The organism is Actinophytocola sp. NPDC049390 (assembly GCF_044466355.1).
GTDB lineage: Bacteria > Actinomycetota > Actinomycetes > Mycobacteriales > Pseudonocardiaceae > Actinophytocola.
This window is the reverse complement of sequence record NZ_JBITMQ010000012.1, coordinates 283,690-329,197: the sequence shown is the minus strand read 5'-3', so window position 1 is coordinate 329,197 and position 45,508 is coordinate 283,690. Positions and strand designations below refer to the sequence as shown.

At 70.3% G+C, this 45,508-nt stretch carries 46 protein-coding genes and 1 pseudogene (1 of these 47 cut by a window edge); 21 read left to right on the top strand and 26 right to left on the bottom strand.

Annotated features, from left to right (window positions below; genetic code table 11):
- Positions 1-120: 120 nt before the first annotated feature.
- Both ACIBVP_RS31270 and ACIBVP_RS31265 read right to left on the bottom strand, forming a co-directional pair.
- Positions 121-1,008: a hypothetical protein gene (locus ACIBVP_RS31270; protein ID WP_396109973.1), complete on the bottom strand. Its 888-nt coding sequence runs from the start codon at positions 1,006-1,008 to the stop codon at positions 121-123.
- Entirely contained in the window at positions 1,005-1,340 is a 336-nt protein-coding gene (locus ACIBVP_RS31265; RefSeq protein ID WP_396109971.1) for a PadR family transcriptional regulator, read from the bottom strand. Before ACIBVP_RS31265 ends, ACIBVP_RS31270 begins: the two co-directional genes overlap by 4 nt.
- A gap of 289 nt (positions 1,341-1,629) precedes the next feature.
- On the opposite strand from ACIBVP_RS31265, the gene ACIBVP_RS31260 reads away from it, so the two are divergent.
- The 4 genes from ACIBVP_RS31260 to ACIBVP_RS31245 all read left to right on the top strand — a co-directional run bounded on the left by ACIBVP_RS31260 (position 1,630) and on the right by ACIBVP_RS31245 (position 5,056).
- Positions 1,630-2,736, top strand: a complete 1,107-nt coding sequence (locus tag ACIBVP_RS31260; protein ID WP_396109970.1) for a sensor histidine kinase — start codon at positions 1,630-1,632, stop codon at positions 2,734-2,736.
- Complete coding sequence (locus ACIBVP_RS31255; RefSeq protein ID WP_396109969.1) at positions 2,733-3,389, top strand: response regulator; 657 nt, start codon at positions 2,733-2,735, stop codon at positions 3,387-3,389. Before ACIBVP_RS31260 ends, ACIBVP_RS31255 begins: the two co-directional genes overlap by 4 nt.
- Positions 3,390-3,461: 72 nt before the next feature.
- Positions 3,462-4,079: a DUF2306 domain-containing protein gene (locus ACIBVP_RS31250; protein WP_396109968.1), complete on the top strand. Its 618-nt coding sequence runs from the start codon at positions 3,462-3,464 to the stop codon at positions 4,077-4,079.
- Positions 4,076-5,056 (top strand): NAD(P)-dependent alcohol dehydrogenase, encoded by a 981-nt coding sequence (locus tag ACIBVP_RS31245; protein WP_396109967.1) that lies wholly within the window; start codon positions 4,076-4,078, stop codon positions 5,054-5,056. The genes ACIBVP_RS31250 and ACIBVP_RS31245 overlap by 4 nt, the downstream gene beginning before the upstream one ends.
- On the opposite strand, the gene ACIBVP_RS31240 is transcribed toward ACIBVP_RS31245, so the two are convergent.
- On the bottom strand, positions 5,008-6,378 hold the full coding sequence (locus ACIBVP_RS31240) for an NAD(P)/FAD-dependent oxidoreductase (protein ID WP_396109966.1): 1,371 nt from the start codon (positions 6,376-6,378) through the stop codon (positions 5,008-5,010). The two genes, ACIBVP_RS31245 and ACIBVP_RS31240, sit on opposite strands and share 49 nt — an antisense overlap.
- Before the next feature lie 174 nt (positions 6,379-6,552).
- On the opposite strand from ACIBVP_RS31240, the gene ACIBVP_RS31235 reads away from it, so the two are divergent.
- Positions 6,553-7,050 (top strand): GNAT family N-acetyltransferase, encoded by a 498-nt coding sequence (locus ACIBVP_RS31235; RefSeq protein ID WP_396109965.1) that lies wholly within the window; start codon positions 6,553-6,555, stop codon positions 7,048-7,050.
- Here the strand turns inward: ACIBVP_RS31235 and ACIBVP_RS31230 are convergent.
- Positions 7,036-8,106: a hypothetical protein gene (locus ACIBVP_RS31230; protein WP_396109964.1), complete on the bottom strand. Its 1,071-nt coding sequence runs from the start codon at positions 8,104-8,106 to the stop codon at positions 7,036-7,038. The two genes, ACIBVP_RS31235 and ACIBVP_RS31230, sit on opposite strands and share 15 nt — an antisense overlap.
- A gap of 107 nt (positions 8,107-8,213) precedes the next feature.
- On the bottom strand, positions 8,214-9,332 hold the full coding sequence (locus ACIBVP_RS31225; RefSeq protein WP_396109963.1) for an XRE family transcriptional regulator: 1,119 nt from the start codon (positions 9,330-9,332) through the stop codon (positions 8,214-8,216).
- 190 nt (positions 9,333-9,522) lie between these two features.
- Between ACIBVP_RS31225 and ACIBVP_RS31220 the strand changes: the two genes are divergently transcribed.
- Complete coding sequence (locus ACIBVP_RS31220; protein ID WP_396109962.1) at positions 9,523-10,140, top strand: hypothetical protein; 618 nt, start codon at positions 9,523-9,525, stop codon at positions 10,138-10,140.
- Here ACIBVP_RS31220 and ACIBVP_RS31215 read toward each other — a convergent pair.
- Genes ACIBVP_RS31215 through ACIBVP_RS31205 form a run of 3 tightly spaced genes read right to left on the bottom strand, consistent with a single transcriptional unit; the run spans position 10,137 to position 12,183 of the window.
- A complete protein-coding gene (locus tag ACIBVP_RS31215) occupies positions 10,137-10,949 on the bottom strand; it encodes an amidohydrolase family protein (RefSeq protein ID WP_396110017.1) in 813 nt (270 codons plus the stop codon). The two genes, ACIBVP_RS31220 and ACIBVP_RS31215, sit on opposite strands and share 4 nt — an antisense overlap.
- Entirely contained in the window at positions 10,949-11,878 is a 930-nt protein-coding gene (locus ACIBVP_RS31210; protein ID WP_396109961.1) for an aldo/keto reductase, read from the bottom strand. Before ACIBVP_RS31210 ends, ACIBVP_RS31215 begins: the two co-directional genes overlap by 1 nt.
- Entirely contained in the window at positions 11,875-12,183 is a 309-nt protein-coding gene (locus ACIBVP_RS31205) for an L-rhamnose mutarotase (RefSeq protein WP_396109960.1), read from the bottom strand. Before ACIBVP_RS31205 ends, ACIBVP_RS31210 begins: the two co-directional genes overlap by 4 nt.
- Positions 12,184-12,242: 59 nt before the next feature.
- Here ACIBVP_RS31205 and ACIBVP_RS31200 point away from each other — a divergent pair, with 59 nt between their 5' ends.
- The gene (locus tag ACIBVP_RS31200) at positions 12,243-12,926 is read left to right on the top strand and encodes a FadR/GntR family transcriptional regulator (RefSeq protein ID WP_396109959.1); all 684 of its coding nucleotides are present in this window, start codon (positions 12,243-12,245) and stop codon (positions 12,924-12,926) included.
- On the opposite strand, the gene ACIBVP_RS31195 is transcribed toward ACIBVP_RS31200, so the two are convergent.
- The 5 genes from ACIBVP_RS31195 to ACIBVP_RS31175 are packed head-to-tail and all read right to left on the bottom strand — an operon-like array spanning position 12,923 to position 18,509.
- Positions 12,923-13,930, bottom strand: coding sequence for an ABC transporter permease (locus ACIBVP_RS31195; protein ID WP_396109958.1), 1,008 nt, complete (start codon positions 13,928-13,930; stop codon positions 12,923-12,925). The genes ACIBVP_RS31200 and ACIBVP_RS31195 overlap by 4 nt on opposite strands.
- On the bottom strand, positions 13,923-15,419 hold the full coding sequence (locus ACIBVP_RS31190; protein WP_396109957.1) for a sugar ABC transporter ATP-binding protein: 1,497 nt from the start codon (positions 15,417-15,419) through the stop codon (positions 13,923-13,925). Before ACIBVP_RS31190 ends, ACIBVP_RS31195 begins: the two co-directional genes overlap by 8 nt.
- Positions 15,416-16,453, bottom strand: coding sequence for a sugar ABC transporter substrate-binding protein (locus ACIBVP_RS31185; protein ID WP_396109956.1), 1,038 nt, complete (start codon positions 16,451-16,453; stop codon positions 15,416-15,418). The genes ACIBVP_RS31190 and ACIBVP_RS31185 overlap by 4 nt, the downstream gene beginning before the upstream one ends.
- 32 nt (positions 16,454-16,485) lie before the next feature.
- Positions 16,486-17,223, bottom strand: a complete 738-nt coding sequence (locus ACIBVP_RS31180; protein ID WP_396109955.1) for an SDR family NAD(P)-dependent oxidoreductase — start codon at positions 17,221-17,223, stop codon at positions 16,486-16,488.
- A complete protein-coding gene (locus tag ACIBVP_RS31175; protein WP_396109954.1) occupies positions 17,220-18,509 on the bottom strand; it encodes an enolase C-terminal domain-like protein in 1,290 nt (429 codons plus the stop codon). Before ACIBVP_RS31175 ends, ACIBVP_RS31180 begins: the two co-directional genes overlap by 4 nt.
- 130 nt (positions 18,510-18,639) lie before the next feature.
- On the opposite strand from ACIBVP_RS31175, the pseudogene ACIBVP_RS31170 reads away from it, so the two are divergent.
- A pseudogene (locus tag ACIBVP_RS31170) lies at positions 18,640-18,921 on the top strand (TIGR03618 family F420-dependent PPOX class oxidoreductase); the annotation flags it as partial.
- A gap of 17 nt (positions 18,922-18,938) precedes the next feature.
- Positions 18,939-19,607 (top strand): hypothetical protein, encoded by a 669-nt coding sequence (locus ACIBVP_RS31165; protein ID WP_396109953.1) that lies wholly within the window; start codon positions 18,939-18,941, stop codon positions 19,605-19,607.
- On the opposite strand, the gene ACIBVP_RS31160 is transcribed toward ACIBVP_RS31165, so the two are convergent.
- Genes ACIBVP_RS31160 through ACIBVP_RS31145 form a run of 4 tightly spaced genes read right to left on the bottom strand, consistent with a single transcriptional unit; the run spans position 19,604 to position 23,241 of the window.
- A complete protein-coding gene (locus ACIBVP_RS31160; RefSeq protein WP_396109952.1) occupies positions 19,604-20,224 on the bottom strand; it encodes a lactate utilization protein C in 621 nt (206 codons plus the stop codon). The two genes, ACIBVP_RS31165 and ACIBVP_RS31160, sit on opposite strands and share 4 nt — an antisense overlap.
- The gene (locus ACIBVP_RS31155) at positions 20,217-21,653 is read right to left on the bottom strand and encodes a LutB/LldF family L-lactate oxidation iron-sulfur protein (RefSeq protein ID WP_396109951.1); all 1,437 of its coding nucleotides are present in this window, start codon (positions 21,651-21,653) and stop codon (positions 20,217-20,219) included. The genes ACIBVP_RS31160 and ACIBVP_RS31155 overlap by 8 nt, the downstream gene beginning before the upstream one ends.
- Positions 21,635-22,366 carry a (Fe-S)-binding protein gene (locus ACIBVP_RS31150; protein ID WP_396109950.1) on the bottom strand — a complete coding sequence of 244 codons (732 nt, stop codon included), beginning with the start codon at positions 22,364-22,366 and terminating at the stop codon, positions 21,635-21,637. The genes ACIBVP_RS31155 and ACIBVP_RS31150 overlap by 19 nt, the downstream gene beginning before the upstream one ends.
- Positions 22,367-22,389: 23 nt before the next feature.
- The gene (locus ACIBVP_RS31145) at positions 22,390-23,241 is read right to left on the bottom strand and encodes a fumarylacetoacetate hydrolase family protein (protein WP_396109949.1); all 852 of its coding nucleotides are present in this window, start codon (positions 23,239-23,241) and stop codon (positions 22,390-22,392) included.
- 155 nt (positions 23,242-23,396) lie between these two features.
- Here ACIBVP_RS31145 and ACIBVP_RS31140 point away from each other — a divergent pair, with 155 nt between their 5' ends.
- From ACIBVP_RS31140 to ACIBVP_RS31120, 5 genes are read left to right on the top strand one after another with little or no spacing between them, the layout of a single operon-like run.
- A complete protein-coding gene (locus ACIBVP_RS31140; RefSeq protein ID WP_396109948.1) occupies positions 23,397-24,971 on the top strand; it encodes an AMP-binding protein in 1,575 nt (524 codons plus the stop codon).
- Entirely contained in the window at positions 24,968-26,182 is a 1,215-nt protein-coding gene (locus ACIBVP_RS31135) for an acyl-CoA dehydrogenase family protein (RefSeq protein WP_396109947.1), read from the top strand. Before ACIBVP_RS31140 ends, ACIBVP_RS31135 begins: the two co-directional genes overlap by 4 nt.
- Positions 26,183-26,191: 9 nt before the next feature.
- On the top strand, positions 26,192-26,941 hold the full coding sequence (locus tag ACIBVP_RS31130; protein WP_396109946.1) for an enoyl-CoA hydratase/isomerase family protein: 750 nt from the start codon (positions 26,192-26,194) through the stop codon (positions 26,939-26,941).
- A gap of 11 nt (positions 26,942-26,952) precedes the next feature.
- Entirely contained in the window at positions 26,953-27,888 is a 936-nt protein-coding gene (locus ACIBVP_RS31125; protein WP_396109945.1) for a VOC family protein, read from the top strand.
- Complete coding sequence (locus ACIBVP_RS31120; RefSeq protein ID WP_396109944.1) at positions 27,852-28,751, top strand: acyl-CoA dehydrogenase family protein; 900 nt, start codon at positions 27,852-27,854, stop codon at positions 28,749-28,751. Before ACIBVP_RS31125 ends, ACIBVP_RS31120 begins: the two co-directional genes overlap by 37 nt.
- A gap of 24 nt (positions 28,752-28,775) precedes the next feature.
- Here ACIBVP_RS31120 and ACIBVP_RS31115 read toward each other — a convergent pair whose 3' ends face one another.
- The 6 genes from ACIBVP_RS31115 to ACIBVP_RS31090 are packed head-to-tail and all read right to left on the bottom strand — an operon-like array spanning position 28,776 to position 36,303.
- The gene (locus ACIBVP_RS31115; protein ID WP_396109943.1) at positions 28,776-29,363 is read right to left on the bottom strand and encodes a GNAT family N-acetyltransferase; all 588 of its coding nucleotides are present in this window, start codon (positions 29,361-29,363) and stop codon (positions 28,776-28,778) included.
- A gap of 7 nt (positions 29,364-29,370) precedes the next feature.
- The gene (locus ACIBVP_RS31110; protein WP_396109942.1) at positions 29,371-31,092 is read right to left on the bottom strand and encodes a serine/threonine-protein kinase; all 1,722 of its coding nucleotides are present in this window, start codon (positions 31,090-31,092) and stop codon (positions 29,371-29,373) included.
- A 34-nt stretch (positions 31,093-31,126) separates the two neighbouring features.
- Positions 31,127-33,202: an alpha-galactosidase gene (locus tag ACIBVP_RS31105; protein ID WP_396109941.1), complete on the bottom strand. Its 2,076-nt coding sequence runs from the start codon at positions 33,200-33,202 to the stop codon at positions 31,127-31,129.
- On the bottom strand, positions 33,199-34,080 hold the full coding sequence (locus ACIBVP_RS31100) for a carbohydrate ABC transporter permease (protein WP_396109940.1): 882 nt from the start codon (positions 34,078-34,080) through the stop codon (positions 33,199-33,201). Before ACIBVP_RS31100 ends, ACIBVP_RS31105 begins: the two co-directional genes overlap by 4 nt.
- A complete protein-coding gene (locus ACIBVP_RS31095) occupies positions 34,077-35,012 on the bottom strand; it encodes a carbohydrate ABC transporter permease (protein WP_396109939.1) in 936 nt (311 codons plus the stop codon). Before ACIBVP_RS31095 ends, ACIBVP_RS31100 begins: the two co-directional genes overlap by 4 nt.
- Entirely contained in the window at positions 35,005-36,303 is a 1,299-nt protein-coding gene (locus ACIBVP_RS31090; protein WP_396109938.1) for an ABC transporter substrate-binding protein, read from the bottom strand. Before ACIBVP_RS31090 ends, ACIBVP_RS31095 begins: the two co-directional genes overlap by 8 nt.
- A gap of 608 nt (positions 36,304-36,911) precedes the next feature.
- Here ACIBVP_RS31090 and ACIBVP_RS31085 point away from each other — a divergent pair.
- Entirely contained in the window at positions 36,912-37,697 is a 786-nt protein-coding gene (locus ACIBVP_RS31085) for a DeoR/GlpR family DNA-binding transcription regulator (protein WP_396109937.1), read from the top strand.
- Positions 37,694-38,779, top strand: a complete 1,086-nt coding sequence (gene galT, locus ACIBVP_RS31080; protein WP_396109936.1) for a galactose-1-phosphate uridylyltransferase — start codon at positions 37,694-37,696, stop codon at positions 38,777-38,779. The genes ACIBVP_RS31085 and galT overlap by 4 nt, the downstream gene beginning before the upstream one ends.
- A gap of 175 nt (positions 38,780-38,954) precedes the next feature.
- Here galT and ACIBVP_RS31075 read toward each other — a convergent pair whose 3' ends face one another.
- On the bottom strand, positions 38,955-39,362 hold the full coding sequence (locus ACIBVP_RS31075) for a 4-oxalocrotonate tautomerase family protein (RefSeq protein ID WP_396109935.1): 408 nt from the start codon (positions 39,360-39,362) through the stop codon (positions 38,955-38,957).
- Between the two features lie 92 nt (positions 39,363-39,454).
- Between ACIBVP_RS31075 and ACIBVP_RS31070 the strand changes: the two genes are divergently transcribed.
- The 5 genes from ACIBVP_RS31070 to ACIBVP_RS31050 all read left to right on the top strand — a co-directional run bounded on the left by ACIBVP_RS31070 (position 39,455) and on the right by ACIBVP_RS31050 (position 43,667).
- On the top strand, positions 39,455-40,093 hold the full coding sequence (locus tag ACIBVP_RS31070) for a winged helix-turn-helix transcriptional regulator (protein ID WP_396109934.1): 639 nt from the start codon (positions 39,455-39,457) through the stop codon (positions 40,091-40,093).
- Positions 40,094-40,165: 72 nt separating this feature from the next.
- Positions 40,166-41,863, top strand: coding sequence for a formate--tetrahydrofolate ligase (locus tag ACIBVP_RS31065; protein WP_396109933.1), 1,698 nt, complete (start codon positions 40,166-40,168; stop codon positions 41,861-41,863).
- Positions 41,860-42,282: a cyclodeaminase/cyclohydrolase family protein gene (locus tag ACIBVP_RS31060; protein ID WP_396109932.1), complete on the top strand. Its 423-nt coding sequence runs from the start codon at positions 41,860-41,862 to the stop codon at positions 42,280-42,282. Before ACIBVP_RS31065 ends, ACIBVP_RS31060 begins: the two co-directional genes overlap by 4 nt.
- Before the next feature lie 42 nt (positions 42,283-42,324).
- Entirely contained in the window at positions 42,325-43,191 is an 867-nt protein-coding gene (locus ACIBVP_RS31055; RefSeq protein WP_396109931.1) for a class I SAM-dependent methyltransferase, read from the top strand.
- Positions 43,173-43,667: a GNAT family N-acetyltransferase gene (locus ACIBVP_RS31050; RefSeq protein ID WP_396109930.1), complete on the top strand. Its 495-nt coding sequence runs from the start codon at positions 43,173-43,175 to the stop codon at positions 43,665-43,667. Before ACIBVP_RS31055 ends, ACIBVP_RS31050 begins: the two co-directional genes overlap by 19 nt.
- A 202-nt stretch (positions 43,668-43,869) precedes the next feature.
- Here ACIBVP_RS31050 and ACIBVP_RS31045 read toward each other — a convergent pair whose 3' ends face one another.
- Together ACIBVP_RS31045 and ACIBVP_RS31040 are read right to left on the bottom strand one after the other, a co-directional pair.
- Complete coding sequence (locus ACIBVP_RS31045) at positions 43,870-44,946, bottom strand: hypothetical protein (RefSeq protein WP_396109929.1); 1,077 nt, start codon at positions 44,944-44,946, stop codon at positions 43,870-43,872.
- A gap of 2 nt (positions 44,947-44,948) precedes the next feature.
- Positions 44,949-45,508: the 3' portion of an ABC transporter permease gene (locus tag ACIBVP_RS31040; protein WP_396109928.1), read on the bottom strand. 247 nt of this gene lie beyond the right edge of the window; 560 of the gene's 807 nt are visible here — the last part of the coding sequence; its start codon lies beyond the right edge, outside the window; it ends in the stop codon at positions 44,949-44,951.

Here is a 45,508-nt window from a genome sequence, read left to right as displayed (position 1 = left end):
GGGCGCCCCCCCCCCCCCCCTACGTTGTGCTTGTCTGCCTCCCCCCCCCGGGGCGGCCCCCCCCCCCCACCCCCACAACTCGGTGTGTCCGAGCGCGCGACTCGCGTTGTCTGTGCGGGACTAGCTGACGGTCGGCCGCCTGTTCAGGCGGACCAGCCCGCCGGAGACGACCAGGAGCAGCAGCGGCAACCCGAAGAAGATCAGCGCGGTGACCGTGTCGTTGATGGGTCCCGAGTGGAGCCACGACACCAGATGCGCGAGCAACGCGGTCATCACCGGTGTGAGGAGCACCAGGGTGGCCCGGCTGCCGGCACGGGACCAGACCTTGGTGGCCACCGCCGCGCCGACGGCCAGCGCCGCGAGCTGCGCCACCTCGGCGACCGTCTCCCCGTACCCCAGGACGCCGGTCGTCGCGACGGCAAGGACCGTCGCCGCCATCACGGCCACCGACCCCCTGCCGACCAGTTCGCGGCCGCGTGCCGGACCGGGCGACAGCGTCAGCGCGACGGCGATCACGGGCCCGAGCAGCACCCAGCCCGCCTCGGAGTAGTTCCACCGCCAGCTCATGTTGGCCATCGTGAGGAGCAGCGCCAGCCCGGCCGTTCCGACCCACGCGCCGACCGCCGCGGCCCGCCGCTTCCCGAACACAGCGAGCACGGCCACCGCGAGCCAGACGAACCAGACAGGTGCGTCCGGGACCCGCTCCAACGGCGGCACCGAGCCGATTCGGACATACCACGCCAGCTCGTGCAAGCTGACCGTCGCGCCCGCGAGGATCGCGACCGGGCCGAGCAAGCTCACGATCGCAAGCACGTCGGCGGCGATCAACCGGCGCAGGTGCAGCCGGAACGCGCCCCACACCAGGTCGATCGTGTTCCGCCAGCCCGGTCGAGTCCGCTCGCCCGCGTCCGCCACCAGCACGCCGAGCATCTCCTCGCCGTGTTGTTCGCGGTGGTCACGCGGGTAGAGCGCCAGCAGCCGCCGGTACCGCTTCTCGAGTTCGCTCACGCTGTTCCTTCCATGGGCCGTACCCGCAGACGTCGTTCCGCGACACGGGTGTTCGCCTGCATCCGTGCCACCTCGGTCGCCAACCTGGCCGCCCCCAGGTCGGTCAGCTTGTAGTACCGGCGGAGCCTGCCGTCCACGACCTCCTCCCGGTCCACGGCCACCCAGCCGTCCGAGGTCAACCGGTCCAGCGCGGTGTAGAGCGTGCCCGCCCGCAACCGCACACGACCGTCGGAGATCTCCTCGACGTCACGCAGGATCCCGTACCCGTGCAAGGGCCGGTCGGCCAGCGCGGTGAGTATCAGGAACGTCGGCTCCCGCAAAGCATCCGTCACACGAACGGTATATACCGATGATCGACTTATAGCAACCCCGCGAGTCGCGTTCTCGAACACCGCGAGTCGCGCGCCCGGGCATACCGAGTTGTCGATCTCGTGCATGTCCACGGGTCGGACCTCTGCACGAAACCGACAACTCGCGGTGTCTGAGCGCGCGACTCGCGGTGTCTCAGCGCGCGACTCGCCATGTCTGAGCGCGCGACTCGCCATGTTTGGGCGCGCGACTCGCGGGGTGGTCGTACTTTTGGGCGATTCGGGTGGGGGGTGGCGCTTTTACCATGGGGCGGTGTTCGAGCTTCTTCGGTCGGTGTGGCGGGAGGCGCGGCCCGTTCCCACGCCACCGCCCGCTTGGTGGGACTGGGCGCTGGTCGGGGTGCTCGTGCCGGTCGCCGTGCTCGAAGGGGTGCTCCGGGCCGGGCTGGACTGGCGGTGGCTTTCCGTCGTCGTGTGTGCGGGGCTTGTGTTCACGTTGCCGTTCCGGCGGTCCCGGCCGCTGCTGGTGGTCGCGATCGCGTTCGGGGTGTGCGGGCTGTCCCCGTTCGTGGTGGGGCACGCGTTTCCGCAGCAGAACGTGCTCGTGTACATGATCCTGCTGCCGTTCGCGCTCTTCCGGTGGGGTTCCGGGCGCGAGGAGGTGCTCGGGGCCGCGATCATCTACGTCAAGCTCGGGATCGACGCCGTGATGGGCTTCCTCCCGTTCGGGGACGCGCTTGCGGGCTTCTTCATCGTGTCCGCGTTGATGGCCGTCGGCGCGGCCGTGCGGTACCGGGCGCGGGCCCGGCACCGCGAACTGGACCAGGTGAAGCTCCTCGAACGCGAACGGCTCGCCCGCGACCTGCACGACACGGTCGCCCACCACGTGTCGGCCATGGCGATCCGCGCGCAGGCAGGCATCGCCACCGCGGCCGCCGACCCGGACGCGGCCGTCGACGCGCTTCGCCTCATCGACACCGAGGCGGCCCGCGCGCTCGACGAGATGCGGGGCATGGTGCGGCTCCTGCGGTCCGACCCGGCCGCCCTCTCCCCCGGGCCGCGCGTCACCGACCTCACCCGTCTCCCGCCACCGGTCGACGTCACCCTCACCGGCGACGTGGACGACCTCCCGGCACCGGTGCAGTCCGCGATCTACCGCCTCGCACAGGAAGCGGTCACCAACGCCCACCGCCACGCCAGGCACGTCACCCGCATCGAGGTCCGCGTCGACGCAGGCGACACCGAGGTGCGACTGTCCGTCCGCGACGACGGCGACCCGCCGGGACGGACCAACGGGTCCGGCTACGGCCTCGTCGGGATGGCCGAGCGCACCGAACTGCTCGGTGGCACGTGCGAGGCGGGCCCCGCACCGGACCGCGGCTGGGCCGTGACGGCCGTGCTGCCGAGGGCGACGCGGTGAGCATCCGCGTGGTGGTGGCCGACGACCAGGAGATCGTCCGCACCGGGCTCGCGATGATCCTGAACGCCCAGCCCGGCATCGAGGTCGTCGGCGAGGCGCCCGACGGAAGGCACGCGGTCGACCTGGCACGGCGGCTGCGGCCGGACGTGTGCCTGTTCGACATCCGGATGCCCGACGTGGACGGCATCGAGGCCACCCGCCGCCTCGCGGGCCCGGACGTCGCGGACCCGATGGCCGTCGTCGTGATCACGACCTTCGACCTCGACGAGTACGTCTACGCCGCGCTGCGGGCAGGCGCCCGCGGTTTCCTGCTCAAGAACGCGGGCGCCGACATGCTGTCGCAGGCCGTCCACGCCGCCGCGAGCGGCGACGCGCTGATCGCGCCGAGCGTCACGGCCCGGCTGCTCGCCACGTTCGCGGGCAACGGCCCCGGGCAGCCCCCGGTCCAGCCCATCGACCCGCTCACCGAACGCGAGGAGCAGATCCTCGTCGCCGTGGCCCGCGGGCGCACCAACAACGAGATCGCCGACGAGCACCACATCACGCTCAGCACGGTGAAGTCACACGTCACGAGCCTGATGAACAAGCTCGGGGCGCGCAACCGCGTCGAGGTCGCCATCTGGGCGTACGAGACGGGCCGGGCCCGCAGGTAGCCGAAAGTACGGCGGCACAACGGAACCATCGCCCGATGAGCCAGGGGCCGCTCGCCCGCCACCATTCTCGGTATGACGACACTGGCCCCGGCCCGCTCGCGGAAGCGGGTCACCGCCGCACTGCTCGCGCTCACCGCCGTGCCGGTCATCGCGGGTGCCTTCCGGGTCACGGAACTCGGCACCGGCGGCGCGGTCACCGACGACAACGCGCGGTTCTTCGCCGATCCCGTGCCGGTGCTGCTGCACATCGTGGGCGCGAGCCTGTTCTGCGTCCTCGGCGCGTTCCAGTTCTTACACGGTCCACGGCACCGCGTGCTCGGGCGGCTGATCGTCCCGTGTGGACTCGTCGCCGCGCTGTCCGGGACGTGGATGGCGGTGTTCTACCCGCTGCCCGCACACGACGGTGACCTGATGATGGTGCTGCGCCTGGCGTTCGGCTCGGCCATGGCCGGTGCGCTCGTGCTCGGGTTCGTCGCCGTGCGACGGCGGGACTTCGGCGCGCACCGCGCGTGGATGGTGCGCGGCTACGCCATCGGGCAGGGCGCGGGCTCCCAGGCGGTGATCTTCGGGTGCTGGATCGCGGTGGCCGGTCAACCGGACGTACTGACCAGGGCACTGCTGCTGGGCGCGGGCTGGGTGCTGAACCTCGTCGTCGCGGAATGGATCATTCGCAGGAAGGAAAACCGGTGAAGGCGATCGTGCAGAACAACTACGGCGGCCCGGAAACCCTGGCGCTCCAGGACATCCCGGCCCCGGTGGCGGGCGACGACGACGTGCTCGTCGAGGTGCGTGCCGCCGCGCTCAACGCGTGGGACTGGCACATGATGCGCGGCGACCCGTACCTGTCGCGGCTAATGGTGGGCGCGCCGCGGCGTCCGAAGAGGACGGTCCGGGGCCGCGACCTCGCCGGCGTGGTGGCCGCGGTCGGCCGGAACGTCACCGAGTTCCGGCCGGGCGACGAGGTGTACGGCGACCTCGGGTCGGCCGAGGGCGCGTTCGCCGAGTTCGCGGCCGTGCCGAAGGGCCAGGTGGCACGCAAGCCGGCCGGCCTCACGTTCGAGGAGGCGGCCGCGGTGCCCCTGGCCGCGAACACGGCGCTGATGGGCGTGCGTGACGTCGCGGACGTCCAAGCAGGGCAACGGGTTCTGGTCAACGGCGCGTCCGGCGGCGTCGGCACGTTCGCCGTGCAGCTGGCGAAGGCGTTCGGCGCCCACGTCACGGCGGTGTGCAGCACCAGGAACGTGGACCTCGTACGTGGCCTCGGCGCGGACGCGGTCGTGGACTACACCCGAGAGGACTTCACCACCGAACGCTACGACGTGGTGTTCGACCTGGTGGGAAACCGCTCTCTCACGTCGCTGCGCCGCGCGGCGGGCCCGCGCGGCACGGTGGTCCTGTCCGGCGGCGGCGTGTACGGCGGCGGCAGCGTCGTCGGCCCGGTCGGGCTGATCGTCCGCGGGCAGCTGCTGAACGCGTTCGTCCGGCAGCGACTGGTGGTGCTGGGCGAGTCGCCGAACACGCGCAACCTGGACGCACTGCGTGACCTCATCGAGGCGGGCAGGGTCACGCCGGTGGTCGACCGCACCTACCCGCTGACCGACGCCGCGGCCGCCATCCGCTACGTCGAGGAGGAGCACGCCCGCGCGAAGGTCGTCCTCTCTATGTGAGCGCTCTCCACGGGTGGCTCGCCGCCCGCGACGAACGCGTCCCTCGGGTGCTGCACCGACGCGAGCGACAGGATGTCCCGCCCGAACAGTGCCTGCGTCAGCCAGATCGCGAGCACGCGAACCTTGCGTTCCCAGCTCGGCACGGCCAGCACGTGGTAGCCGCGGTGCATGAGCCACGCGAGCAGACCGGTGATCACGATCCGCCGGTACTGGAAGATCCCGCGCCCCATCCCGAGCGTGGCGATGGCGCCGAGGCTGTGGTGGACGTACTCCTTCGGCTCCCTGCCGCGCAGCGTGGCGACGATGTTGCGGGCGAGGAGCTTGCCCTGGCGGTACGCGTGCTGCGCGTTCGGCACGGTGCGCGGCGCGTCCGGCACGGCGAGGTCGGGCACCGCGGCGGCGTCGCCCGCGGCCCACGCGTCGGGCACGGGCGCGTCGTCGGTGCCGACCCGCAGGTCGGGGCGGACCACGACGTAGCCGCGTTCATCGACGGGTAGGTCGGTGTGGCTGCCGACGACGGGGTTGGCGCCGTTGCCCGCGGTCCACACGATCAGGTCCGAGTCGAACTCCTCGCCGGTCGACAGCACCACGTGCCCGTCGACCGCGGCGGTGACCCGCGTGTTCAGGTGGACCCGCCCGCCCCGCCGGATCAGTTCCCGCACCACCCACTGGCCGGGCCGGTCGGTGACCTCGGGCAGGATGCGGCCGGTCGCCTCGACGAGGTGGAACCGCAGCTCGTCGCGGGTGATCTCCGGATAGCGCTTCAGCAGCGCGGTCGCGAGCGACAGCAGCTCGCCGAAGCCCTCCACGCCGGAGAAGCCGCCGCCGACGACCGTGACCGTCAGCAGCTTCTCCCGCAACGGCCCGGGCGGCAGCGCCGAGGCCCGATCGAACGCGGTGAGCAGCCGGTCCCGGATCGCGACGGCCTCCTCGACGTGCTTGAGGCCGATCGCGGTCTCGCCGATGCCGGGCACGGGGAACTTGCGGGTGACCGCGCCCGCGGTGACGACGATGACGTCGTAGTCCAGCTCGATGGTGTCGCCGTCGGCGGGGCGCGCGGTGACCACGCGGTGCCGGTGGTCGACGGCGGTCACCGTCGCGGCGACCACGCGGGTGGTCCGCAGGTGCCGCCGCAGCGACACGGCGGCGTGCCGCGCCTCGACCGAACCGGCCACGACCTCGGGCAGGAACGGCTGGTAGGTCATGTAGGGGCGGGGGTCGACGAGCGTGACCTCCGCTTCGCCGCGGCGGAGCTTCCGCTCGAGCCGCCAGGCGGTGTAGAAGCCGGCGTATCCGCCGCCGACGATGAGGATCCTGCGCATCGGGTGCCTTCTTTCTCGGCTCACCTGATGGACGGGACAGCCCGCCCCGGCGTGACGGTCGCGCAGTGTTCCGCCGGTCACGTCCTCGGCCGATATTCCCACCCGCCAATGCGTATCCTGGTGGCCGTCCCACCACCGATTCGTGACGGGTCTGTGAGACGGTCAGATACTGAAATGGACGATCTGCGCATTCGACGAGCCCGCTGGGCCGACCGGGAGATCCTGATCCGGGAACTGGGACAGGAACGGTTGTTCGACGACCACTTCTCCCGTCAGCATGACCGACGCGGGATGCTGCTGGCCGGGTGGCGGAACGGCCGGCCGATCGGCGTCATCTACCTGTGGCTCGAGGACGCCGAGGAGCCCGAACTGCGCGAGTATCTGCACGCCGTCCCGATCTTGAACCACCTGGAGATTCACTCCGACCATCGCGGCGGTGGCGCCGGTACCGCACTGGTCCTGGCGGCCGAGCGCCGCCTCCGGCGACTGAGGTGTCACAGGGTCGCCCTCGCGGTGGAGCTGTCCAACTACCGGGCCGCGCTGTTGTACAAGCGCCTCGGCTACGAGGAATGGGCCCACGGTCCCGTGAAGTGCTATTCGCTGGCCGACAACCACGGGGTGCGTCACGCCGAGTTGTGCCAGGTCATGGTGAAGTCGCTACGAGAGGCATAGGTGGGCCGCCGCGTCGGGCAAGCCCAGCCACCTGAGCAACGCGCGCAGCCCGGTGACTGAACGTCGCTCCGTTTCGTTCGCGAACCTGGCCCCGGCCGCGAGGCCCATGTCCTCGACGTGACGACGCCACCTGACGCGGTCCGTTCGCCAGGCGTCGACGTAGCGAACGCACAACTCGGGCGTGATGCATTGACACCGCCCACGCGCGGCTTTCAGAGCTTGGAGTATCCGCCCGCGTTGCCGAGGATCCCTCTCCGCACGCTCCACCATCCCGATGACGTCGGTGATGAACCCGGCACGCTCACGCAGGAACGTCCGCCAGTGCGCGCTGCCGGCATCCCGCAGGGAACGCCCGTTGTCGAGCAGCCAGAACAGCCCCTCGGCAAGGACATCACCGAGTTCTTCCATTCTCGCGCGCTGCTCGACGTAGGGGCCGAACGGCTTCTGGATGGCCCTGCCCGTCACCGCCGTGGGACGCAAGCCGTCGTCGTCGAGGAGGAAGAACCAGTCCTCGTTGTAGATGTTGGGGAAGAACGACGTCATGGACGCCGCACCCACGGCGAGCGCCCCACCGCCGACAAAGGTGTCCTGCGTACCACCTGCCGCACGGTAGGCGTGGCAGACCACGGAGTTGTCGGGCATGCCGTCGATCATCAGCCCGACACCGGCGTAGTGATCGGTGAGACCCACCGCCTCGCGCAGATCCGTCGGCTCCGGAACCCGGATGTCGTCGTCGAGAAAGACGACTCGTTCCCAGCCTGTCAACCGTGCCAGCAGCAGCCCCAGGTTCCGCTTGAGGCTGAGATCGGTCGACCGCTCGAAGCGGGTGCCCGTGAGGACCCGGGAGGTCTCGAAGAACGGCACGACGCCATCCGGTACCCCGTCGACGTCGATGGCGACCAGCTTGGCTCGCCCTCGCGCCAACGCCACGACATCACGCGCCGATGACCATTTACTGCACAGCGCCACCAGGGTGCACTGCAACTTGGCGGCCACCTCCACGGTGGCGTTGAGTCTCGCCGCGTGCCGCGCGGTCGGCACGATGATCGCGTCCACGTCCGCTGGGAAGTGCGCGATTCGCGGTCTGTCCAGCAACTGTCGGTGCGACCCGTGGTGGTGCTGGGAGTGCGCCCCGCGAGAGGACTGGCTGCTGGTCACAGTACTCACATTGTCGGCTCCGGCCACTCATGCAACAGGTCCTCGGGGCTGCTCCAATCGGGGGTGACCGCCGCACCGAGGAAGACCTTGACACGACTCAGAATACTGAAGGTGGTCGTGTCGGCAAACCGCGTTCGTAGATGATGTTCGTTCCGGTCGCGGAAACTGGCGTCGGTGAGAGCACGTACCGCACCCAGGGTGCCATGGGCGTACATGCCATTGCAGATGGTGACGGTGCGCTTGTCGTTGTGCGGGCTGACTGTCCGGAAGAAGTGCGCGACGTCCTCGATGAGAACCTCCTCGTCACCCACCTTTCGCAACACCGGCGTGAACAACCGTCGGTCGTCACCCTTGCCGACCTGGAAACCTCCTGGCTCCGCCTCGGTGTCCCTGGCCAACTGCCGCACCGGAACGTCGAGGCGGTGCAGGAACTCCTCGGTGATCTTGTTCCAGTCGACACCACCGAGCAGCACAAGATGGGTGGCGTAGTCGTCCGTCTTGATCTCGTAGGGGGCACGAAGCCGGACGTTGTTGAGCGGGTTGGCCGCGCGGAGGTGCCCGAACAGCTCGAGCAGCGCGTCGAGATCCGCGAACCGGTACAGGTCGACGTAGTCCGGCGCCTTCGGGTTGGAGTACGGCATCCGCTCGAGATACTGCCGGGGCAACGCCGAGCACACGATCGTGATGTCTTCATCGCGCGGAAAACGCCAGTGGCTGTTCGCAAACGGATCACTGACGGTCGAACCAGGGGACTGCAGGCCGCGCGCCTCGTCTCGCAGACCAACGAGTTCGCGCAGCAGGTCGTCACGGCGAACCCGTTCTTCGCCGGTCAGCTCCGCCTCGGCGAGCACCCGATACGGTCTGCGGGACACCGACCGCTCGGTCGCGAAGAACGTGGCGTACGCCTCCAGCCGTTCCGGTGGGGGAGGCTTTGGGTTCGCGCGGCTCTCCCACGAGGAGATCAACGGACCACTGGCATCCAACGCCTCCGACAGGTCGCGTTGCGTAATCCTCCGGCCCACCAAGCCGGTGATACGAAGCGACCGCAGCCGCTGCGCGAGACGAACCGCCGGGTCCTCAGCGAGGTTCACCACCATCAGCCCTTCAGCGAACTTCAGCGGCAAATACCGAAGGCTGAAGTATACCGGTGGCGATTGCCCCCGCAAGAGAGATCATCACACCAGAATGTGGCCGGAACGTTGTCCGGCAGTTCCCTGGCTCCTTGCATGCGCCCATGACGCGGCTCTACCCTTAGCCCATCAGCTGCTTCAACTGACTTCAGTTAAGAACTGAAGAGGCGGTCTGGAGGGGATCATGGATGAGGTGACCAGACACCATCCACGTCAGCGCGTCATCATCGCCTGCGACGTCGAAGGATCCACCAGCAGGACGAACCCCGCCAAGGCGGCCCTTCGGTCCGACATGTACGACCTGCTCGAGGAGACCCTGAGAGCGTGCGGCATCCCGGAAGAGGTGTGGGCGCCGTTCCACGATCGCGGGGACGGGGCCATGCTGCTGCTGCGTCCGCACGACGACGTGCCGAAGACGCTGCTCCTGGACACCTTCGTCCCGATGATGACCGAGCGGCTGTCCGCGCACTCGGCCACGTACCCGGGGCGGAGCTTCCGGCTGCGGGTCGCCATCCATTCAGGTGAAGTTCACTTCGATCGGCGGGGCGTGTTCGGGGCGGACATCGACCTCACGTTCCGGCTGCTGAACTCGCGGGACCTCAAGCGCAGGCTCCGGGAGACCGGTGCGCCGCTGGTGCTCGCGGTCTCCGACTACATCCACCGGGCCGTCATCAGCCACGGGTACGACGGGATCGACGGGCGCACCTTCGAGCGCGCCATCTGCCTGCAGGTCGGCGGCCAGCGGCACGACGGCTGGATCCAGGTCCCCAGCGCACCCGCCGCCGACCTGTACTCGGCCTAGATCCGGTACGCGCGCCGCGCGGTGCCCGCGAACACCTCGCTCCGCTCCGCCGGTGACAGTTCGTCCGTGAACGCCCGCGCCGCGGCCAGGACCTCGTCGTACGTGGCGGCCAGTTCGCACACCGGCCAGTCGGAGCCGAACATGACCCGGTCCGGGCCGAAGGACTTCAGGACGTGCGACGCGTACGGGCGCAGGTCGTCGACCGTCCACCGTGCCCAGTCGGCCTCGGTGACCAGGCCGGACAGCTTGCAGTACACGTTCGGGCGGGCCGACAGCGCGGTCAGGAACTCCGCCCACGGTTCGTAGCCGCCCTCGGCGACGGCTGGTTTGCCCGCGTGGTCCAGCACCAGACGGGCGTCAGGTACCGCGTCCGCGAGTGCGATCGCCGCGTGGTGCTGCGCGGGCAGGATCAGGATGTCGTACGTCAGGTCCGCCGCCGCCACCGCCGTGACGCCGCGGATCACCTCGGGGCGCACCAGCCAGTCCGGGTCCGCCTCGCCCTGCGCGGGGTGCCGGATGCCCACCAGGGCGTCCGTGCGCAGTGCCGCCAGGCGGTCCGCCACGTCCGGGGCGGTCAGGTCCACCCAGCCGACGACACCCGCGATCACCGGGGTCGCCGCGGCCGTCGCCAGGAACTCCTCCGTTTCCTCGACCGTCGGGACCGTCTGGACCAGCACCGTGCGGTCCGCGGGGCTGACGGCCGTCAGGTCGTCCACTGTGTACGGCCGGCGGATGGCGTCGAGGTCGGCCAGCCAGTCGTAGTCGCGGCGGGTCAGGTCCTCCCACAGGTGGTGGTGGGCGTCGATGATCACCGCAGCAGCCCTTCCGCCGCCAGGGCTTCCCACAGTGCCGACGGCACCTCGGTGGCCGCGCGCGCCGCGTTCGACTCCACCTGCCGCACCGAGCTGGCGCCCAGGACGACCGCCTCGACGGCCGGGTGGCGCGCGGGCATCGCGATCGCCGCGGTCGGCAGGTCGACGCCGAACCGTCCGCACACCTCCGCGATCCGCTGCGCGCGTTCGACCAGAGCGGCCGGGGCCTGTTCGTAGTTGTACGTCGTGCCCGGGGTCGGCGTGGCCAGGATGCCGCTGTTGAACACGCCCGCCGCCATCACGCGGACCCCGCGTTCCTCGCACAGTGGCAGGAGTTCGTCCAGGGCGGGCTGTTCCAGCAGCGTGTACCGGCCCGCGACCATCACGGTGTCCACATCGGACCGGCGGACGAACTCGGCGAGGACCTTGTCGAAGTTCATGCCCAGGCCGATGCCGCGCAGCACGCCCTGGTCGCGCAGCTCGACCAGCGCCGGGATCGCGCCCGCGAGGGCCTCCTCGACGTAGTCCTCCGCGTCGTGGACGAACGCGATGTCGATCCGGTCGACGCCGAGCCGCGTCATGCTGGACTCCAGTGACCGCAGCACGCCGTCACGGGAGTAGTCGCGGTGCCGTACCAGCGTGGCGGGCACGTCGAAGCCGGCGGTGTCCCGCTCCCCCGCGTACGCCGGGTTCTCCGCCAGCAACCGGCCGACCTTCGTGGACAGCACGTACTCGTCGCGTGGCCGGTCCCGCAGCGCCTCGCCGAGCCGCCGTTCCGACAGGCCGAGGCCGTAGTGCGGTGCGGTGTCGAAGTACCTGACACCCGTCAGCCACGCCGCGTCGACGATGGCGGCGGCCGTCTCGTCGGTCATCGCGCGGTACAGGTTCCCGAGTTGCGCGCAGCCCAGCCCGACGGTCACGGTCATGGCAGCTCCCACACGAGCTTGATGCCGGTGTCGGCGCCCGAGTAGTCGTCCTCGACGTCGAGCAGCTCGGCCATCCGCCGCTGCCACGGCACGTTGGCCGGGTGGTCGCGCAGCGCGTGCCGCATGGCCTGGTAGTCGGTGACCTCCAGCACGTGGAACAGGTCGAGGCCGTCGCGGTAGATGGCCCACGACGACACGCCGGCGTCGCGGAGCGCGACCTCGAGGTCACGCGGGATGACGGCGTGCACCTGCTCGTACTCCGCCTCCTTGCCCGGCTTGAGCCGGGTGTGCAGTGCTACCCGCATCCGTTCGCCTTTCGTGGCACTCTAGAGGGAAACATCCGAGGTTTGAGGAGTCCGACGCCATGCCCGTGACCGACGAAGCGATCGACAAGATCAAGGGCATGATCATCTCGGGTGAGCTGGCGCCGGGCGACCGGCTCCCCAAGGAGGCCGACCTTGCCCAGCACCTGGGCCTGTCGCGCAGCTCGCTGCGGGAGGCCGTGAAGGCGCTGTGCCTGATCCGCGTGCTCGACGTCCGGCAGGGCGACGGCACGTACGTCACCAGCCTCGAACCGAAGCTGCTGCTGGACGCGATGACGTTCGTCGTGGACTTCCACCGCGACGACACCGTGCTCGACTTCCTCGCCGTGCGGCGCATCCTCGAACCGGCGGCGACCGCGATGGCCGCCACCAACATGACCGAGGAGGACATCGCCGAGCTGGAGAAGCTCCTCGAAGGACTCGAGGAGTCGCCGACGGTCGAGGCGCTCGTCGCGAACGACCTGGAGTTCCACCGCCGCATCGCCCTGGGCACCGGCAACCCCGTGCTGTGCTCGCTGATCGACTCGCTGTCCGGCCCGACGACCCGCGCGCGGATCTGGCGCGGCCTCACCCAGGAGGGCGCGGTCGCGAAGACGCGCGAACAGCACCGCGCGATCTACGACGCGATCGCCGCCCGCGAGCCGGAGCTGGCCCGCTCGTGGGCGACCGTGCACATCTCCGGCGTCGAGCAGTGGCTGCGGAACGCTCTCGGTGAGCACGACTAGGTCTGCGGCTTGCCGCCGGTGAACCGGGCCAGCATCAGCGAGACCAGGATGATCGCGCCGTAGACCGCCTGGATCCAGAACGACGGGACCTGGGCCAGCGTCAGCAGGTTCTCCACCACCGCGAGCAGCAGCACACCGGTGAGCGCGCCGAACATCGTGCCGCGCCCGCCGTCGAGCGAGATGCCGCCGATGACCGCCGCCGCGAACACCGTGAAGATCATGCCGTCGCCCTGGTTGGCGTTGATCGCGCCGACGTACCCGGTGAGCACGAGCCCGCCGATCGCGGCCAGCACACCGGCGACCACGAACACCAGCCACGAGATCCGGTCCACGTTGATGCCCGCGGCCCGCGCGGCCTCCCGATTGCCGCCGATCGCGTACAGCGAGCGCCCGACCCGGTGGTAGCGCAGCACGAACCCCGTGACCGCGAACAGGATCAGCGCGAGCCACACCGAGATCGGCAGCCCGGCGAACGTGGCGGTGGCGAGCGTGAAGAACGCCTCCGGCATGTCGAACAGCGTCTTGCCCTCGGTGGCGCCGACGAGGAGGCCACGCAGGACGATCAGCATCGCGAGCGTCACGATGAAGGCGTTCAGCTTCAGCTTCACGATGAGGAAGCCGTTGAACGTGCCGATCACCGCGCCCACGACCAGGATCATGGCGATGCCGGCCGCCGCGGGCCATTCGGTGCCGAAACCGGACGGGATCACCAGCAGCGCGCCGATCGCGGGTGCGATGCCCACCGTGGACTCGAGCGACAGGTCGAACTTGCCGCTGATCAGCACGAGCGACTCGCCGAGCACGACCAACGCGAGCGCGGCGGACGCGCCGAGGATGCTGATCAGGTTGCCGGTCGTCAGGAAGCTGTCGTTGACGACCGCGCCGATGACCAGCAGCACCACGAGCGCGGGCAGCAGAGCCAGCTCCCGCAACCTCGGCAACCGCGCGGACCTCCTGGCCACCGACGGCGTCGCCGTGCGCTCACCGGGGAGAACGTCAGTCATGCGTGACCCCTTCTATGTCGGCGACCAGGTCGGTCACCGACCAGCCGGCTTCGTGCTCCGCCACCAGTTCGCCGGACCGCAGCACCAGCACCCGGTCGCACGGCCGCAGGTCGTCCAGCTCGTCGCTGACGATCAGGACCGCCTTGCCCTCGGCGCGCACCCGCTCGACCTGGCCGAGCAGCGCCTCCTTGGACTTCACGTCGACCCCGGCCGTCGGGTTGATCAGCACCAGCACGTCCGGGTCGCTCGCCAGCGCCCGCGCGAGCACGACCTTCTGCTGGTTGCCGCCGGAGAGCGCGTCGGCGGGCTGCTCCGGACCGGCGGCCACGATGTCGTAGTCGCCGATCGCCTTCGTCGCCACCGCGGTCCGCGCGCCGGGTGACGCGAAGCCCGCCGAGCCCATCCGGTCCAGGACGGACATGGCCGCGTTGTCCGCGATGGACATGCCCAGCACCAGCCCCTGGTGGTGGCGATCCCGTGGCACACAACCGATCCCCGCCCGCAGCGCCGCCTTCACGTCGCCCGGCGGCAGCGGGCGGCCGTGCACGGACACCGCACCGCGCACCGGTGCGCGCAGCCCGTAGATCGTCTCCGCGACCTGGTGCTTGCCGCTCGCGTTCGACCCGGCGATGCCCAGCACCTCGCCGCGCCGCAACCCGAACGAGACGTCGGCGAACGCGTCCCCGGACAGGCCGGCGACGGTCAGCACGTCCTCGGCGTCGGCCGCGACACCCTCCCGTTCCGCCGCGTCCGCCACCGTGAGACCGCCGCTCTCGCCGGTCATCGCGTCGATCAGCTGTGCGCGGGTCAGGTCCGCGACCGGCGCGGTGACCACGTGCCGCGCGTCCCGCAGCACGGTCACCGCCTGGCAGACCTCGTGCACCTCCTGCAGGTGGTGCGAGATGAACAGGAACGTGACCCCGGCGTCCTGCAGCTCGCGCATCCGCACGAACAGCCGCGCGATCGCGTCCGAGTCGAGCTGCGCGGTCGGCTCGTCGAGCACGATGAACCGCGCCCCGTACGACAGGGCACGCGCGATCTCCACGAGCTGCCGGTCCTCGACCGACAGCTCACCGGCTGGCAGGTCCACGTCGACGTCGACGCGCCACGAGTCAAGCAGTTCGCGGGCGTCGCCGCGCAGCCGCGACCACGAGATCACGCCGCGTCTCGTCGGTTGCCGGTTGATGAACAGGTTCTCCGCGACGGTCAGGTGCGGGATCACCGTCGAGTGCTGGTAGACGCACGCGACCCTGGTCCGCCACGCCTCCCGGTCGCCGAGCGGCGGCGCGGGCTCCCCGGCGAACGTGACCACTCCTGTGTCCGGTTTGGACAGTCCGGTGAGGATGGACACGAGCGTCGACTTGCCCGCGCCGTTGCGGCCGACGAGCGCGTGCGACTCGCCCGCCGCGACCGTGAGACTGACGTCGGCGAGCGCCACGGTGGGTCCGTAGCGCTTGCCGACCCCGGTCGCCTCGACAACGTTCGTCACAAGCTGTTACCCCACAGCGCGTCGTCGTCTACGTTCTCCTTGGTCACCACCGGCGCGGGCAGCTGGTCCTCCAGGATGCCCGGCATGGTCTCGACGACCGTGCTGCCGTGATCGGTCGGGCCCTCGGAGAACGTCTCGCCCGCCATGGCCTTCTTCAGCCAGTACATGCCGTACTTGGCGTAGTCGTCCGCGGGCTGTGACACGGTCGCGTCCAGCTCGCCGTTGCGGATCGCCTCCAGCTCCTGCGGGATGCCGTCGTTGGACACCAGCACGATGTGCCTCGGGTCGCCGACGGGGAACTTGAGGTTCTTGCGCTCCAACGCCTGCAGCGTCGGCGCGAGGTAGACGCCGCCCGCCTGCATGTAGATGCCCTTGACGTCCGGGTTCGCGGTCAGCAGGCCCTCGAGGCCGGACGCGGCCTTCTCGGCCTGCCAGTCCGCGGGGATCTCCAGCACCTGCAGCTTCGGGTACTTGGTCTTCATGCACTCGCGGAACGCCTCGGACCGGTCGCGCCCGTTGACCGACGCGAGGTCGCCCATGATCTGGATGACCTTGCCCTGCGGCACCTTCTCGCCGATCACGTCGCACGCCTTGGTGCCGTAGGCGCGGTTGTCGGCGCGGACGACCATCGCGACCTTGCCCGACTCGGGCGCCACGTCGACCGACACCACCGGCACACCCTTGCGCTCGGCCTGGTTGAGGCCCGCGACGATGGCCGCGGAGTCGAGCGGGGTCACGACGAGGCCCTTGACGCCCTGGTTGAGCAGGTTGTTGATGTCGGTGATCTGCTTCTGGGTGTCGTTGTCCGCGTTGACGGTCGGCAGGGCGTCGAGGCCCGCCTCCTCCGCCATCCGGGGCACGTAGTTGTTGTACGCCTGCCAGAACGGCGAGGTCAACAGCGGCACGGTGGCGCCGATCTTGCCGCCCCCACCGCCACCACCGCCGCCGCCCGCGGTGTCCTTCGTGGACCCGCAACCGCTCACCGCGACGGCCAGCGCGGTGACCACAGCAACCGCGCCGAAGGTCTTGCGCATTGGGCATCCTCCTTGATGCTGGGAAGAACGGGTCAGGCCCGCGGTCGGGGACGCAGGCCGTACATGCCACCGTCGACCGCGAGCGCGGTCCCGGTGGTCGATCCGGAGAGGGGGCTTGCGAGGTAGGCGATCGCGTGCGCGACCTCGTCGGCGGTGACGAGCCTGCCCATCGGCTGACGGGCGGCGAGCGCGGCACGTTCGGCGGCGGGGTCCGGCGCCACGTCGAGGAGCCTGCCGACCCACGGGGTGTCGGCGGTGCCCGGGCACACGCAGTTGACGCGGATGCCGTCGTCGAGGTGGTCGGTCGCCATGGCCAGGGTCAGCGCGAGGACCGCGCCCTTGCTCGCCGAGTACAACGCCCGGTTCGGCAGGCCCTGCCACGCGGCGATCGAGCAGGTGTTGACCACGGCGGCCGTGTTGCTGCGCCGCAGGTGCGGCAGGACGGCACGGGTCACGCGGGCCATGCCGACCACGTTCACGTCCAGCACCCGGTGCCACTCGGCGTCGTCGTTGGCGGTCACGTCGCCCTGCGCGCCGATGCCCGCGTTGTTGACCAGCACGTCGACACCGCCGAACCGTTCGGCCACCGCGTCGATGGCGGCGCGGACCTCGTCGTCGGACGAGACGTCGCAGCGGATGCCGTCATCGCCGGGGTTCACGTCGAGCACGGCGACCGTGGCGCCGCGTTCGGTCAGCAGGTGCGCGGCGGCGGCACCGATCCCTGACGCACCACCGGTGACGACCGCTGTCAACCCGTCGAAGTCACTCACTTGACCCTCCACTCCGGACCATCGGGGAAGGCGTACCGGGCGAGCGCCTCGTCGTTGATCCGCGCGGAGAAACCCGGGGCCGTGGGCGCGAGGTAGCGTCCGCCGCGCACGATAGCGGGATCGGTGAAGTGCTCGTGCAGCTGATCCACCCATTCGATCGCGCGGTCGGTCTGCGTGCCGGACACCGCCACGTAGTCGAACATCGACAGGTGCCGGACCATCTCGCACAACCCGACACCGCCCGCGTGCGGGCACACCGGCACCCCGAACTTCGCGGCGAGCAGCAGGATCGCGATGTTCTCGTTGACCCCGCCGACCCGCGCCGCGTCGATCTGCAGCACCGACAGCGCGCCTGCCTGCAGGTACTGCTTGAACATCACGCGGTTCTGCACGTGCTCACCGGTGGCGACCCGGATCGGCGCGATGGCCTCGGCGATCGCCCGGTGCGCGAGCACGTCGTCGGGTGAGGTCGGCTCCTCGATCCAGTACGGGTCGAAGCCCGCGAGCGCCCGCATCCACGCGATCGCGGCCTCGACGTCCCAGCGCTGGTTGGCGTCGACGGCGATCCGGATGTCCGGTCCGACGGCGTCCCGCGCGAGCCGCAACCGCCGGACGTCGTCGTCGAGGCTGCCACCGACCTTCAGCTTCAGCATCGTGAACCCGTCGGCGACGGCCTGTTTCGCGAGCCGGACCATCTTGTCGTCGGGGTAGCCGAGCCAGCCGGCGCCGGTGCTGTAGGCGGGGTAGCCGTCCCGCTCGATCGCGGCGATCCGTTCCGCCCGGCCGGGCCTGCGCAGGATGTCGAGCGCCTCCCCTTCGGTGAGCGCGTCCGAGAGGTACCGGAAGTCGACCTGTGCGACCAGTTCCTCGGGCGACAGCTCGGCCAGGAACTTCCACAGTGGACGTTCGGCCCGGCGCGCCGCGAGGTCCCAGGCCGCGTTGACCACGGCCCCGACCGCCATGTGCGCGACCCCCTTCTCCGGGCCGAGCCAGCGCAGCTGCGAGTCGCCGACCAGGTCCCGGTTGAGGGCGGCCAGTTCGAGCGCGGTCTCCGGGACGGGCCGTCCGACGACGATGTGGTCGAGCGCGGCGATGGCGGCCGCCTGCACGTCGTTGCCCCGCCCGATGGTGAACGCGAGCCCGTAGCCGTCCGGCCCGTCGTCCGTGCGCAGGACGACGTACGCGGCGGAGTAGTCGGGGTCGGGGTTCATCGCGTCGGACCCGTCCAGCTCCCGCGAGGTGGGGAAACGGATGTCGAGCACATCCATGCCGGTGATGCGCGCCATGTGAGCCGCCGTCCCCTTTCAACCTCGAAGCAAGACATCCGATGTATACCCGACTCGGGTCGCAGAATCCACCCTTTCCTCAATCCCGTGTCCATATTGATCCGACCAGTACTGACATGATTCGACCCGGCAGCTGCTCGACAGCCCGAACTTCGCGACCCTCGCCACGCTCAACCCGGACGGCTCACCGCAGACCTCGGTCATCTGGATCGGCCTTGACGGCGACACGGTGGTCTTCTCCAGCACGAAGGCCCGCAAGAAGATCCGCAACATCACCCGGGACCCGCGGGTGAGCCTGACGGTCGTCGACCTCGCGAAACCCGTACCGGACGATCGAGATCCGCGGCCGGGTCGCCGTGTCCGACGACGAGGACAGGGAGCTGACGCGCCGGTTGTCCCGTTCGCGGCGTAGCGCACTAGGATTGGTCGGTGCGCACGGCGGAGGACCTCAGGCGCCGCTGGCACGACCGGGTACGCCTGGTGTTCGCCCGGGTCGGGATGTACGCGACCACCGGCCACGAGATGCAGCTCTACGCCGAGACCCTGCTGGATGACCTCTGCTTCCTCGACGAGCGGGACGACGAGTTCCGCGCGGCCACCGAGGAGTTGCGCCGGCACGGCAAGCTCGGCGTGCACGGCCCGTTCGCGGCGCTCTTCGGCGCCGAAGGGCGGTACGTGCCGGAGGTGGCGTCGGTGTTCGCCGAGGTCTACCACCGGCTCGGGTACCTGTCCGTGGACCGGCTCCTCACCGTCGAGGAGTGGGCGCCGTTCGCGGACGTCCGGGACTGGGTCGGCGAGCGCGACATCCGGCGCGGCGAGGTCGTGGCGACCTTCGGAGCACCGAGCCTGGTCGTGGACAAGCAGGTGCTGTGCTACGCCCCGGCCGACGGGTCCGGTTGGGTCTTCGTCGACTGCTGGGACGAACGAACACCCCGCTACGAACCCGGCCTGGGACGGTTCGACGTACCCGTCGAGGACGATCCGCTCGTGCGCGATGTCCGCGTGCCCGCGGACACCTTCGAGGACGGGCTCGTGCTCACGCTGCTCGGCCGGGTCCTGCGGTGGGGCCCTGGCTGGTGGATCCACCACGACCGCTAGCCGACGATCAGGACTTCCAGGTTGCGGGGGCCGTGCACGCCCTCCACGCGGTCCAGCTCGATGTCGCTCGTCGCGGACGGGCCGGAGATGAACGTCAGCGGACGCGTGGAGTCCAACCGTGCCAGGGCCTCCGGCACCGTCGCCACCACCTGGTCCGCGCGCACCACGCACAGGTGGTAGTCCGGCAGCAAGGTCAGCACCCGCCGCCCCTGGGCGAACCCGGCGTCCAGCACGATCGTCCCCGTCTGGGCGATCGCCACCGCGCAGCCGGTCAGCACCCCGTCGGCGCGGTCCAGGGCGGAGTTGGGCAGCGGCCACATCGGCGCGTCCAGCGACCACACGCACTCGCCAACGCGCCACCACGACGGCACGTCCGCCGGTGTCACCATCACCCGCACCCCGCGCGCGGCGAGGGACGACTCGATCTGCGCGGGCAGCGACGACTCCGGCACCCGCCGCACGACGGCGCGGTAGTCGGCCACCTGCTTCTCGAGCAGGGTGAGCACGTCGCCCAGGTCGCGGGTCCGCTCGTACTCGCGCGGCACCGTCACCGGGCCAGGGCGGTCGCGCAGCGCCGCGCGGATCCGGCCCAGAACCTCAGCACGTGCGTCAGCCACGGGTCCTCCGCCACCACGCCGAGAACGACTCCGCCGGCGGCACCGGCAGGTCGCGGGAGTCCGTCCACCTCGACGCGGGCCACGGCAGGCGTTTCACGCGGCCACGACGGGCCACGAACCGCAGCACCGTCGCCGCCCGCTGTGCCAGGCGGAACCGGGTCGGCGACCGCATCACCCACGACGCGGCCGCCATCGCCACCGCCTCCGGGGTCGCCCCGGCCGACGACACCGCCTTGCCGCGCAGGTGCACCAGCACCGACGGGATGTCGATGCGCACCGGGCAAACCTCGTAACAGGCGCCGCACAACGACGACGCGAACGGCAGCGACTTCAGCAACGCCGCCGTGGCCGGGTCGTCCGTGCCCGCGCCCAGTTGCGGGGTCAGGATCGCGCCGATGGGGCCCGGGTACACCGACCCGTACGCCTGGCCACCGGTCCGCTCGTACACCGGGCACACGTTCAGGCACGCCGAGCACCGGATGCACCGCAGCGCCTGCCGTCCCACCCGGTCGGCGAGCGTCGTGGTGCGGCCGTTGTCCAGCAGCACCAGGTGGAACCGCCGCGGCCCGTCACCCGGGGTCACGCCGGTCCACACCGACGTGTACGGGTTCATCCGCTCCGCCGTCGACGACCTCGGCAGCAGCTGCAGGAACACCTCGAGGTCCGACCACGTGGGCACGAGCTTCTCGATGCCCATCACGGTGATCAGCGTCTCCGGCAGCGTCAGGCACATCCGCCCGTTGCCCTCGGACTCCACGACCACCACCGAACCCGTGTCCGCGACCGCGAAGTTGGCGCCCGAGATGGCGACCTTCGCGGACAGGAACTTGCGGCGCAGGTGCGCCCGCGCGGCCTCCGCCAGCTCGGCGGGCCGGTCCGACAGATCGTCCACACCGGACATGCGGGACCGGAAGATGTCGCGGATCTCCGAGCGGTTGCGGTGGATGGCGGGCACGAGGATGTGGGAGGGCCGGTCGTCGCCGAGCTGGACGATCAGCTCCGCGAGGTCGGTCTCGATCGCCGAGACGCCCCCGGCGGCGAGTGCCTCGTTGAGCCCGATCTCCGCGGTCGCCATCGACTTGACCTTGACGACCTCCTCGGCGCCCGCCTCGCGCACCAGCCGCAGCACGATCTCGTTGGCCTCGGCCGCGTCCCGCGCCCAGTGCACGACCCCGCCGCGGGCGGTGACCGACGCCTCCAGCCGTTCGAGGTATACGTCCAAATTGGACAGTACGTCGTCCTTGATGGCCTCGCCAGAGCGCCGCAGCTCCTCCCAGTCCGGCAGTTCCGACACGGCCGCGGCCCGCTTGGTGCGGATGGTCGTCGTGGCGTGTGCGAGGTTGCCGCGCAGCTGGACGTCGGAGAGCGCGTCGCGCGCCGCGTTCGGGAAGGTCGGACTGCCCAGCCACGTCACGGGGTTGCGGCCCATGGCTCCTCCTCCGTGCTCGCCAGGATCTCCGCGAGGTGCAGCGACCGCACCCCCGTGTTCAGCCGCGACAGCCCGCCGCCGATGTGCATGAGGCACGAGTTGTCACCCGCGGTCACGACCTGCGCGCGGGTCTCCAGCACGTGCGTCATCTTGTCGGCGAGCATCGCGGTCGACGTCTCCGCGTTCTTCAGCGCGAACGTGCCACCGAACCCGCAGCACGAGTCGGCGGCGGGCAGCTCCACCAGGTCCAGGCCGCGCACGTGCCGCAGCAGTTCCAGGGGCTTGTCCCCCACGCCGAGCATGCGCAGCGAGTGGCACGTCGGGTGGTAGGTGACGCGGTGCGGGAAGTACGCGCCCACGTCGGTCACCCCGAGCACGTCCACGATGAACTCGGACAGTTCGTAGGTGCGCGCGGCGACCGCGCCCGCACGGCGGTGCAGGTCCGGGTACACCTCGCGGACCATGCCCGCGCACGACCCGGACGGCGCGACCACCGCGTCGTAGCCGCCGAACGTCTTCGCGTGCCGCTTCGCGAGCGTCGCCGCGTGCCCGCGGTAGCCGGTGTTGTAGTGCATCTGGCCGCAGCAGGTCTGCGCCGCCGGGAAGTCGACGTCGCAGCCGAGCCGTTCCAGCAGGCGGACCACCGCGCGCGCGGTGTCCGGGAAGAACGTGTCGGTGAGACACGTGGCGAACAGCGCGACCCGCGTGCCCAACTCCTCTTCCCTCCCCGCCGGTCTCAACCCTTGACGACTACCTGTCGCTGCCTGCCGAGCCCGTCGATCTCGATCTCCACCACGTCGTCGATCGAAAGGTATGGGAAGCGGCCCGATAGCGCGACCCCCTGCGGGGTGCCGGTGTTCACGAGATCGCCCGGTTCGAGCACCGTGTACTGGCTGATGTCGTACACCAGCTGGGCGACCGAGAACAGCATGTCCGAGGTGTTCGAGTCCTGCCGGACCTCGCCGTTGACCCACGACCGCAGCCCCAGGGCCTGCGGGTTGCCGACGTCCTCGGCGGGCACGAGCCACGGGCCGAGCGGGTTGAACGTCTCGCACGACTTGCCCTTCGACCACTGCCCGCCGGAGACCTCCAGCTGCAGCGCCCGCTCCGACACGTCGTTCGACACCACGTAGCCGGCGATGTACGCGAAGGCATCGTCCGGTGACGACAGGTAGCGGGCCCGCCTGCCGATCACGATGCCCAGTTCGACCTCCCAGTCGACCTTCTCGGCCCCTCGGGGAAGGATCACATCGTCGTTCGGCCCGACCACAGTGTTCGGATGTTTGTAGAAGATCACGGGTTGCTGCGGGGGTGCCGCACCGGACTCGGCGGCGTGTGCGGCGTAGTTCATACCAACGCAGACAACGGCGGGCGGGCGTGCTATCGGAGCGCCGATCCGCTGGTCGGCGACGTCCACCGGGGGCAACTCGCCCGCCGCGAGCGCGGCCCGCGCCCGAGCGACGCCGTCCGCGGCCAGAAAGGCGCCGTCGATGTCGTTCGTCAGGCCGGAGAGGTCGAACGCGCGATCACCGTCATCGAGGACGACGGGCCGTTCCGTGCCGACGTCACCCACTCGCATCAGCCGCAAGGCGAACCTCCGTGTTGACCAGGGCCGCCACCCGCTCGCGGCGACACGTACGACGTACGCGGAGCCTAGCAGGTGTCGTTAGGCACGCGAACCAGTCGACCACTCATTCATCCGACCTTTGTGCACTTTCGAGGTATCCATGCTCGGATGGGTCGGTGGAGAGTTTCGTTCTCGGCGACGTGCTCAGGTCGCGTGCGGACAGCCACGGGACCGAGCCCTTTCTACGCTTCCGTGACGGCGATCTCACCTTCCGCGACGTGGACACCGAGGCCAACCGCATCGCACAGGGATTGATCGGAACGGGTGTCGGCAAGGGCGACCACGTCGCCGTCATGCTGCCGAACTGCCCGGAGCTGGTGACCGTGGTCTTCGCGCTCGCCCGGCTGGGCGCGGTCGCGGTGCCCGTGAACACGGGACACCGCGGCGAGGTGCTGAGACACGTCCTGTTCAGCTCCGACTCGACGACGTTGATCATCGACGAGGAGTACCTGGAGAGGCTTCGGGGAGCTTGCGACCCGAACAGACAGACGCTGCCGCTCGAACGGCTTCCCGGCCTGACCCGCCTGGTGGTTCGGGGAACACCACCAGAAGGAGCGGTGAGCCTGAACAGCCTCCGCGGCCGCGACGCGGCGGAACCACGTGCGGGCGTGGTGTTCTCGGACCTGCAGGCGATCATGTACACGTCGGGCACCACCGGGCCGTCCAAGGGCGCCATGGTGTCCCACTCGCTCGCGCTGACCTGCGCGTACGACTCGCTGAACTACCTCGACCGGTGGACGAAGACGACCTACTGCCCGCTTCCGCTGTTCCACGCGGCCGGGTTGTGGGACGGCGTGTTCTCGGCGTTGTTGTCCGGCACGTCGATCGCGGTGGTGGACCGGTTCAGCGCGTCGCGGTTCTGGGACGACGTGCGGCACTTCGACGCGCAGCTCGCGCTGAGCGTGTTCTCGATGATCCCGATCCTGATGAGCGCACCGCCGACGGAGCGGGACAAGGACCACCCGCTCGAGATGTTCTACATGGGCAAGTCCGCGCTGGACGAGCCGTTGAAGGAACGGTTCGGGGTGCGGTCGGTGGAGACGTACACGTCGACCGAGGCGGGCATCGCGACCGGCAGCCCGTACGGCGAGTGGCGGCTCGGCTCGTGCGGCACCGTGCACGCGGAACGGTTCGACGCGGCGGTGGTCGACGAGCACGACCGCGAGGTCGCCGCGGGCGAACCCGGTGAGCTGGTGCTGCGGCCCAAGCAGCCGTACGTGATCACCAGCGGGTACTACGGGACGCCGGAGGCCACGGCGGAGGTGTTCCGCAACCTGTGGTTCCACACCGGCGACCGCGTCTGGCGCGACGAGGACGGCTACTTCTTCTTCCTCGACCGCATGAAGGACTCGATCCGCCGCCGCGGCGAGAACATCTCGGCGTTCGACCTGGAGATCGAGGTCAACACGCACCCGGCGATCCTCGAGTGCGCGGCGATCGGGGTGCCGTCGGAGCTCGAGGACGAGGACGTGAAGCTCGTCGTGGTGCCGCGGCCGGGCAAGAAGCTCAGCCACGAGGAACTGGTGGAGTTCTGCGCCGAGCGGCTGCCGAAGTTCATGGTGCCGCGCTACGTCGAGTTCGCGGACGCGCTCCCCCGCACCCCGACCGACAAGGTCGCCAAGTACAAGCTGCGCGCGCAGGGCGACCACGGCATCACCGACAACACCTGGGACAGCGAGGCAACACGGTGAACTGGGACGACACCCCGGAAGAGGCCGAGTTCCGGGCGGAGGTGCGGGCGTTCGTCGCGGCGCACTTCCCCGCGGAGTACCGGCCGGACCACGAGGCGGAGCACAGCCTGGAGCCCGAGGACGTGTGGGGCTACAACTGGGCAGCCGACCGCGTCTCGCCGGACCCCGAACGCCGGGCGGGCGCGCGGAAGTGGGCGGCGGTGCTCGCCGAACGCGGGTGGATCGCACCGCACTGGCCGGCCGAGTACGGCGGCGCCGGGCTGTCCGCGAAGCAGGAGTTCATCCTGCAGGAGGAGATGATGCGGGCCCGCGTGCCGACGGTGAACGGCATCGGCGCGTTCCTGATCGGCCCGACGATCCTCGAACTCGGCACGGACGAGCAGAAGGCCGAGCACCTGCCACGCATCGCACGCGGCGAGACCACGTGGGCGCAGGGGTTCTCCGAGCCGGAGTCGGGGTCGGACCTGGCGTCGCTGCGGACCAGGGCCGTGCGCGACGGCGACCACTACGTCGTGAACGGCCAGAAGGTGTGGACGTCGCTGGGTGTGCAGGCCGACTGGCTGTTCGTGCTCGTGCGCACCGACCAGGACGCGCCGAAGCACAAGGGCATCACGTTCCTGCTGGTGGACACGAAGACGCCGGGCGTGACCGTCCGGCCGATCACCGACATCCGCGGCGACGCCCCGTTCGCCGAGGTGTTCTTCGACGACGCCCGCGTGCCGGTCGCGAACCGGGTCGGCGAGGAGAACCGCGGCTGGTACGTGGCCATGACCGCGCTCGGCTTCGAACGGTCCGGCATCGGCGCGACCGTCAAGTTCGAGCAGGCACTGTCCACTTTGGTCGACTATCTGAAGTCGGACGAGGGCCGTGTGCACGCGCGGCCCGACACCGAGGGCCTGCGGCTGGAGATCGCGCGCCGGTACGCCGAGATCCGCGTGCTGTACAACCTGGCGCGGCACTCGGCGTCGTCCGGCGACTACGCGGGTTCGGTGAGCCAGCTGTTCGGCGCGGAGCTGCACCAGCGGCTCGCCCGCACCGGCGCGAAGGCGTTCGGGCACCTCGCGGAACTGTGGCAACGCGAGGACGCGCCGCTGGGTGCCGCGTTCACCCACCTGCGGTTCGACTCGGTAGCCGCTACTTTCCTAGGTGGGACCACCGAGATCCAACGCAACGTCATCGCCACCCGAGGGCTGGGACTGCCCAGGAGTTGAGAGGACAGCATGACCTACGAAACGCTCGACGTCCGCATCGAGGACCGGATCGCGTGGCTCACGCTGAACCGTCCGGAGAAGCTGAACGCGCTGACACCGGAGTCGATGGCGGAGCTGCGGCGGTTCTGCACCGAACACGACGATGACGAGAACGTGCACGTGGTGGTTCTGCGGGGCGCCGGTGAGCGGGCGTTCTGCGCGGGCATGGATCTGAAGTGGTCCGAGGGCCTGACGAAGAAGGAGCGCATCGAGCAGGGCAGGCTCGGTGAGAAGACCTTCTCCATGCTGGAGCGCCTTTCGGTGCCGGTGATCGCGGCCGTGCACGGCTACGCGGTCGGCGGCGGCCTGGAACTGGCGCTGGCGGCGGACTTCATCGTGTGCTCGGACAACGCGAAGATGGGCCTGGTCGAGATCACGCTGTCGGCGCGGCCCCCGTTCCAGCCCAAGTACATGAACGGCGGCGAGGACCCGGACCAACCGGAGTTCGGTGGTTCCGCCCCCGGCTGGGGTGGCGTGAAGCGCCTGCCGCGCCGGATCGGCAAGGCGAGGGCGAAGGAGATGCTCTTCACCGGCATCCAGCTGAAGGCCGACCGCGCGCTCGAACTCGGCCTGGTCAACAGCGTTTTCCCCGCCGACGACTTCGACAAGGAGGTCGCGGGGCTGGCCGAGCGGGTCGCTGCCATGAACCGCTACAACCTGCGGCTGGTCAAGGAACTGGTGGACAACGAGTACGACTGGATCGAGCCGCACCCCAGCTGAGAGGAGCCGTCATGCAGATTTACCGGATCGACCACGTGGCACAGGCGGTTCCGGCGCTGGAGCCGCAGGTCGCGTTGCTGGAGAAGCTGTTCGGCTTCCGCGCCACCCACAAGTGGAACAACCCGTCGGCCGGGGTGCAGGGTGCCCGTCTCGAGGTGCCCGGCACGTGGGGCCACGAATGGCAGGTGCTCGCGCCCGCGGGTGACAACTCCCCCATCCAGCGCTGGCTCGACGAGCACGGCGGCAGGCCCGGCCTGCACCACATCGGCGTCGAGGTCCCGGACCTGGACGCCGCGGTGTCCGAACTGGACGAACGCGGCATCAAGATCACCGATGGCGTGCCGGGCAAATGGGTGGAGGCCTCGCTGTCCCCGCCCGTCCACGGCCCCGGTGTGCTGTTCCGCCTCCGCGGCCCCGGTTCCCTGACCATGACGGGTGACGAGGCATCGGTGCCGGTGCCGTCGTCCCCAGTGGACGGTCCGACGCTCGGCATCGTCAACCTGGACCACGTCTGCCAGGCGTTCCCTGATCGCGACGAGCTGTCGGCGTGGTACCAGGACCTCCTCGGCGTCGTCGAGGTGTGGCGTACCGCCGACGACGAGCACCCGGACATGGCGGACCTCGTGCTGAACGTGCCGGGGTCCAGCATTTGCCTGGAGGTCATCACTTCCCGTGGTGACGAGTCGTTCATCGACAAGTTCCTGTCCCGCAACGGTCCTGCCGCCCACCACGTCACGTTCCAGGTGGCGGACTGGGACACCGCGCTCGATGCCTGCCGCCACCATGAGATTCCCACCTTCGACGACGAGGAAGGTCTCACGGACGGCGCTCACTGGAAGCACACCTTCATTCACCCGAAGCAGACCGGTGGGGTGCTGGTACAGCTGTTCTGGGAGGAGCGGCCCGGGGTGTGGGTCCGCTCGGACAAGATCCCGGGCAGGCGCTGATGGCGGACCTCGCGCTCACCGAGGACCAGCGCATGGTCGCCGACACGGCCCGCGAGTTCCTGGCGGGCCGGGCCGGTGACGACATCTGGAAGGAGATCACCGACCTCGGCTGGCAGGCACTCCCGTTCGACGACTTCGGGTTTCTCGAAGGGTGTCTGATCGCCGAGGAGCTGGGTCGTGCCCGGGTGACGGTGCCGTACGTGTCGTCGTTGATCTGCGGCATGGCGGTGCCTGCCCTGCGTTCTCGCGTGGCCGCCGGCGAGGTGTTCGCGTACGTCCCGTTCTCGGGTGCCCTGGTTCCGTGGGCAGCGGAGGCCGCCGAGTTGCTGGACTCGGACGTCATCGCGGACGCCGAGTGCACCCCGGTGACGGCGGTGGGCCTGGCGCCCACGTACCGGGTGACGCACAACGGAACGGGCGGTCCGTCCCCGCTGATCGAGTCCTATGGTGCGGCGGCCACGTGCGCGGAGATGGTCGGCGGCGCGCAGGCGGTGCTCGACATGACGGTCGCCTACGCCAAGGACCGGGAGCAGTTCGGCAAGCCGATCGGTGCTTTCCAGGCCGTGCAGCACCACTGCGCGAACATGGCGATCGACGTGATGGGCGCCCGCTTCATCGCGTACGAGGCGATCTGGCGACTGGCAGAGGGCCTGGACGCGACGGCCGAGGTGTCGGTGGCGAAGTCGTGGGTGAGCGAGGCGTACGAACGCGTGTGCGCGCTCGGCCACCAGGTCCACGGCGCGATCGGCTTCACCGCGGAACACGACCTGCACCACTACACCCGGCACGCCATGTCGAGCGCCCTGGCCTTCGGCGACGCGGACACCCACACGGACCGTCTGGCAACACATCTGGGCATCTAGCCACGTGCGGCTGACGCCTGGTCATCACAGCCTGCGGGCCATGATGAGCGAGTGCGTGTACGCGTGCACCTCGGTGAAACCCATGCGGCGGTAGAACCCGATCGCCCGCTGGTTCGCCAGGCCGACACCGAGGTGGACGCCCGGCGCGTCGAGCCCGTCCAGCAGCGCCGTCAGCAACCGGCGGCCGTCCCCCTGTCCCTGCAGCCGGGGCAGGAGGTCGATGTGCAGGTGGGCGGGATACCGCTCCACCACGTCGAGGCTGGCTGTCGGCGGCTTGTGGATCAGGCGGACGATGCGGTCGTCCGGAGAGCCGTCGGGGAACGTGCCCAGCGGGTAGCGGTCCCGCAGGTCCGGCCACCACTCCCGGTCACACCACTGTTCGAACGCCAACGTGTCCGGGACGCCCAGTACGTACCCCGCGACCCCGGACTCGTCGCCGACCAGGGCCAGCGCCGCCGGGAAACGCAGGTACGGGCCCACGTACACCTCGCCGAGCAGGCGCGGGTCCTCGTACAACGCGGTCGCGTCCGCGCCGCTGTCGCCCGTCAGCAGGCAGATGTCGTACAGCACCTGCTCCTCGCCCGGCCGGTACGTCCTGATCTTCGCGCTCACCCGGTCATTATCGCGGCAGGCGGGAGGCGACCGGGCCCGCCAGGGCGGTCGCCATCCGGCACAGTTCCGGGATGTCCGGATCGCCCTCGACGACCACCATCGCGACCTCCGCGAGCAGGTCACCGTCGTTGTCGTGGTACTCGCGGTTCACGATGTCCACCTGGCAGGTGCCCTCGCCGAAGTCCTCTTCCTTCAGGTACACGGCGCGCCCGGACCGGGTGGCGCGGACGCCGTCGCGGAAGCTCGTCGCGCTGCCCTTGTCGAAGATGACGCGGGCCGCGGCGGCGCCGTCGACGCTGGGCCAGCGGCAGTCCCAGTTGCCGAACCCGCCGACCGGCTCGGTGTTCGCGAAGCCCGGCAGCTCGCGCAGGTCGGCCGGGGTGAGCAGCATGCACGCGTCGACGTCGAGCAGGGAGCCCGCCACCGCCGCCGGGCGACGCGGGATCTCGTCGTTGACCCGCAGCACCGACTCGGCCTCGTCGGCGGCGGCGGTCGCCATGGCGCAGAGGTTCGCGTCGGCGCCCTCGTCGGCCTTCGCGACGATCTCCACGAGGTTGCCGTCGGTGAGGGTGAAGTCGACGTCGCAGCTGTCGTCGTCACGTTCCGCCGGGCCGCGTTCGACCTCGGCGCCGCCGCCGTCGCCGCTGCTCAGCTCGACCCGCACGTCGGCGTCGTGCCCGCCCAGGTCCACCACCACGTCGCAGCGGTTGAAGCCGCCGTAGTCGGCGTCCAGAGCCGCGTCACCGAACCTGGCCAGCGACTCCACCGACATGAGCGCGCACGGGTCGGCCGTGTGCGGGTCGCCCAGTACGGTCTGCGCGGGCCCCTGTCCGTCGCCGTCCCACGGGCGCAGCAACGCCAGCGCCAGCAACGTCACGACCGCGACCGCGACGCCCGCCATCAGCACCGGACGGCGCCCTTCGGTGACCGGTGGCCGCCACGCGGGCACCGGACGGTCCGCCACGACCAGGTCGAGCATCTCCTTCGCCTGCTCGGCGGTCGGGCGGGCGGCGCGTTCCCGCGTCAGCATCGCGTCCAGCACCGGGGCCAGCGGGCCCGCCTTCGTCATCGGCTCGCGGCGGTTCGCGCGGATGCGGGTGAGGATCACGTCGGGGTCGCCGGAACCGAACGGCGGGGTGCCCTCGACCGCGTTGAACAGCGTGGCACCCAGGGAGAAGACGTCCGACGGCGCCTTGGCGCCCACGCCGTCGGCGACCTCGGGTGACACGAACGCCGCGGTGCCGGAGATCTTGCCGGAACCGGTGATCGTCGCCGCCCGCCACGCGGAGATGCCGAAGTCGGTCACCTTCACCGCGCCGCCGGCGCCGACCAGCACGTTGCCCGGCGTGACGTCCCGGTGCACCACGTCGGCGGCGTGCGCGGCGGCGAGCGTGGCCGCGACCTGCGCGCCGATGTCCGCGACCTCGCCGGGGTCGAGCGTGCCCACCGCGGCGAGGCTGCGGGACGGGAAGTACTCCATGACGAGCCAGCAGTCGTCGCCCTCACCGGCGACCTCGAACACCTCGATCGCGCCGGGGTGCTCGACGCGGCGCGCGATCTCGGCCTCCCGTTCGAGGTCGGCGCGGATGCTGCCACCGCCGTGCGGCCGCTTCAGCGCAACCTGGCGGTGTTCGACCAGGTCCTCGGCCAGCCAGACGATGCCCATGCCACCGTGCCCGATCAGCTCGACGAGCCGGTAACGATCGGCGATGACGTCGTCACTACGCACAGCGGACGATCCTATGGGCGTCCGTCTGGCCGAGCTACACCGCCTTCACGTGGAGGAGCCACGCCTGTTCCGGCATCAGCACCGGCGGCCGGAGCCCGACCTCGGTGAGCACCCGCCCCGGCACGACGCGCGGAGCGTTCTCCGGCACCGGAACCTGCTGCGTGCGGGGTGCGCCGCCGGGCGTCACGGGCGTCACCTCGTACCGGCGCGCGGGGTCGAGCCCCGGCAGCCGTACGGCCGGCGGCACGGTCCGTGCCGACGACGTGAGCTGTGCGTAGCCGAACACCGCCTCGGTGCCGGACACGACGCCGGTCAGCGTCGCCGACGGGTCGGCGACGTCGCCACGCACCAGCGTGCCGCTGTGCAGCAGCCCGCGCACCGACTTGTAGAACGCGATCGCGTCGGCCAGCCCCTGCTGCTCACCGGCGGACGCCGACGCGATGTCCCACTCGATGCCGAAGTGCCCGAACAACGCCGTCGCCGCCCGGAACGACAGGTCCTGCGTGCGGCCCGTGGTGTGCGAGTGCGGCGGGCCGACGTGCGCGCCGATCAGTTCCAGCGGCAGCAGCAACGCGGTCCAGCGCTGGATGGTCTGACGTTCGAGCGCGTCGTTGCAGTCGCTGGCCCACACGCGGTCGGTGCGCGCCAGGATCTCCAGGTCGGTCCGGCCGCCGCCGCTGGAACAGCTCTCGATCTCCACGCCGGGGTGCCGGGTGCGCAGTTCGTCCAGCAACCGGTATGTGGCGAGCGTTTGCGCGTGTGTCCTGACGCCGATGAGGTCGCGGTTGTGGTCCCACTTGAGGAACCGCACGTCGTTGTCCCGCAACAGTTCGTCGAGCCGCGCCAGGATGTACGCGTACGCCTCGGGGTTCGCGAGGTCGAGCACCTGTTGGTGGCGGGAGGTCGGCGGGAGCGTGCCGTCACCGGGGGCCAGCACCCAGTCGGGGTGCGCGCGGCACAGGTCGGAGTCCGGGTTGACCATCTCCGGTTCGACCCAGATGCCGAACTCCATGCCCAGCCCGGTGACGTGGTCGATCAGCGGTGACAGCCCGTCGGGCCACACCCCTTCGTCGACGTACCAGTCGCCGAGGCCCGCGGTGTCGTCCCTGCGGTGCCGGAACCAGCCGTCGTCCAGGACGAACCGTTCCACGCCGATGCGTGCGGCCACGTCGGCGAGGCCCTTGAGGCGTGTCAGGTCGTGGTCGAAGTAGACGGCCTCCCACGTGTTCAGCACGACCGGCCGCGCCCGCACGGGGTGCGACGGCCGCGCCCGCAGCCACCGGTGGAACGCGGCGGTGACGCCGTCGATCCCGGCGGCGGAGTAGGCCGCGTACAGCCACGGCGACGTGTAGGTCTCCCCCGGCGCGAGCACCACCTCGCCGCTGCCGAGCAGCTCACCGCCACCCAGCACGCCACGTCCCTCGTGGACGCGTTCGGCGTAGGTGACGTGGTTGCCGCTCCACGCGACGTGCACGGCCCACACCTCGCCGGTGCGGAACCCGAAACCGCTGGTGCCTGCCAGGATCGCGGGGGTGGCGTCGTGGCCGGTGCGGCCGCGGCGGCTCTCCCGAACCCACGAGCCGAGGTCGAAACCCCGCCGCTGCGGGTGCTTCTCGCGGATCCACCGGCCGTGGAAGTCCAGCAGCTCGGTCGCCTGCTCGGGCACCGGGAGAGCGCTCTCCACGCCTTCCAGTGTGTACGCGCGGGACCCGTCGTTGCGCAGTTCGTGCCGGACACGCAGGACTCCCGACGGCGCCAGCTCCACCGTGGACCGGACGCTCAGCCCGCCGCCTTCGAGGTCGAACACGGCCTCCGACGCCGACCGCGCCACCGACGTCCGGGCGAGCGACGGCAGCCAGCCACCGCCGGAACGGTGTCCCCGCAACCCGGGCCGCCCCGGATAGCCCTGCCGGGCCGACGGCAGCAACCCGATCGGGATGGGCACGTCCGGCGCGTTGTTCGGGATCGGCGAGACGGCCCCGTCCGCCAGCCCGCGCAGCTCGTCGTCGGTCAGGTCGCCGAGCGGCGCGCCCCAGTGGACGACCGACGGCAGGTCACGCGCGTCGATCACCACGCTGACGGTGTCGGCACGCAGGTGGACGATCGTCATCCCTTGGTGGCTCCCAGCGTGAGACCGGCTCGCAGGTGCCGCTGCAGCAGGAAGAAGATCACGAGCGTGGGGATCGCGACGATCACCGAACCGGCGGACAGCAGGTTGTAGTCGGTGAAGAACTGGCCACGCAGGTTCTGCAGCGACGACGTCACCGGGAACTTGTCGCCGGTCCGCATGAACGCGACGGCCCAGAAGAAGTCGTTGTAGACCCACGTGATCTGCAGCGTCGCCAACGCCGCGAGCGCCGGGCGGCACAGCGGCAGCACGACCTGCCAGAACTGGCGGAACACACCGGCGCCGTCGACGAGCGCGGCCTCCGTCATCTCCTTCGGGATCGTCTTCATGTAGTTGCTGAGCACGAACGTGCAGAACCCGGTCTGGAACGCGATGTTCACCGCGATGACCGCGTAGTACGTGTCGTAGAGCGAACCGGAGTCGCTGAACCAGAACGGCACCTCGATGTTGAGGAACATCCGGAACAGCGGCACCAGCAACGCCTGCTGCGGCAACAGGTTCGCCGCCGTGAACAGGGCGAGCAGCGCCAGGTTGAACTTGAAGCTGTAGCGCGCGAGCACGTACGCGGCCGACGACGCGAGCAGCAGCGTGATGACCACCGACGGCACGGTGATGATCACCGAGTTCCAGAACGTCTGCCCGAAGTTGCCGCGCGTCCAGGCGTTGACGTAGTTGTCGATGGTGAAGCCGCCGAACGAGAAGTACCCGTGCGTGGACGTGAAGTCGTAGTCCCGCAACGAGTTGTAGACCGCCCACGCGACCGGGAAGAGCCACCCGACCGCCATCACGGTCAGGAACACGGTCAGCACGACCCGTGCGGGCCGCCTGCGCCTGCCGACTGCCTGAGACGTTGTGGTCATCGCTGCTCCCGCATGACCTGGATCAGGTAGATCACGATGAACACCGTCGAGATCGCGATCATGATGGTGGCGAGCGCGGACCCGAAGCCGACGCGGCTCGCCTCACCGATCACGTTCTGCGTGACCAGTGTGGAGATCAGCTCGAGCCCGTTGCGGCCCTTGTTGATCACCCAGACGATGTCGAACGCACGCAGCGACTCGATCACCGTGATCACCAGGACCACGATGTTCACCGGCCGCATCACCGGCCAGATGACCTTGAAGAACGTGCGCACCTCGCCCGCGCCGTCGACGGCGGCGGCCTCGCGCAGCGCCGGGTCGACGGCCTTCAGGCCCGCCAGGTAGAGCAGCATGATGTACCCGGTGTGCCGCCAGCCCGCGGCGACGAGCACGGCCCACAGGTTGATGTCCGGGTCGCCGAACCAGTCGGTCTGGCCGCCGAACACGGCGTTGAGCAGGCCCTGGTCGCGGGAGTAGATGAGCTGCCAGATGAAGCCGATCAGCGCGAGCGACAGCACGACCGGCAGGAAGAAGACGCTCTGGTAGATCCGGGAACCGCGGATCTCGCGGTCGAGCAGCACCGCCAGGAAGATGCCGAGCAGTGTGGGCCCGAAGAAGAACACGACCAGCCAGATCAGGTTGTGTTCCATGGCCGGGCCGAACGGCGGGTAGTTCGACGTGACGTCGGTGTAGTTCTGCCAGCCGACGAAGTTCATGTCGCTGACGTTCCCGATGCCGTTCCAGTCGGTGAACGACAGCACGATCGTCGAGATCGCGGGGAACCACACCAAACCGGTCACGATGACCGCGGGCACCGCGACCATCAGCACGACGGTCAACTTGTCCATCGTGGACAGGGTGCGCGCGTGCTTCGACCGGGGCGCACGGGCTTTCCGCGCCGTGCGCTCCGGCCGGGTCATCAGGTCAGCCACCGAAGATCGACTTCTTCTGGCTCTCGATGTTCTTCGTCAGGCCGGCCACGTCATTCGGGTTCTTGATGAACTCCTGCAGCGACGGGATCATCACGGTCGACGCGAAGTCGGGCCGGGTGTCGCGGTCGAGGAACTGCGAGATCGACTTGGCGCCGCTGACCAGCTCCTCACCCTTCTTCTGCAGCGCGTTGTAGCCGCTCTTGTCGGCGTCGTTGTGCGCGCCGATGTTGTTGGGGTCGGACTTGAGGTAGGTGTCCTCGGCCTTGGCCGTGCCCAGGTACTTGAGCAGGTCCCGCGCGCCGTCCTCGTTGCGCGGGCGGGCGGCCATCATGAAGCCGTCGATCGGCGCCTCGACCACGTCCGAGCCGACCGCCGGGTCGATCTCGGGGAACGGGAAGAAGTCCAGGTCGTCGCGGTCCGGGCCCTCGGGGAACTGCTGGCCGACGAACATGCCCAGGGTGTACATCCCGGACTCCTTGTTCAGCAGCGACTGCGCCGCCTCCTGCCAGGTGCGGCCGAGCGCGTCGGGCTGGTGGAACGGGAGGATCTCCCGCCACGCGTCGAAGACGGCCTTGACCTCGTTCGACTCCCACGACTTCTCGCCCGCCATCAGTTCCTTGTGGAAGTCGTAGCCGTTGATGCGCAGGTTGAGGTAGTCGAACGTGCCCATCGCGGGCCAGCCGTCGGAGTCGCCGAACGCGATCGGGTTGAGGCCGTCGGACTTCATCTTCGTGGCCAGGGCGACGAAGTCGTCCATGGTCTTCGGGGCCTCGTAACCCTTCTCGGCGAAGACGCTCTTCCGGTAGAAGACCGCCCACGGGTAGTAGTAGAGCGGCACGAAGTACTGCTTGCCGTCCGAGCCGGTGGACTGCTGCTTCATCGCGTCGGAGAAGCCGCCGCCGATCTCGGCCCACACGTCGCTGATGTCGCCGACCAGGCCCTGCTCGGCGAAGAACTGCATGCGGTAGCCGGCGAACCAGCCGAACACGTCGTCCGGGCCGCCCTGCAGGTAGTTGTTGATGTTCTCCTGGAACGAGTTGTGGTCGATCGTGTTGACCTTGACGTTCCCGGAGAAGCCCTTCATCACGTCCGCGATGGCCTTCTTGGGCACCTCGTCGGACCAGTTCGAGCCGAGCGTGACGTCACCGCCGCCGCCACCCCCACCGTTGCCGCCGCCGCACGCGGCGAGACCTGCGAGCGCACCCGCGCCGAGCATCCCCTTCAACAGCGTGCGCCGTCCGACGTTGATGGCGGAGACGCCGCCTGCGCCGAACGAACGAGGGCTCATCATTGTGCGCCTCCTCAGGGAGCGGCCAGAAAACCAACACTTGTGAACGTGACCTCTCAGAATCGAAACCATTGCGGGCGACGCGGGCGCCTGTCAAGGGGGCGACGCGAAACCGGTGGTGGTTTCGTGACCTATCCCGTTCACCTGGTTGACATGCGATGCACGCTCCGTAGACGTCCGATCTCTGAGCGCTCTTGCCTGGTCACACCCTGCGGCGATATGGTCTGGACCATTACGGGACCCGCTGCCACCCGGGCCAGGTGGTGGGCTTCGGTCGCGGTGTTCACCGCACACCGCGACCGGCCGGTGCGGTGGAGGACTGCGGTGATGCACAGTCATCGACTTCGTCCTCCACCGCGTTCGGCCGGACACGCGGTTCCTCCACTTCCCGCACGTGCGCACATATGTCAACATGAGCGAGGCACGGGGTTGGCGCAAACGTCGGATCAACAGGCGACGTGTCCACATCGGTACGAGGATTGCCCCAGGAAACGACCGGTACGGTCGGCGGATCGGGGTGTGCGATGCTGGCGTCTAGGCCTGTGCGAATGAGTCGGTTTATGATTGAACCGGCGATCGACCCGGGGGTGCCCTACCGGTTGGGAGAGGCAATGCTGGCAGCGGAGAGGCAAGCCCGGATCGTCGAGGAGATCCACAGGCGGGGCGCGGTCCGGGTCATCGAGTTCGCGCAGATGCTCGGCGTCTCCGACATGACGATCCGCAGGGACCTGGACGCACTCGCGCAACAGGGGCTGCTGGACAAGGTGCACGGCGGCGCGACCCGCGCCCGCTCGGCCAGCACCGAGGAACCCGGCTTCGAGGCCAAGTCGCTGCGGCAGCAACCGGAGAAGGAGGCGATCGCGCGCGCCGCGGTCGAGCTGGTCTCCCCCGGCACCGCCGTCGGGCTGTCGGCCGGGACCACGACGTGGGCGCTCGCGCACGCGCTGCGCGCGGTCGACGGACTCACGATCGTCACGAACTCGATGCGGATCGCGGACGTGCTGCACGCGCCACCGCGCACGGACCAGAACGTGGTCGTGGTCGGCGGTGTGCGCACCCCGTCGGACGCGCTGGTCGGGCCGATCGCGGTGTCCGCGCTCGCGCAGCTGCACCTGGACATCGTGTTCCTCGGCGTGCACGGGATGGCGGAGCGCGCCGGGTTCACCACGCCGAACCTCCTCGAGGCCGACACCGACCGCGCGCTGGTCGCGGCGGGCCGCGGCCTCGTCGTGCTCGCCGACCACACCAAGTGGGGCATGGTCGGGCTGTCGACGATCGCCCGGCTCGCCGACGCGGACGTGGTGATCACCGACGACGGCCTGCCCGCCGACGGCAGGGAGATTCTCGCGGAGCACGTCGACGACCTGCGCATCGTCAACGTCGAGGCGGTCAAGTGAAGCGAACCGAGGCACGTCTGGCCGACGGCCGGGAGATCATCTACTTCGACCACGACACCGCCCCCGCGCGCGAACCGCACGACCCGCGCCGGCTCGACCCGGTGTCGACGGCGTCGCAGATGCGGCACGACCCGGTGCTCGACGAGTGGGTGATCCTGGCCGCGCACCGGCAGACCCGCACCTACCACCCGCCGACCACCGACTGCCCGCTCTGCCCGTCCACACCGGACCGCCACACGGAGATCCCGTCCCCGGACTACGACGTCGTGGTGTTCGAGAACCGCTTCCCGTCGCTGTCCATGCACGCGGTCGGCGACGCGGGCCCCGGCCTGCCACCGTTGGTGGAGCACCGGCCGGGCGTCGGCCGCTGCGAGGTGGTGTGCTTCACGAGCGACCACGACGCCGCGTTCGCGACGCTGAAGCCGGAACACGCCCGGCTCGTCGTGGACACGTGGGCGGACCGCACCGCGGCGCTCGCCGCCTTGCCGGGCGTGGAGCAGGTCTTCCCGTTCGAGAACCGCGGCGAGGCGATCGGGGTGACGCTCGCGCACCCGCACGGCCAGATCTACGCGTACCCGTTCGTGACGCCGAAGAGCCGCCAGATGCTGGGCAACGCGGCGTCGTACCACGCCCGCACCGACCGCAACCTGTTCACGGACGTCCTGGCTGGCGAACGTGACTCGGGCACCCGGGTGGTCGCGACGTCCGCGCACTGGACCGCCTTCGTCCCGGCGTACGCCCGCTGGCCCGTGGAGGTGCACGTCTACCCCCACCGCCGCGTCCACGACATCCCGTCCCTGACCGACTCGGAACGCGACGACTTCGCCCTGCTGTACCTGGACGTGCTCCGCCGCCTCGACGGGTTGTACGCGCAGCCGTTGCCGTACGTGGCGGCGTGGCACCAGGCGCCGGTGTCGGACCCGCTGCGTGCGCACGCGTACCTGCACCTGCAGGTGTCGTCGATCCAGCGGGCCGCCGACAAGCTGAAGTACCTGGCGGGTTCGGAGACCGGCATGGGCGCCTTCATCACCGACGTCCTCCCGGAAGACGTGGCGGACCGCCTGCGCGCCGTGGTCGTCTAGCCAGCCACGTCACAAGCTTCCCCGCGAGAGTAACCCCGTCCGGTCCAGAACCCGCGAGTCGCGCGCCCAGACATGGCGAGTCGTACGTCTCGTGCAGATGCGCTCGTCGGGCATGTGCACGAAACACACAACTCGGTATGTCTGACAACGCGACTCGCGGTGTCTGTGGGGCGGGTTACGCGTTCAGCTTCTCGATGGCCGCCACCACCTCCGGCATCTCGGAGCCGAGCCTGCCCGCCCACGCCGCGTTCTCCAGCGGGTAGTGGTTCATCAGGATCAGCGTCTCCTCGGTGTTGGCGAGGTCGCGGTAGGCCTCGTCGACCGCGGCGAGGATCTTCGTGACCATCGCCGACTTGGCCTCGAGGCTCGTCAGCTCGGGTGCCTCGAGGAAACAGACCGGCTTGACCGGCTCGGCGCCGATCCGCCCGTCCGTCGCGACGTTGTCCGGCGGGTACTCACGCAGCCAGACCCGTACGTCGGGAATCGGGTACGCCTCGTCGATCGCCTCCGTGATCGCACGCATCATCTTCCGCTTCGCCGCCGGCTGGACGCCTTCCGGCGCCTCCACGAACATCTGTGGCATCACTCCTCCTACTTTCTTTTAGGAAGTACTTCATTCCTAACTGAAAGTGTAAATGCGGTCAAGAGCAAGTGCGAATGTGTACGATGGGAACCATGGCGACGACCCGCCGGTACCACGACGGCTGCGCGATCGCGACCGCGCTCGACCACGTCGGCGAACGCTGGTCGATGTTGATCGTCCGCGAACTGCTGCTCGGCCCGAAGAGGTTCACCGACCTGCAGGAGGGGCTGCCCGGCGCGGGCCCGAAGATCCTGGCCCAGCGGCTGCGTGAGCTGGAGGACACCGGCATCCTGCGCCGCCGCACGCTGGCGCCGCCCGCGAGCTCCCAGGTGTACGAGCTGACCGAGTGGGGCGCCCGCCTGGAGGACGTCATCGTCGCACTGGGCCGGTGGGGCGCGGAGTCGCCAGAGCCGTCCGACGAACACGTCGGCGCGGACTCGGCCATGCTCAAGCTGCGCAGCTTCTTCCGCCCGGACGAGTCGTGGACCGCGACCTACGAGGTACGCCTCGGCCGCAACCGCTTCACCGTCCGCGTCACCGACGGCGAGCTGACCGACGTGCGCCGAGGTGAGCCCACCACCCCGGACGCGACCGTCGACACCGACTCCGACACGTTGGACGACGTCATCGGCGACGCCCAGGCCCTCGCCACCGCCATCGACAGCGGCCGGCTCACCGTCACCGGCGACGAACACGCCGCCCGCCGCCTGTTCACGGCGACCCGGCTCTGACCGTTGCGGCACGGATCCGCGCGCGCTGGTTGACTGGCGGGCAGCACACCGGTGATCCCGAGGAGCGCATTCATGACCTTCCCCACCGACCTGGAGATCGCGCGTGGCGCGAAGCTCAAGCCCATCGACGACGTCGCCGCCGACATGGGGCTGCCACCGCACCTGCTGGAGCCCTACGGACGCGACGTGATGAAGATCGGACTGGGCGCGATCCACGAGCTCTCCGACGCGCCACGCGCCAAGTACGTGCTGGTCAGCGCCATCACGCCGACCCCGCTCGGCGAGGGCAAGACGACCACCACCGTCGGGCTGGGCCAGGGTTTCAAACACGTCGGCAAGCAGGCCACCATCGCCGTCCGCCAGCCGTCCATGGGCCCGACGCTGGGCATCAAGGGCGGCGCCGCGGGCGGCGGGTACGCCCAGGTCGTGCCGATGGAGCTGCTGAACCTGCACCTCACCGGCGACATGCACGCCGTCACGGCCGCGCACAACCTGCTCGCCGCGATGGTCGACAACCACCTCCACCAGGGCAACGCGCTCGGCCTCGACGTCGGTGAGATCACCTGGCGGCGCGTGCTCGACATGAACGACCGCGCGCTGCGCAACATCGTGATCGGGCTCGGCGCCAAGGCCGACGGCGTCACCCGCCAGACCGGCTTCGACATCACCGCCGCGTCCGAGGTGATGGCCGCACTCGCGCTCACCACCGGGCTCGACGACCTCCGCGAGCGGCTCGGGCGGATCGTCGTCGGCTACACCACCGACGGTGAACCGGTCACCGCGGAACAGCTGGAGACCGCCGGCGCGATGACGGTGCTGCTGCGGGAGGCCATCAAACCGAACCTCATGCAGACCCTGGAGAACACACCCGTACTGGTCCACTGTGGACCATTCGGGAACATCGCCACCGGCAACTCCTCCGTCGTCGCGGACCTGATCGGGCTGCGGACCGGTGACTACCTCATCACCGAGGCCGGGTTCGGCGCCGACATGGGCGCGGAACGGTTCTTCAACATCAAGTGCCGGGTGTCCGGGGAGGCGCCGGACGCGGCCGTGCTGGTCGCGACCGTGCGCGCACTCAAGGCGCACTCGGGCAAGTTCAAGATCGTGGCGGGCAAGCCGCTGCCAGCGGACCTCCTCGCCGAGAACCCCGACGACGTGCACGCGGGCGCGGCGAACCTGCGCAAACAGATCGAGAACATCCGCATGCACGGCGTCTCCCCGGTCGTCGCGATCAACGCGTTCCCCGGCGACTTCGCCTCCGAGCACGCCGTGATCCGCGAGATCGCCGAGGAGATGGGCGCGAAGGTCGCCGTGTCCACCCACTTCTCCGACGGCGGCGCCGGCGCGGTCGAGCTGGCGGAGGCGGTCGCCGAGGCGGCGGACGAGCCGAGCGAGTTCCAGCTGCTGTACCCGTCGTCGGCGCCGCTGCGGGAGAAGATCGAGACGATCGCGAAGCGCGTGTACGGGGCGGACGGCGTCAGCTACGCCCCCGCCGCGCGCAGGCAGCTGGACCGGTTCGAGCGCAACGGTTTCGGCGACCTGCCGGTGTGCATGGCGAAGACGCACCTGTCGATCTCGTCGGACCCGAAGCTGCTCGGCGCGCCGACCGGCTGGACGCTGCCGGTGCGCGAGGTGCGCGCGTCGGTCGGCGCCGGGTTCGTCTACCCGATCTGCGGCGACATGCGGACCATGCCGGGCCTCGGCTCGGCTCCCGCGGCGACCCGGATCGACCTGGACGACGACGGCGAGATCGTCGGGCTGTCATGAAGTCCTTCCTGGACGCGGTGGCGGCACGAACGGCGGCACCGGGCGGCGGGGCGGTGGCGGCGACGTCCGCCGCCTCGGCCGCGGCCCTGGTGGCGATGGCGGCCCGCTTCGCCGACGACGAACCGACGGCCACGACCGCCGACGAGCTGCGGGCGGCGCTGCTGCGGCTGGCCGACGCCGACGCGGCCGCCTACACGGCGTTCCTGGCGGCGCGGGGCGAGGCGCGGAAGGCTGCGCTGGCCGCGGCGACCGAGGTGCCCCGGGAGATCGCGGCAGCCGCCACGCGCGTGGCGGAACTGGCCCGTGAGCTGGTCGCGAACGGCAACCCGAGGCTCCTCGGCGACGCCCGCGTCGGCGAACTGCTGGCCGAGGCGGCGGCGAAGGCGGCGACCGTGCTGGTGGAGATCAACACCTCGTAAACCCGTTGGCTACCTCCGCAGTGGGCTGGATAGCCTAGCCGCGTGGGGTATGAACAGCCGCTGTCGTACGTGCTGGGGATGGAGGGGCTCGCGTTGCTGCGGGCCTTCGGCGGGGAGCACGACCGGGCGTTCGTGGCGGCGCGGATCGCCGAGATCCGTGCGCTGCTCGACGACCCGGCCCTGGCCGAGGGCGTGACGTCCACTCCGGTCAGCACGGTCGACGGGTACGGCCTGTGGGCGCCGACGTACGACGGCCCGAACTCGGCGTTCGACGTGGACGAGCCGGTGCTCGCGGAGATCCTGGCGGAGCTGCCGCCGGGCCCGGCGCTCGACGCCGCGTGCGGCACCGGCCGGTACGCCGCGCTGCTCACGTCCCGCGGCCACGACGTGATCGGCGTGGACGCCTCCCCGGACATGCTCGACCACGCCCGCAAACGCTTGCCCGCGGCGGACTTTCGCGTCGGCGACGTGACCGCGCTGCCGGTCGCCGACAGCTCCGTGGACCTGGTGACGTGCGGGCTCGCGCTCACGCACGTCCCGTCGCTGGCGCCGGTGCTGGCCGAGTTCGCCCGCGTGCTGCGGCCGGGCGGGCACGTGGTGATCGCGGACATGCACCCGGAACGCGTACTGCGCGGCGCGGTCCCGTCCCTGCGGGACGCCGAAGGTCGCCCGGTGCGGGTACCGGCCCACCGCCACCTGATCGGCGACTACGTGCGTGCCGCGCTGGCCGCGGGCTTCCAGGTGCGGCGGTGCGTGGAACCGGTGCTGCCCCCTCCTTCCGGGGAACGAGCCACCGATCCGGGCCCGTGGGACGTGTGGCCGTGGTCGCTGGCGGCGCTGGTCCCGGAGGCGACGGCGGCCGCGGACGCGGGGATCCCGGTGATGGTCGTATGGCACTTCCAGCTCTGACCCTGCGGCCACCGGTCCTGGCCGACGAGCAGGTGTTCCGGCAGGCGCACGCACGGCTCGCCGAGGAGGGCTTCGTGTTCGGCCTCGGGCTGTCGGGCCTGGCGTGGCCGTACTACCTGCACCGGCTGGCGGAGGTCGAGGCGGGCAAAGACCCGTACGGCCGGGTGCCCGCGTCGTTCCTGCTGGCGGAGGTCGACGGGGTGGTCGTCGGCCGCACGTCGATCCGCTACGAGCTGGACGAGCAGCTCGCGGTCGAGGGCGGTCACATCGGCTACTGCGTCCTGCCGGAACACCGCGGCCGCGGCCACGCCACGGAGATCCTGCGTCAGAGCCTGGCGCTGGCCCGCGACCACGGCGTGACCCGGGCACTGCTCACGTGCGGCGAGACGAACGTGGCGTCCCAGAAGGTCATCGAACACTGCGGCGGTGTGCTGGAAAGCACCGACGGCCGCACCCGCCGCTACTGGATCGGCTAGCGGCAGGGGTTCCGGCGCGCGCCCAACGGCGGCCTCCGGCCCCCCGAATCCCAGCGTAGCGGCGACCACCGACCGAACCAGCCGACCGCAGCGCGACCATCCACAGCGCCAACCCGCGTTGGCCTCCGGCCCCCGAGATCCAGCCTACCGGCGACCACCGACAGAACCAGCCGCCAAGTTCCCCACCATCCACAGGCGACGGTCAGACCGAGCGCGCCGCCTTCGCCATCGCCGTGATCGTCGGCAGGCGCCAGGCCGGAGCCAGGCCCAGGTGGTAGAAGGCGAGCCCGGTCGCCCCCGCCTTCGCCACGTCGCGGGCGTGGTCGATGAGCCCCTCCTCGGACTGCAGCACCGTCACGTAGGCGTCCACCTGCCGGCCCGCCTCCGCGGCGGCCGCCACCACCGGCGCGCTGTCCGTCGGCCACGCCGGGACCACCAACGCCGACACGTCCGGCCCCGTCGACGGGGTGAGCCCCGGCGACGCGCCCGTCACCCACGGGTCCGGGTGCGCGTGCAGGACCACCGGCACGTCCAGCTCCGACAGCACCTCCGCGCGCAGAAGATCCGTCGCCGCGTGGCGGGTGGCCAGCAACTCGTCCGCGAACGGCACCTCGGCCGACGCGCGCACCGCCTCCCGCAGCGTCGACAGCACCCACACCGGGTCCAGGCCGCGCGACGACCAGCCCTCCTGGCACGCCGAGCAGCAGCACACCGACAGCCACCGCTGCGCGGTCCTCGTCCACGCGTTGTCGGTCTTCTCGTGGTGGGAGCCGTGGACGAGCCCGAGCTGGCCGCACGCCTCCAGCGACACCTCGTCGGCGTCCCGCGCGGCCTCCGCCGCCAGCAGCGCCGCGTACGAGCGCACCTCCTCGTGCGACGGGCACAGCGCGTACGGGTACCGGTCGCCGAAGCAGTTCACCACCGACACGTCCGGGAACTCGGTGCCCAGCCGCGAGTTGTGCGTCAGCACCACCCACGCCGACACCCGCAGCCCGGCGGCACGCAGCTCGGCGGCCGCGCGGTCCCAGGAGTCCGATGTGGACAGCCAGGTGGGCTCGAGCGGGCGCAGCCGCCGCCCCTCCCACACCGAGGCGCGCACCGGCCGGTACAGCGCCGCGTGGGTCGCGTTGACCAGCTGGTGCTTCGGGTGCTGCGGTGTCGCGGCGCGGACCGAGTGGTACGCGGCCGCCAGCGCCACCGTCTCCATGCCCTCCGCACGCGCCACGAAACCCCGGTCACCGAGCACGTCCCACGGATACGCGTGACCGGTGAGCCGCATGCCTACTCCTTCAACCTGGTGACCAGCTGCGTCGGGTTCACGAACCGTAGCGCGATCACCAGCAGGACGAGCATGGATCCGGTGTAGATCACGGCCATCGCGTCCACGGCCTGCTGGGCGCGGATGCCCGCCGAGAACATGGCCTCGTACAACGACACCACGAGCGTCTGGCTGCCCGGCCCGGCGGTGAGGAACGTCAGCTCGAACATGCCGACGGTGCGGACCAGCACGAGGATCGACGCGGCGAGGATGCCCGGCACGAGCAGTGGCGCGAGCACCCGGCCGAACACGGCGGCCGTGTTCGCCCCGCACATCCGTGCCGCGGCCTCGATCTTCGGGTCGATCTGCTCGATGAACGGGGTCATGGTGAGCACCACGAACGGCACCGACGGCACCAGATTCGCGATCACCACACCGGCGATGCCGCCCGCGAGGTCGAACTTGTACAGCACGGTCGCGAGCGGGATGCCGTAGGTCATGGGCGGCATCAGGATCGGCAGCAGGAACAGCACCGTGACGAGCTTCTTGCCGGGGAAGGTCCGGCGCGCGAGCGCGTACGCGG

Coding starts and splice junctions, on each gene's coding strand:
- ACIBVP_RS31250 (WP_396109968.1), top strand. CDS start 3,462: ATGACGACACTGGCCCCGGCCCGCTCGCGGAAGCGGGTCACCGCCGCA.
- ACIBVP_RS31240 (WP_396109966.1), bottom strand. CDS start 6,378: ATGCGCAGGATCCTCATCGTCGGCGGCGGATACGCCGGCTTCTACACC.
- ACIBVP_RS31235 (WP_396109965.1), top strand. CDS start 6,553: ATGGACGATCTGCGCATTCGACGAGCCCGCTGGGCCGACCGGGAGATC.
- ACIBVP_RS31220 (WP_396109962.1), top strand. CDS start 9,523: ATGGATGAGGTGACCAGACACCATCCACGTCAGCGCGTCATCATCGCC.
- ACIBVP_RS31210 (WP_396109961.1), bottom strand. CDS start 11,878: ATGACCGTGACCGTCGGGCTGGGCTGCGCGCAACTCGGGAACCTGTAC.
- ACIBVP_RS31205 (WP_396109960.1), bottom strand. CDS start 12,183: ATGCGGGTAGCACTGCACACCCGGCTCAAGCCGGGCAAGGAGGCGGAG.
- ACIBVP_RS31200 (WP_396109959.1), top strand. CDS start 12,243: ATGCCCGTGACCGACGAAGCGATCGACAAGATCAAGGGCATGATCATC.
- ACIBVP_RS31195 (WP_396109958.1), bottom strand. CDS start 13,930: ATGACTGACGTTCTCCCCGGTGAGCGCACGGCGACGCCGTCGGTGGCC.
- ACIBVP_RS31185 (WP_396109956.1), bottom strand. CDS start 16,453: ATGCGCAAGACCTTCGGCGCGGTTGCTGTGGTCACCGCGCTGGCCGTC.
- ACIBVP_RS31175 (WP_396109954.1), bottom strand. CDS start 18,509: ATGGCGCGCATCACCGGCATGGATGTGCTCGACATCCGTTTCCCCACC.
- ACIBVP_RS31155 (WP_396109951.1), bottom strand. CDS start 21,653: ATGGGCCGCAACCCCGTGACGTGGCTGGGCAGTCCGACCTTCCCGAAC.
- ACIBVP_RS31130 (WP_396109946.1), top strand. CDS start 26,192: ATGACCTACGAAACGCTCGACGTCCGCATCGAGGACCGGATCGCGTGG.
- ACIBVP_RS31125 (WP_396109945.1), top strand. CDS start 26,953: ATGCAGATTTACCGGATCGACCACGTGGCACAGGCGGTTCCGGCGCTG.
- ACIBVP_RS31105 (WP_396109941.1), bottom strand. CDS start 33,202: ATGACGATCGTCCACCTGCGTGCCGACACCGTCAGCGTGGTGATCGAC.
- ACIBVP_RS31100 (WP_396109940.1), bottom strand. CDS start 34,080: ATGACCACAACGTCTCAGGCAGTCGGCAGGCGCAGGCGGCCCGCACGG.
- ACIBVP_RS31090 (WP_396109938.1), bottom strand. CDS start 36,303: ATGATGAGCCCTCGTTCGTTCGGCGCAGGCGGCGTCTCCGCCATCAAC.
- ACIBVP_RS31085 (WP_396109937.1), top strand. CDS start 36,912: ATGCTGGCAGCGGAGAGGCAAGCCCGGATCGTCGAGGAGATCCACAGG.
- ACIBVP_RS31075 (WP_396109935.1), bottom strand. CDS start 39,362: ATGCCACAGATGTTCGTGGAGGCGCCGGAAGGCGTCCAGCCGGCGGCG.
- ACIBVP_RS31070 (WP_396109934.1), top strand. CDS start 39,455: ATGGCGACGACCCGCCGGTACCACGACGGCTGCGCGATCGCGACCGCG.
- ACIBVP_RS31065 (WP_396109933.1), top strand. CDS start 40,166: ATGACCTTCCCCACCGACCTGGAGATCGCGCGTGGCGCGAAGCTCAAG.
- ACIBVP_RS31060 (WP_396109932.1), top strand. CDS start 41,860: ATGAAGTCCTTCCTGGACGCGGTGGCGGCACGAACGGCGGCACCGGGC.
- ACIBVP_RS31050 (WP_396109930.1), top strand. CDS start 43,173: ATGGCACTTCCAGCTCTGACCCTGCGGCCACCGGTCCTGGCCGACGAG.
- ACIBVP_RS31045 (WP_396109929.1), bottom strand. CDS start 44,946: ATGCGGCTCACCGGTCACGCGTATCCGTGGGACGTGCTCGGTGACCGG.